We start from the raw sequence: 56215 nt of genomic DNA, 5'->3' as shown, positions 1-56215 counted from the left end.
CGGTCCGTCGCGACGGCGCCGCCACCCTTGCCGGCGAGGAGCACCGGCAGGTTCCGGTGGATGTGCCCGTTGCCGTCCTCGATTTCGCTGGTGAAGTACACCAGGGAGCTGTCGAGCAGCGGGGCGCCCGTCGCGTCCCGCACCTCCTTCAGCCGCCGCACGAGGTAGGCGTATTGCTCCACCTCCCACCGGTCGATGCGCGCCAGCGCGTCGAAGTTGGATTGGACGTACTGGTGATGCGAGTAGGCGTGGTGTCCGCCGCTGAGTCCCAGGAAGCCATACACCTTGTTGCTGCGGGCGTTGGCGAGCATGAACGTCGCCACGCGGGTGAGGTCGCATTGGAAGGCGAGGACGATGAGGTCCATCATCGCCTTCGTCTTGGTGCGCGGGTCTTCGTCTTCGCCAGGAGGGACCTGGATGCCGCACGCGGGCCCGAGCTGGCCCAGGGCGTCCACCTGCTTCTCCAAATCACGGACGCTGGTGAAGTACTCGTCGAGCTTGCGCAGGTCCGTGGCGCCGAGCTGCTTCTTCAGCGTGGTGGCGTCGTCGCGGACGAAGTCGATGATGCTCAGGCCGTAGGCGCGGCGCTTCGCCACCTGGGCCTGCGTCGTCCCGGGGTCGACGCCCGCGAACAGCCGGTCGAAGACGGCCTTGGGGCGCGCCTCCTTGGCCATGGGCGTGCGCGGCCCGGCCCAGGAGATGTTGTTGGCGTAGGGGCACGCATAGCCGGAGTCGCAGTTTCCGATGCCTCGGCCCGCGTCGTTGCCCAGCTCCAGCGAGGGATAGCGTGTGACTTTCTGCTGGGCCAGGTGTCTGGCGATGACCTGGTCCATGGAGATGCCCGCGTGGAAGTCGGTGCCCTCCGTCTTGAAGGCCTTGGTGCAGGACAGGAGCGCGGCGGTGCCCGCGGCGTGATGTCCATCTCCATCCGGCCTGCCCGCGTCGTTGGCGAGCCCGCTGATGACGAGCACGTCGCTCTTCACGGGCGCCAGCGGCTGGAGCGTGGGCGTCAGCTCCCAGGTGGCGCTCGTGCCGGACGGCGTCCACTTCGCCATGTGGATGCCATTGGGCACGTAGAAGACCGCCAGGCGGCGGGCCGTGGGCAGGGCCTCCGCGGCGCGCGCGGTGCCGGGCACCATCCGCTCCAGGAGGGGGAGCGCCATCAGCGCACCCGCGCCGCGCAGCAACGTCCGACGGGAGATTGACAGCTTCTTGCTCATGGTGACTGGGCCTCCGTGTCTCCCCGTCGGGAGGTGAAGTGGTCGCTGAGGACGATGGAGAGGATGTAGTCGCTCAGGCGTCCCCCGCTGGCCTCGGCCGTCGCCGCGATTTCCTTCACCGCGCAGTGGTCGGCGTCCGCCATGCCTCGGCCGAGCGCATAGGTGAGCAGGTGCTCGGTGAGGCACGCGGGGAGCTTCGGGTCCTCCTTGACGAGGCGCCGCATGTCCACGCTGCCGTTGAGGATGGTGCCGTCGGGCAGGTCTCCCGTGGCATCCACCGGCGCGCCGCTGACCTCGTTCAGCCGCCAGCGGCCGATGGGGTCATAGTTCTCCAGCGAGAGTCCCAGCGGGTCCATCATCCGGTGACAGCCCTGGCACTGGGGCAGGCTGCGGTGCAGCGCCATGCGCTCCTTCATCGTCATGTGAGGATTCACCGGAGGCGGCAGGCCCTCGACGTTCGGCGGCGGTGGAGGGGGCGCGGAGCACAGCAGCTGTTCCAGCACCCAGACGCCGCGCTGCACGGGTGAGGTGCGGTCCGGGTTGGAGGTGACGGTGAGCAGCGAGCCGTGGCCGAAGATGCCCTGGCGCTCCGGATGTCCTGACAGGTCCACGCGCTTCGGCGTGCGGCTGCCGGGCAGGGGCAGGCCGTAGTGGGTGGCGAGCGCGTCATTCACATAGGTGAAGGGCGCATCCATCAGGTCCTTCAGCTTGTGGTCTCCGGTGATGAACTCCTGGAAGACCAGCTCGGTCTCCTGGCGCATGGCCTCGCGCAGCTTCTCGTTGAAGGCGCCGTAGAGCGTCGGGTCCGGCTCCGCGGATTCGAGCGCGCGCGTGAAGAGCCACTGTCCGGCGAAGTTGCTCACCAGGGCCTGGGCCTTGGGGTCCGCGAGCATGCGGCGCACCTGGGCCTCCAACTCCTCGGGTGTGCGCAGTTGGCCCTGCTCGGCGGCCTGGAGGAGCGGCTCGTCGGGCATGCTGCTCCACAGGAAGTAGGAGAGGCGGCTGGCCAGCTCGAAGTCGTCGAGCCGGCGCGGCGTGGTGGACTCCGGCTCCGGGTCCTTCTCCACGCGGAAGAGGAAGTGAGGCGACACGAGCACCGTGCGCAGGGCGAGCTTCACCCCTGTCTCGGGTGTGTCTCCCTGCTGTCGCGCGAGCGTGAGGGCGCGCAGCAGCCGGTCCACCTCCTCGGGTGCCACGGGGCGGCGCCAGGCGCGGCGCGCGAAGCGGGAGAGGATGTCGCGGGCGCAGGGCTCGGGATTGGCGGCGTCCAGCGCGCAGGTGCGCAGGTGGCCCTTGCTCCAGGCGGTCTCCACCAGCTTCTCCGCCGCCGTGGCGTACTTCTCCAGCAGCAGGGGCGACATGCTGAGCACGTCCGCGTTGTTGTCGAAGCCGTAGCCGTGGTCGTCCGTCGGGAAGTCGCGCGCGGGGCGGGTGGTGTCGCCCAGTAAATCTCGCACGGTGGCGTCGTACTCGGCGCGGTTGAGGCGGTGCAGGGTGACGCGGCCCGGGTCCCTCGAGGCGTCCTTGCACTCGTCGTTCTGGGCGTGGGGATTGTCGTCCCCCGGGAGGACGCGGGCCTTGGGCAGGGAGTCGCCCTTGCAGCCCGCGAGCAGCAGGATGCAGCCCGCGCTCGCGAGCCAGGGCACGCGCCTTCGTTCGTGAAGCCTGGATGTCACGTCCTCTTCCCCCGTTCGCCGCGCCGCGCCTGGCGGAGCCGGGTCGGGGCAAAGCAAGACGCTCTCCAAGGCCTCGCGCCGGACAGTGAACGGGGAGGAGGCCCTGGGGGGCTGGGTGGACGGGAGGGACGGGGCCTTGCGTGGGGTGTGGGGGGATGCGGAGGTGAAGCGGGTTGCCCTGGGTGGGGCCTCGGGGGGAAGCGGGAGATGTCGTGGAAGCGGCGTCGAGGCTCCAGTAGATGAGGAGCGCCATGACTTCATCGCGTGCCGATGCCGCCGTTGCTGACGACTTCCTGTTGCTGGTGGACGTGCTGCCGGAGGGGTTGCGGGAGGTGGTGCGAGCGCTCGCTTCCACGCAGGTGTTGGAGGTGGTGTTGGATTTGGGGCGGGCGCCGGAGGCGCGACTGGTGGACCGGGTGGTGCGGCTGCGAGAGGAGCCGGTGGGGCTGGCGGACTTGCAGCAGGTGTTGGAGCGGGTGGGGGCGCCGGGGGAGGACAACCGGGCGGGCATCGAGCGGACGTTGCATCGCGTCTCGGCCATCCGGAATCGGCGGGGGCGGGTGGTGGGGCTGACGTTGCGGGTGGGGCGCGCGGTCTACGGCACCATCGACATGCTGAAGGACCTCATCGGCTCGGGGCGCAACTTGTTGCTGCTGGGGCGGCCCGGGGTGGGGAAGACGACGAAGCTGCGCGAGGTGGCGCGGGTGCTCGCCGATGACCTGGGCAAGCGGGTGATGGTGGTGGACACGTCCAACGAGATTGGCGGGGACGGGGACGTGCCGCATCCGGGGATTGGGGGTGCGCGGCGGATGCAGGTGTCCAGGCCGGACCGGCAGCACGACGTGATGATTGAGGCGGTGGAGAACCACATGCCCGAGGCCATCATCGTGGATGAGATTGGGACCTCGGCGGAGGCGTCGGCGGCGCGGACGATTGCCGAGCGCGGCGTGCAGTTGGTGGCGACGGCGCACGGCAACACGCTGGAGAACCTGGTGCTGAACCCCACGTTGTCGGACCTCGTGGGCGGGGTGCACACGGTGACGCTGAGCGACGAGGAGGCGCGGCGTCGGCGCACGCAGAAGACAGTGAGCGAGCGCAAGGCGCCGCCCACGTTCGACATCGTGGTGGAGATGGTGAGCCGCGACGAGGTGCGCGTGCATGCCGACACGGCGGAGGCGGTGGACCGGTTGCTGGCCGGCAAGGACGTGGGCGGCGCGCGGCGACGGCAGGACGCGGTGGAAACCACGTCGCCCATCCCCCTCATGGACGTGGATGTCGTGCCCCCACCGCCGACTGTCATCCCAGAGCCTGCGTCGAATCCCGCACCCATCGACTCACCCGAATCCCTGGGCACAACCCACCCCTCGACACTTCCCGCGACACGGCCAACGCGCTTCTCCTCACGCAGCGTCGACGAGTCCGCCGAAGCCTGGCCGGCCGAGGAGCCCAAGGAACTCACACGCCTCTACCCGCACGGAGTGAACCGGGACCTGCTGCTCCGGGTGCTCCGCGAGCTGCCGGTGGAGGTCCGGCTGGTGAGCCGGCTGGAGTCCGCGAACCTGGTGGTGACGCTGCGCTCGCGCGCGAACGACCCGAGGATGCGGCGGGTGGTGGCGAAGACAGGCGCGCACGTGGAGGCGGTGAAGCGCGCCAGCTCGACGGAGCTGCGTCGGGCGCTGAAGGCGTTCTTCAACGTGCTGGAGGGCGTGGACGAGGAAGAGGTCCGCGACGCCGTCACGGAAGCCGAGCACGCGGTGCGGCGGGCCTTGAGCGAAGGTGTCTCGGTGGCCCTGGCGCCGCGTCAGTCCCGGGTGCGAAAGCTCCAGCACCGTCTGGTGAGCCGCTACCCGCTGGAGGCGGTGAGCCACGGCAGCGAGCCCTCGCGGCACCTGGTCATCTACCCGCTGGGCGCGGAGCTCGACGCCGCGCTCGCGAAGGAAGACGACGAGGGGAGCCCGTGACACACGGGCTCCCCAGGTACAGCCAGCGCGACTACTTCGCCGCGTCCACGTAGGCGCGGTACGCGTCGAAGCCGTAGTCGCGACCGAGGAAGTCCTTCACCAGCTCCGCGGCGGGCTTGGAGCCACCGGGCTCCAGCACGGTGCGGCGGTACTTCATCGCCGTCTCACGGTCCAGGTAGCCCTTCTTCTGGAACTCCGTCTCCAGGTCCTTCGCGATGACCGAGGACCACAGGTACGTGTAGTACGCGGCCGAGTACCCATCCAGGTGCCCGAAGGCCAACTCGAAGTGCGTACCCGGGCGGTGCTCGTGCTTGAACGGGCTGAGCTTCGTCTGCTGCTCCACCAGCGCCGTCGTCGTGTCGAAGCCCGGCTTGCGCGAGTAGTAGTCCAGGCTCACCGCCGACAGGAACAACTGCCGCCGCGCGTACAGGCCCTTGCCGAACTCCTTCGACGCGTTCAGCTTCTCCACCATCTCCGCCGGAATCGCCGCCCCCGTCTGGTGGTGCTTCGCGAACTCCTTCAGTACCTGGGGATTGCCCGCCCACTGCTGGAGCAGCATCGACGGCGTCTCCACGAAGTCCCACTCCGTGCGGATGCCGGTGATTCCGGCCCACTGCTGCTTGCCGGAGAACACCGCGTGCAGCAGGTGGCCGAACTCGTGGAAGAACGTCTCCACCTCGTCATGGGTCATCAGCTCGCCGGGGCGCGCGAAGTTGCACACCAGGGTGCCCTCCGGCAGCCGCTTTCCGGCCTGACCCGACGCCAGGTCGAACTGCGCCGCGTGCTTGTACTTGTCGTCACGCGGGTGCATGTCCAGGTAGATGCGGCCCAGGAGCGTGCCTCCGTCGAGCACGTCGTAGGCCTCCACCTCCGGGTGCCACACCTTCGCGTCGTCGGCGCGGCGGTACTCAATCCCCCAGATGCGCGAGGTGATGTCCATCACTCCCGCCTTCACCCGGCCGTACTCCAGATAGGGCCGCACCTCCTGCGAGTCGAACCCGAAGCGCTCCGCGCGCAGCCGGTCCTCGTAGTAGTCCTGGTCCCACGGCTCCAGCGTCTTGGCGCTCGGGACGTCCTTGCGCTTGCGCGCCAGCAGGTCCGCGAACTCCTGCTTCGCGCGAGCCTGGGTGGCCGCCGCCAGCCGGTCGATGAACTCCGACGCCGCCTGCTGCGTGCGCGTCATCTTCGTCTCGGTGGTGTACGCGGCCCAGCTCGGATAGCCCAGCAGCGTGGCCAGCTCGTACCGCTTGGCGATGAGCTGCGACAGCACCTCCTGGTTGCCCGGGAACGCGCGCTGACGGTAGGTGCGCCACAGCTTCTCGCGCGCCTTGCCGTCCTTCGCGTACGTCATGAAGGGGAAGTAGTCAGGGTAGTTGGTCGTGATGGCCACCTTGCCGTCCTTCCCCACCGGGTGCGCCTTCACGTAGTCCTCGGGCAGCCCGTTCAGCTCCTTCGGCGTGAGGGACACCTGACGCACGCCCTCGGCGATGTTCTTGCCGAACTGCTGGCCCAGCTTGAGCAGCTCCTCGTTCAGCGACTTCACCTTCGCGCGCGTGGCATCATCGCGGTCCACGCCGGCGCGGCGGAAGTCGAGCAGCGTGCGCTCCATCCAGTACTTCGTCGGCCCATCCGCCTGGGACAGGTCCACGGAGGACAGGGCGTCGTAGACGCCGCGGTCCTGCGAAATCTCCACGTTGGTGGTGTCCACGCGCTGCTCGCACTCGCGGGCGGAGTCGCGGAAGGCCGGCAGCGGATGCACCTCGCGGGCGAGGCTTGCGCGGTTGGCCGCGGAGATGAGCGAGCCTGTCGCCTCGTCATACGCCGCGAGCACGGCCTTGCCGTCCTTGCGCGCGTCCAGCTTCTTCAGCGCGGTGACCTGGCCCTGGGCCCGCTCGATGTCGGCGGTGCACGCGGCGGTGAAGGCCTCCGCGGTGCCGGAGAGCACGTCGGCGGTGCGAGGGGGAGGAATCGGCTGGGCGGCGGGCGCTGCCTCCGGCGTGGGCGCGGCGGGCGCGGTGGCCTGCTCGGGAGGGGTGGTCGGCTCGGTGGCCGCGGAGCCATGAGTACAGCCGGCCGCCGCCAGGGCCGCCGACAGGGTGAGCGCAGTCAGTCTCTTCAAGGGCAGAATCCTCCAGTTTTCAACGCAAACGTCCGAGCGTCATGCCACATCCCGGCCTGCTTCGCTCGCCCGTCCCCTGGTGCGCCTGACATTCTCCCGGTGGGCTCGCCAGCGCGGGCAGGAGGCACACGCGGATGGTGACGGGGTCGGGGCGGGACGTGAGCGGGAGCGCGCGTTGAAGGACGACGACTGCAGGGAGTTGCTGCGCTGGGCCGCGCCCCGGCTGCGATTGCGCCTGGAGGGTTTTCACCGCGTGCGCGGGCAGGTCTGCAAGCGCCTGGGGCGGAGGCTCCAGGAGCTGGGGCTCGCGCACGTCGCCGCGTATCGCGAGCGCCTGGAGTCGGACCCGGAGGAGTGGGCCGTGCTGGACGCGCTCTGCCGCATCACCATCTCCCGCTTCTACCGCGACGCTCGCGTCTTCGATGCGCTGCGGGACGACCTGCTCCCCGCGCTGCTCGAGTCCTCCCCCGTGCTCCGTGTCTGGAGCGCGGGCTGTGCGTCCGGCGAGGAGCCCTACACGGTGAGCATCCTCTTCCGCCTGGGCCTCCTGCCGCGCTTTCCCCAGGCTCGGCTGGAGCTGCTCGCCACGGAGGCGGATGCGGCCCTGCTCGCCCGCGCCCGACGGGGCTGCTACCCCCAGGGCACCCTGCGCGAGCTGCCTCCGGACTGGCGCACCCGCGTCTTCTCCGGCCCCGCTGTCGAGCCATGTCTCACCCCCGACTACCGTGAGGGTCTCATTTTCCTCAACGAGGACTTGCGAGCCCGCATGCCACCGGGGCCGTTCCACCTCGTGCTGTGTCGCAATGTCGCCTTCACGTATTTCGCGCCGTCGCTGCAGCGCGAAGTGCTCGCGGGACTCGTGGCGCGGCTTTCGCCGGGAGGGCTGCTCGTCATCGGCACGCGGGAGTCGCTGCCGGACGGAGGCGTGGAGCTGGAGCGGGTCGCCGGCACGCTGCCGGTCTTCCGTGTCCCGGGTGTGCGTTGAAGTCGGGCCGGGTCTCTCCGCACCCGTGAGACATGGTTCATGTTTCACACGGGAGGGGTGAGTCACGGGCATGTGACGCACCCGGCCTTGAGTGAGAGCAGGGCGCCCGGTACCACCGTTTGTCTTTCGGGGCCAAGTCCCCTGGCCGGAGGGAATGCAACGGTATGCGCAAGGCGCTCTGTGCGGTCGCGACGTTGATGCTGTGGGCCTGTGGTGGTGAGACCTCTCAGCCCAGGCAGGAGGGGCTGGCGCTGTCCGCCGAGACGGGCGACACGCGCGGCACCTTTGCTCGGGACGGAGGCGAGGTTTCGTTCTCCGCGCGGGAGGTGGAGCCCGGTGTGTACAGCCTGGAGGTGAGGCTGCGCGGGATGACGCTCGCCGGTCTGCTGGACCCGGCCAGTGGTGTGTCGACGATGGATGGCTTCGCGGATGAGGGCGCGGCGGACACGCAGTTGACGGACGCGGACCGGGAGCTGCTGTCGGCGTTCTACGACGCGCTGAGCGCCCAGCTGCCCGCGGGTGACGCGGCGGCTCCGGAGGCGATGTATCTGCGCCGCGCGGTGGGTCTGTGGGCGCAGCATCCGTCCACCGTGGAGCTCCAGCGCACGGTGATGGGTGAGCAGGGCCGTGGCTACACCATGCTGTGCAGCTATGCGCGCTGCAACGGCAAGAACACCGGGAGCTGCGGGGGTGCCTACAACTGGTACTCGTATGCGAAGCACGACTGCAACAAGGGCAACTTCAACTTCGCGGGCAACCAGCAGATTGCCCAGCTCGGCGACCACACGTCGTGCGGCGGGGATGAGTTCTACATGAGCGGGAGCACCTGGGTGTGCGGCGAGCCGGACCACTGGTCGCGCCCGAAGGTGATGGGCAACTGCTTCGGCCGCTGCGGCGGCGGGTGCGGTGGCGACACCCAGTACACGCTGGACGCGACGAACCACGACGGCTGTGTGCGCAACGGCCACGTGCTGGCGAGCGCCTGGTGTGATGACCAGTTCGTGTCCGCCACGGACGACGAGCTGTTCGCCTCCAACTGCTACTGAGACATGCGCATGCGTCGTGGAAGCAGGGGCGTGTGGGTGAGCGGGGCCGTGTGGGCCCTGCTCGCGTGTTCGTCCACGGCCTCGAAGACGGAGGCCGCGGAGGAGACGGTGCGGCGCTTCTTCGAGGCGCTTCCCTCGGAGGACTGCGCGGTGCTGGGACCGCTGCTGGCCACCGGGGGGAGCATGCGTCCGTGCGAGGAGGCCGTGCGCGAGATGCACGAGCACGGCCTGTCGCTTGTCGGTATCGTCGAGTCCAAGTTGGATGGCAGGGATGCGGACGCGGTGCTGGTGCGAGCGCGAATCGCGCGTGACGGCGAGGTGGGCAAGGAGCCGTGGTTGTTGCGCGTGGAGCGTCACGCCGGTGGCTGGCGCGTCCGCTTCTGACGAGGGCGAGCGATGAAGAGTCGGAACCGACTGATGCTGGCGGCGGGAGTGGCGCTCGGCGTGGCCGTGACGCTGGGCCTGCTGTGGCCCTCGGCCCCGTCGTCGGAGGCTCCGGGTGCCCCCGAGGTGATGGAGGAGGCCTCCGCGCCGCCGTCATCGCCTCCACCCGCGCGCGCTCCAGCGGCGGCGCCCGCCCCCGAGCCCCCGCCGGAGTCCGAGGCGGCCCCACGTGACGCCACCGTGGTGGGCTTGCGGCCCGGGGATGTGGCGCCGGAGCCGGAGGTGGCGAATCCTCCGCCGCAGGTGAATGACGAGCTTCAGCCGGAGTTGCCCCAGACGGCGCAGTGGAAGCTGGAGAAGACGACGCACATCACCACGCTGCTGGGGCGCGAGGTGGAGCGGCTGGAGCACGAGCGGGAGATAGTGGAGGCGAGAGGAGACCCGGAGCGCCTGCGTCAGGTGGAGACGCTCCTCAATCGCCACCGGGTCCGGCTGGTGAAGCTGCGTGAGGAGGTTCGCACGCTGACCGAAGCGGCGGCGGAGGAGGCCGCTCGCGAAGGGCGTGCGGCGCAGTGAGGTGTCTTGCTCACTCCGTCGCGTTGAATGCGTCGTGGTAGGTCACCTGCGCGACGGGCCAGTGTCCGGAGAAGGAGATTGCCTGGAAGTACTCCGCGGGCACGTCGGGCAGCACCAGGCCCGGTCGAGGAAGGAAGCCGAAGCGCTGGTAGAAGGCCGGGTCGCCGAGCAGCACGCAGCCCGAGGCGCCGAGGTTGCGCAGCTCGGCCAGCGCGGACGTCATGAGTCGGGCGCCGATGCCCTGGCCCTGGCGCTCGGGCAGCACGGAGATGGGGCCCAGGCCGTACCAGCCCGTCTCTCCGGACGAGAGACTGACGGGCGAGAGCGCGACATGGCCGACGATGACACCGTCGTCCTCCGCGACCAGGGACACGGACAGCACTCCGGCCCGTCGGAGCGCGTTGACGATGAACTGCTCGGTGTGGCTCGTGTGTGGGGCGTCCAGGAACGCGGCGGCGGTGAGCCGTTCGATGGTGGCGCTGTCGGCGGGCGTCTCGGGTCGAATCGACAAGGGCATCGGTGTTCCTCGGGGCCTGGCATCAGTGGCGGTGAAGGGCGAGTCGCCGACCCATGCGCCCGCACGCGAGCAAACCACCGAGGGCCGCCTGGATGAAGGACTGTCTCGCACTGGAGAGGTCACCGTGAACCGCCTGACGCTTGGAGAACATGCACTTCGCGTCGCGCGATGTCTCGTGTTCGTGGTGCTGACAGGGCTGGTCGCGTGCACACCCGTCGCGGAGGAGCGTGGAGAGGCAGCCGCTGCCGAAGGGCGGGTGTCACGTCCCATCGTCCAGGGCGCGGAGGAGCGCGGAGCCACAGCCGCTTTCCTGGGACAGGTGTCACACCCCATCGTCCAGGGCACGGAGGCGCCTGATGATGTCGCCGCCGTGGCGCTGGTCGCTCGCCGGACACGGTGCAGCGGAGAGTCGCCATTGCTGCTCTGCTCCGGAGTGCTCATCGCGCCGGACGTGGTGCTGACGGCGGCGCACTGTCTGGACCTGTTTGGCGCGGAGGGCGCGCACGAGGTGTTCTTCGGAGCGGTGGTGTCGCCGACCCCGGAGGCCTCGGGTCGCTTCATCCGCGTGTCTCGAGCGGTCATCCATCCGCGCTATGTGCCGAGCACGCACGCCTATGACGCGGCGCTGCTGCGGCTCGCGGCCCCAGTCGAGGTCACGCCCGTGTCTCTTCCCGAGGCCGGTGAGGCCCTGTCCGAGGGCACGCGCGTGCGAGCCGTGGGCTACGGCGACACGAAGGATGTGAATGCACCGTCGGGTCGTCGGCGCCAGGGGACGCTCCAGGTGACGAGCGTGGAGTCCGCGGCCTTTCGAGCAGGTCCCTCACCGGGCATGAGCTGCGTGGGCGACAGCGGAGGCCCCGTGCTCGCGAGCGACGGAGGCCTCATCGGGCTCACCGTGAGCGGTGACGTGGCCTGCCGTGCCGAGGCCGTCAACATGCGGGTGGACGCGCTGCTGGAGGACTTCATCCTGCCGTTCCTCGCGAGCGCTCCACCCGCGCCGGAGCCCACGCTCGCGCCCGAGGCGCTGTGCCGTGAAGCCTGTGAGCGGGACGCCGAGTGCCCCTCTGGACTCACGTGTGTCACGACGGAGGGCGCGCCAGGTCGCTGCCTCCTGCCCGCGCTTCGAGAGGGCTCTTTCGGAGCCACCTGCACCGAGGATTCCGCGTGTGGAGCGGGAGGGCTCTGCGCCCGGTTGGAGTCGCGGGGAGACGACGCTTGTCGTTGCTTCACACCCTGCACACCACCGCCTCCAGACCCCAAACCGGAGACGCCGGACGAGGCCTCGGAGGGAGGCTGTTCCAGTGCTCCGGGGCTCGTGATTTTCGGGGTGTTGGCGCTGGCGGGAGTCAAGAGGCGGCGTTGATTCCGGCCCTCGAAAATCGCGCTCCACGAGTGATGAATACCTGGGTGTTGGACCCCTGTCTGGTATTGTCCGGACATGCAAACCAGTGGAGAGGAATTGCGTCAGGCCATCCGCCGGCGGCCGGGGATGTACATCGGAGACACGGCGGGATACGGCCTGACCCGACTTGCTGAGTCCCTGCTCTTGCTGGGGGTCATCGCGGGCAGGGAGGGGCGGGTACGGGAGATCTCCCTGTCCCTGGGCGCGGATGGCTCCTGCGGGATTTCCTTCGATGGTTGGCCATGGCCCCTGCCCTCCGGGACATCGCCCATCGCGGAGGTCGGGCAGTGGCTGACGTTCGTGAACTTCGACATGAACGCGGAGACGCGGCCTGGAATGCCCCGGGGCGTCATCTTCGCGATTCCCTACGTGGACTTGGGGCTCGTCAACGCGCTCGCCTCGTCGCTCGAGGTCGTCGCCTGGGCAGGAGGGCAGCGCTCGCGTCAGCGCTTCCGCGAAGGGCTTCCCCAGGGCGAACCCCATGCCGTCGCGCCCGGCGCGGAGCCGTCCGCCTCGGAGACCGGCCTCCACATCGCGTTCACGCCGGACGCGACCATCTTCGACCCGTTCAATCGATTCTCCGTGACGTGGTTGAGGGAAAGGCTCGCGTCGCTTTCGGCCTTTCACGCGGGCATCTCCTGGCGTCTCCGCGACGAAGTGTCAGGGTTGGATGCGCGCTACCAGCGCAGGCGAGGGCTCCCGGACTATTGCGTCGAGCTCTCCGACTCCTCTCGACCCATTCATGCACCCTGGAGCTTCGAGGGGCAGGCGGGCACGACGCGGGTACGGCTCGCGCTTCAGTGGGGCGAAGCGCTTGGCCACGGGGTGAGGTCGTGGGCGAACCTGCGCGAGTGCACGCTCGATGGCACGCACCATGACGGGCTGGTGCTCGGCTTGCGCAAGGCCCTGCGCGCCAGGATGAAGGCTCGGGGTCCCGAGCAGGAGGAGCTGTCCTTCACGGATGCGGCGTTGTTGCGACATCTCACGGCAGTGGTGGAGCTCGTCGTGCCGCACACTGTGTGGCACGGGCCCACGCAGGAGCAGCTCGCGAATCCCGAGGCGAAGGCCGACGTCGCCCAGCTCGTCTCGGGCTGGGTGGAGCAGTCGCTCGCGAGTCATCCAGACCTGGAGTCACGGGTGCTGGCGCTGGCGGGAGTGCCTCGAGGCTGATTCACGGCGGCTCATGCCACGGCGACGCCCGAGCCCGCACCGAAGCGGTGGGTCGTCCGTGGGATGAGGTGACATCAGAAAAGGGAGGCTTGAGCGCGCCCGAGTGAACAAGCCATTGGGGTCTGATTAAGAGTCAGGTGCCGCACCCGCGGCGTCACCCCCATAAACAAGTGGAGGTGGACGGACTCGAACCGTCATTGATGAGCGTGTAGGACCTTTTCGGACGGGCGCGCTCAGTTCAGAGTGACGACACTTCGCCACGGTACCTGACGGCGCACGGGAGCTGAATTCCACAAGGGTTTCATCCCCATGGCCGGTTGCGCGGGAGCACGGGGTGGTGCTCCCATGCTCCGCTGTGCAACGACATGGCCAGCCGACGCGAGAGTCCGTGGATGCGCGTTGGGTCTGTCCCGCGTGCGCGCACGTCGTCCTGGTAGGGCCCGACGAGCGCTGCTCGGTCTGTGGAGGCTCGCTGTCGGAGGTCCTGCGCGCGGCCCGAGGTGGCCCGCCGCCGTTGCCGCCGCGCGCACTCACCCGGGCGCAGCGTCAGGCCGTGTGGCGTCCGGCGAGCAACTCGCGGCACACGCTGGGCACGTTCCTTCTCACCGTGGGCGCGTTGATGCTGCCCGTGGCGGTGGCCTACCTGCGACCCCTGGGCGTGCCGGCCGCCATCCTCGGTGGGCTCGGCATGTTGCTGCGGCGTACGGCCTGGCCCTCGTCGCTCCGGCGCGAGCAACGCCAGCGATTGCGCGCGCTGCGCTGGGGCCTGCCCGCGGCGGCGGAGCTCACCCGCGTGGAGCGGGACTTCGTCCCATCCGTGGCGGCGGGCACCGTGGTGCGACTCGAGTACGTCTTCACGGTGCACGGTGAGCTGCTGCACGGTGCCATGCCGTCGCCGCACGTCCTGGACGTCCAGCGTCGCCCGGGAGAGAGAATCTGGGTCGTCTATCTGGCGGAGGACCCGAGCGTCAGCGCGCTCTGGCCCCCGGGCCCGTGAACACCACGAGGTCTTCAGGACCCACGTCCGCACTGGCCCGCGCCTTGCCCAACCCACCGTGCACGGGCTTCCGATGTCAGGCACCCGAAGGAACATCCACCCTCAGCGCCGTCCACCGTGGCCACCGGGCCACGGTGCGCGGCTCCACCACCGCACGTCATGTCCACTCCCATGTCCCTGCTGTCCGTGTCGCGTCGCCATGGTCTGCTGCCCGCGGTGCTGTGCACCGTCCTCGCGGCGTGCCTGCTGGCCATTCGCCTCGACTGGAGCGAGCGCGCCAGCTTCGCCTTCCTCGCGTGGAACCTGTTCCTCGCCTGGGCGCCCTACACCCTCGCCCTGCTCGCGCGGGTCTTCATGGTGCGGGGCCAGGGACGCGGCTGGGTGCTGGCGCCGCTCGCCGCGGGCTGGCTCGCGCTGTTCCCCAACGCGCCCTATCTCCTCACTGACTTCATCCACCTGCACCAGCGCCCCGTCGTCCCGCTGTGGTTCGATGCGGCCCTGCTCGCGCTGTTCGCCGCCACCGGGTGGATGCTGGGCCTGCTCTCCCTGGAGATATGGAAGCAGTGGCTGGAGGAGCGCTGGGGTCGGCGCAGCGCCTGGGCCTTCGTCGGCGTCACCTCGCTCTTGTGCGGCTATGGCATCTACCTGGGCCGCGTGGAGCGGTGGAACAGCTGGCACGTGCTCACGCACCCCGGGAGCCTCATCGCGTCCATCGGCGCGCACCTGCGCGAGCCCCTGTCCTTCCCCTACCTGACGGGCCTCACCCTCTCCTTCGCCCTGATGTTGCCCCTGTCCTACGTCGCCTTCGAGGCCTTCGTCACCCGCCTGCGCCGCCAGCGCGCCGCGAGCTGAACCCCCGAGACGACGACACCGCCCACGCCCGGGATTCCGGACGGGGCGGCGTGGCTGTGGAAGCCGGCCTTGGCTGGGATTGTCAGCCGCCGTGGAGGCGCGCGCGCTTGCGCGGTCCGCCCCGATGCTTGATGGCCATCTCGCTGGGCGCCTTCTTGCGCCCGTTCAGCGCCGTGCGGCGCCGGGTGTTGCTCTTGGGCTCATGTGTCTCCGCCGCGGGGCCGAGCGTCACTCGCGACAGGTTCTTCGTGCGGCGCAGCGCGGCCGCCTCATCTCGGGGCAGCGTCTTGCGCCCGTTGCTGGCCTGGACGTTGGGCTGCGCTTCGTCCGCCGAAGCCACCCGTCGCTTGTTCTTCACTCCCGCCATTTTGGTCCGAACGGCCATGATGCCTCCTTCCCTGGTGAGGTAAGGACGGCGCCACGGCTTTTCCAATCCCCTCCAGGGGCAGGAGCAGGGGCTGGGTTTTGTGCTCCGCGCTCCGTGTCGGGGGACCGCCCGGCCGCTCGCGTCCTCCCCCGAGGGAGAGGGCCCGGCCACGGGGTCGACCCGGAGCCTGGAGCCCCGAGGCCCTCGGCGGAAAGGTTCTTCAGCCCACCCGGCTCACGTCGACGAGCGCTTGCCACGCCGGGGCGGGCGGGTGCTCGTCGTCGTCTCGGGCGGGAACAGCCAGCCTTCCTCGCTGTGCGAGACGCTGGTCGTCTGCGTGGACTCGCTGGCCTCGGCCTCCCGGTGCTGCCCCCGGCAGCCCCGGCACCAGGACTGGGGCCGGCGCTCGCCGCTCATGATGCGGTAGCCGAAGTCCTGCTCCGTGGGGCCCACGTGGTTGCAGCGCGGGCACTGCTTGAGCGACGTGACGCCCGTCTCCTTGGCCTTCTCGCGGCCATGCTCCACCACCAGCGCCAGCGCCGCGGCGAAGCCCACCCGTTTCTCCGTGGCGACATGGAAGCTGCGGGCGCGCTTGCGCCCTCCACCGCCGAGCACGGGCTTGAGGTCCATCCCTCCGAGCAGGTTCCGCTGCTCGAGCACGCGCGTTGAAGAGCTGTTCTGGGTCGAGTGGCTCACCCCACAACTCTTAGCTGGGGGGTCTGACATGGCCTTTCAGAGGGGAAATGCCTGCTTGCCCCTCTGAAGAGGGCACTGAACGAAAATCCAGTGATTCCGCGCACCTGGGTAGTCTGCCCAGGGCAGGCAGGCGAGCCTGGGCCCGCCCGAGGGGCCGGTTACTCGGCCTCCGCCATGCCGCCGCCCGTGTCGGTGGCGGGGAAGACGGGGGTGCCGCCGGGGAGGCTGGGGTCGTGCGGCAGGCTGCCTCGCGGGCTGCGCAGGTAGACGAAGGGCGTGGCGAACAGGAAGTTGGAGACGCGCGACGTGTAGATGTCCGCGTAGCGCTCCACCTGGCGGGCCAGGTGGCTCTTGTCATTGCCCGCGCGGGTGAGCAGGCCCCAGATGGGATTGGACAGCTCGGTGGCGGCGCGGGCCATGGGGCCCAGCTCCGCGTCCAGTCCCTCCAGGGTCTCACGCAGCTCGCCCAGCCGGGTCACCAGCTCCGACTCCGTGAGCGCGTCCGTCCGGGGCCCGTAGTTCGCGCGGCGCCGCTGCAGCTCCAGGCGCAGCTGGCAGCTCTCCCACTCCAGCTTCTCCTTGAGCACCATGCGCTCGGCCAGCCGCGCCTCGGTGGGGCGGAAGGCGGCGATGGCGCGCACCTCGTCCTCCAGCTCGCGGAGGATGAGCGCCGTGCGCCAGCGCAGCGCGCTCTTGGACACGTGCACGTCGCCGAACATGTGGTCGCCGACGTAGAGAATCTCGTCGCCGCTCATGCCCAGGTGGCGCTCCAGCTCCAGCGCGCTGCCGCCGAAGTACGGCGTGCCCGCCTTGAAGGGGCCGGAGTGCGGGCGCAAGAGCGCCTCGCCCTGGGTCGCCACGACTTCGAAGAGCGCGGAGCGGGTGGTGAAGAACTCCGGCTTGCGCGCGGACACAATCACCACGTCGAACAACTGCCGCCACGTCATGCCCTCGGGCAGGTGCTTGTCGAAGGCGAAGTGCATCATGGGCTCGGTGTAGGCCCACTCGCTGTTGGTGATGAGCAGGAGCTTCTTGCCCGCGTTCTTCTGGTCCAGGAGCGCCAGCGGCGTCTCCGGGTCGTCCAGCACGTAGCGCTCCGGGTCGGCGATGATCTCCGCCTTGAGCTGACCCTGCATGTGCGTGGCGTCCAGGTTCTTGCGCACGTGCTCGTAGAGGTCCGCGTAGCCCATGGGCCCCGGCAGCTGGCCCGCGTCCAGCCGGTCCACCAGCTGCGAGTACAGGCACGCCTCCGACAACGAGAAGAGCGTGTTGAGGAACACCCAGCGGCGCTCGTGCAGGTCGATGACGGTGTGGGAGTACTCGTCGCGCTGGGTGATGAAGTCCATGGAGCGCGTGCCGTGCAGGGCCTTCTTCACGAAGCCGAAGCGGTTGGCCTTGAGCAGGTTGCCCTTCTCCGTGTCGATGATGAGCCCCCGGATGGCGAGCGCCGGGTCGAACTGGAGGTCACCCACGGGCCAGCCCTGCGCGACGAGCCTGTCACGGATGTGCTCGTAGGCGCGGCGTTCCCACGCCTCCACTCGGTAGTGGATGAGTGTGTAGTCCATGTCGTAGCCCACGGCCTTGATGGCGCGCAGGTTGAGGGTGCGGTTGCAGAACAAGCCCCGCTCGGGCGGGGGACCGGGAGTTTGCGAGCGCATAGGACTTGCTGGCTTGCCCCGTCCCGCGCCAAAAGTCGATGCCTGTCTTCGGCCTCGTCGCCTGCCGTTCACAAAGGTCCGCGCCGCGCCGCCCCGCGCGGTGACGAGGGACCCGGGGCCGCCTTCGTGCCTCATGGGTCACTCTGCTTCAAGGACGGCCCGGACCAGGCCTTCGTGGTGCGGCCGGGCGAAGACCCCGGGTCGCCGTGACGACAGGGGCTGTTACCTGTCTCGCGGCGCCTTCGCTCACCACTCCACGGTTCCCTCCGGCGGCGGGGCGATGGGGGCAGGGGAGTCGATGCGCAGGTTGCGGTGTGACGCCGCCCATGACGCGCGGCCTCGCGAGGGGGAGTGCATGGCTGGAACTTCGTCGCCTGGGCCGCGGAGTCATGCGATGCCCACGAGGCCTGTCGTCCGCTCCGCCTGGGTGTTGGCGTTGGGATGCGCGCTCCTCTTCACCACCGGGTGCAGGTCCACGCACCATGCGGCGCACGAGCCCGCGACTCTTGCTCAGGGGGGCTCGGGTACCGCGAGTGTCGCCGGGAGTCGGGACCCGCTGCCTTCCTGGAATGACGGCCCGACGAAGGCGGCGCTGCTCGACTTCGTGGCGCGAGTCACCCGCGAGGGCGGGCCCGACTTCGTGCCCGTCGACGCGCGCATCGCCACGTTCGACAACGACGGCACGCTGTGGACCGAGCAGCCCATCGCGGTGGAGCTGGCCTTCGTCATCGACCGCGTGAAGGCGCTCGCGCCCCAGCATCCCGAGTGGCGGCACCAGCAGCCGTTCCAGGGCGTGCTCGAGGGAGACCTCAAGGCCGTGGCCGCGAGCGGTGAGCGCGGGTTGATGGAGCTGGTGGCGGCCACGCACGCGGGGGTCACCACGGAGGAGTTCGACGCCACGGTGAAGCAGTGGATTGCCATGGCGACGCATCCGAGGTTCGACCGGCCCTACACGGAGCTCGTCTACCAGCCGATGCTGGAGTTGCTCGCGCTGTTGCGGGCCAGTGGCTTCAAGACCTTCATCGTGTCGGGCGGTGACGTGGGCTTCATGCGCGCCTGGGCCGAGCGCGTGTATGAGATTCCCCCCGAGCAGGTCATCGGCAGTCGCGCGAAGCTGCGCTACGAGGTCCGGGACGGCACGCCGTCGCTCTTGTTGTTGCCGGAGTTGGATTTGCTCAACGACAAGGCGGGCAAGCCGGTGGGCATCCAGCAGGTCATCGGGCGGCGACCGCTCGCGGCCTTCGGCAACTCGGATGGGGACTTCGAGATGCTGGAGTGGACGACCTCGGGTGCGGGGCCGCGCTTCGGGCTCTTCGTCCACCACACCGACGCGGCGCGGGAGTGGGCGTATGACCGGAACGCTCACATCGGAAAGCTCTCACGAGGGCTGGACGAGGCGCCTCGACGCGGCTGGTACCTGGCGGACATGAAGAAGGACTGGAAGGTCATCTATCCCTTCGAGCAGTAGCGGCCGTGAGCCGGGCAGGCGGGCGGGCCGTGCTTCCGCAAGGGCTGCGGAAGTTGCTGGGGGCCGCGCAAGCCTTGCGGGCGGCGGACGGCGGGAGGCTCGGGAGTGACGTGGCATGTTTTCTGAAATGCCCGGCCTCCACTCTCCCTCTGGGAAAGGAAGGTCGCGATGGAAGCGACGGATGCGCCCGGCATGGGGTGGCGGGAGCGAAGCATGGACAGTCTGGCTCGTGAGGCGCGTGACGCCCTGTTGCAGCGCGGCGAGCGCCTGAGGTCACGGACCTGGCTCCCGCCGAGTGTTCCGGAAGCAAGCACGCCGCTCTCCGACGCGGAGCGGCAGGAGTTGCTCGACATCGACGCGGCGCTCCAGCGAATCGCTGGCGGGTATTTCGGCCGCTGCGAGCGGTGTGGTGGTGCGATGGGGAGACATCGCCTGCGCGCGATTCCCGAGGCGCGCTACTGCCTGACGTGCGCGACGCTGGTGCGCTGAAAGTGCGTGGGGCCGTGCGCGGGGTTGATGCGACGTCCAGGGCCGGAGCTCCACGCGCGAGACGTGGAGTGAGTCGCATCGCGAGCAATGCTCTCAGGACGAGGATGCGAGCATGGGCGGCATGTCCGCCGTGTGCCACCGCTACTTCTCTGCCGGAGGTGTTTCTGCCAGCGGAGGTCAGGCCTGGCGTCGGGAGCGGTGTGTGGGATTGTCGTGGTGATGCGAGGCCAGGGTCCCCTCGCGCAACCGGGTACCCACCCGGACGATGGAGTCAATCACTGGCACCAGCTCCAGGCCGAGCGAGGACAGGGTGTACTCCACGGAGGGCGGCGAGGTGGGGAGGACCTCGCGCGTCACCGCGCCCTTCTTCGTCAGCTCGCGCAGCCGCGTGGTGAGCACCTTGGGCGAGATGCCGGGGATGTCGTGGAGCAGCTCCCCGAAGCGCCGGGGGCCACCGGAGAGCTGCCAGACGACGTTGGTGGTCCACGCTCCGCCCAGCAACGACATGCAGGCGTGAATGGGGCAGCCCGGGGGCGGGGGTGGGGCCTTGCTCTTCCGCAGCTTCAGGGACATGGGCAGTTACCGCGAGGTGAGTGGAAAGTGCGCTGACCTTACTCGCGCCACTATCCAAAGGTAACCGGGGCCCGTTAGTGATGCACCGTCGTTCCCATCCACCACGAGGAAGCCGATGAAGCTCTATTTCTCCCCGGGCGCCTGCTCGCTGTCTCCCCACATCGTCGCGCACGAGGCGGGGCTCGAGCTCCAGCTCGAGAAGGTCGACACCCAGACCAAGGTCCTCCAGTCGGGCGGCGACTTCTGGAAGATCAACCCGAAGGGCTATGTGCCCGCGTTGGAGCTGGAGCCGGGCGAGGTCCTCACGGAGGGCCCCGCGCTCGTACAGTACCTGTCGGACCTGCGGCCCGAGGCGGGGCTGATGCCCGCTGCGGGCAGCCGCGAGCGCTACCGTGTGCTGGAGATGCTCGGCTACATCAACTCCGAGCTGCACAAGACGTACGCTCCGCTCTTCAGGCCGACGACGCCGGACGTGACGCGCGAGGAGCGCACGGCGTACCTGCTCAAGCGCTACACGCTCATCGAGGAGCGACTGGCCACTCGCGCCTACCTCTTCGGTGACACCTTCGGCGTCGCCGATGCCTACCTCTACACCGTCACCCGCTGGGCGGAGTACGTGAAGGTGGACCTGTCCGGCTTCCCAAAGCTGATGGCGTTCATGGAGCGCGTCTCCGCGCGTCCAGCGGTGCGCAAGGCGCTCGCGGCCGAGGGGCTCCCGGTCTGACGTCGTCCTTGCCTTCGAACAGGCCTCGTCTGGATTCGGGGACGCGCTCGCGGAAGGGCTGTGGCGAGCGCGTTGGCAGGCGCACAGGCTCACCTGGGCACGCTCTCCGAGCGCCATGCGCATGACTCGCAGTGGCTCCACGGCGGGACTTATGTCGAGCACCTGCCCGTTCCGCCACAGGTGCTCGCCTGCTCGTTCGGCGGCGGGCACTGGCCGGAGCCAGGCCGCCAGGTCTTCCCCGGCGAGGCACGCGAACACCGTCTCCAGCCCCGAGGTGGTGACGGAGGTCCGCGCGGGCGGAATGCTTGCATCCGTCGCCGCCGCGCTGTCAGGCTCACCTTCCCGCGTCGCACGCTGGCACTGGGAATCCGGGTGAGAGCCAGGCGCGCTTCGCGTGTGGGGAATGGATGAGCACAGGTCGTGTCATGGGATTGGCGGCGCGTGTTGCCCTGCTGGTGATGGGGGTGGGTGTTCTTGGGCTGTCGTGTGTGAAGCGACCCGTGGACTATGCACGGGAACACGCACGAACCCTCGCGCCCGCGAAGTTGGAGTCCTCGTCGCAGGCGTCCGCGGGGCCGGTCCGGAAGCTTCGGGTCCGGGTCTATGCGGATGCGGACTACCGGGAGCAGGTGCTGCGCTGGCGAAGCAGCGTCGTGTCCCAGTTGCAGCGCGCGAGCGCGGTCGTCCGGGGGCCGCTGGGCGTCGTCTTCGAGCTCGAGTCGACGCGCGAGTGGGCGCATCGCGGTGTCGAGGGCGAGCTGGAGGGCTCGCTGGCAGCGCTGGAGCTGGAGGACCCGGGCGAGGACGTGGACCTGGTGGTCGGCTTCGTCTCCACGCTCAAGTTCTTCTCCTCCGCGCATCATGAGCTGGGCATGGCGCGGATGTTCGGACGCCACTGTGTGCTGCGCGAGATGGGGAACCCGGAGGAGGTCCGCGCCATCATGGAGGCGTTGATCCACCTGCCCCAGAATGAACGGCAGACGCTCTATCAGGAGCGGAAGGCGCACAAGGAGACGTCTGTCTTCCTGCATGAGTGGGCGCACACGCTGGGGGCATTCCACGTGCGCAACTCGCACTGGATGATGTACCCGCGCTACGCGCCGAATCAGGCGGCCTTCGGGTCGCAGACGCTGGCGTTGCTCGCGACCAGCCTTCGCCATGTCTCGGCGGGTCGTCGTGATGACGAGGCCGCGCGGGCCTGGGCGACCGAGCTGGGTGCACAGCTGGCCGCGACGTCCTCGCCGGACTGGGAGGGACCGGAGAAGGAGGCTGTCGTCGAATGGCTCGCGAAGGTCCGCGAGGGCAGGGCGCCGCTGGCCCAGCACCAGTCCAAGGACTCCATGTCACCCGAGGACCGGCGTCGGCTCGACGAAGTCCTCGCGCTCGACAAGGAGGGGCGCGTGGAGGTCGCCGCCCAGCAGATGGCGCCCCTCGCGCGGCGCTATTCGGGGGACGTTCGCCTCCAGGTGTTGGCTTGCTACCTGGACACGCGGGTCGCGCCAAAGCTGCCGGCGACCCGGGAGAAGTGCGAAGCCGTCGCCGAGAAGTTCCCCACCGAGGCCGCCTCCCTGCTTCAGCTCGCGGTCCTGGACCTTCAGCAGGAGCATCACCTGGAAGCCCAAGGCCACCTCGTGCGAGCGCGGCAGCGGATGGAGGCGAACCCGGGAACGCAGCCCGAAGTCTGGGGAGACCTCGCGGCGCTCTTCAAGCAGACCTCCTCACTCACCTGGGCCGAGCAGGCCACCCAGAAGGCGGGAGGTGGGGCTTGGGCCGAGCCGCTGCGGGCCTGGGCGTCGCAGACTCGACGATGGATGGCATTGCCGGTGGACGTCTCCGTGAGCGGTGTCGCGGTGGAGCGGGAGGGAGAGCTCATCCGCGCGGCCAAGGACGTCACGACGTATCTGGACAAGGGGCAGGCGGGGAAGGCGCAGGCACGACTCGCTTGGTTGAAGCGCGAGTTCCCGAACGCGGCGGTGCGGCACGTGGTCGACTGCGAAGTCCACCTGCGCGCTGGAAGGACTGGGCCCGCGCGGACGGCGTGTCGGCGCGCGGTGGCCGCACACGAGGAGGCGGTGCAGGCGCACTTCCTCCTGGGGTTGCTGGCCTCCACGTCCGGTCCCCGCGAGGAAGCGCGGACGCACCTGGAACGCGTCGTGGCGCTGGAGCCCCTGCACAGGGAGGCGTGGCGACTCCTGGCGGAGCAGTACCGCGCCGTGGGCATGGCGGAGGCGCTGAAGACGCTCCAGGGGCAGTATCGTGAGCGATTCGCCCAGGAGCTGCGCTGAGGATGCTCGGGGATGTCGTCCCACGGGTGGAGGGGCGTCCGCGGCTGTAGCTGTGGGCTCGCGGGACGTGTCCTGATGCGCGGCGTGGGTCAGAGGAGTGGGTGGGGTTCTGTAGTGTTCGCACCATGAAAAATGCGAGCAGCTTGGTCTCCGGTTCTATGCTCCCAGTCCTGGTTGCCGTGCTCTCGCTCCGGTGCGCCACCGCTGGGCCCACCTGTCTGGACAGCGAGACGTGTTGTCTCCAGGCGCATCCGGAAACCCTGCTGCTTGTGGCTTCACCAGCGCGGAAGCCGCCGCCATCCTCGCGACTGGGGCGGCGGCGACAGCCACCCTCGCCACCTCCGAGTCCGAGGACGATGACCCGGACGAAGGCTGGAAGCAGGACTGCGTGGAAAATTACGTTCGCTGCAAGTCCGAGAACAAGCCTCGATGGATGGGGCCCTGCTATGACTGCCTGCGCTACTGCGAGGGCCAGCGCGAATGGCCATTTGATAAGTGCCGTCAACGTTAGGAGGCCTTGCGCATGCCCGACCACGAAGATTGGGACGCAATCAGGGTGCTGAACCAGCGCGTCACCGACCAGGGAGAACCGTTCGTTCTCAACGATGAGCTTCGCCGCGTTCTGAGAGTGACGGCGTCAGACGTCGCAATGCCGGCAGCAGAGGCCGAGAAGGCGCTGTCGAGTGATGAAGGTGCTGCTGGACTCTTGAAGGAGATAGCGAAGCGCATCCGTGTAGGGTCGCGTCGTCTGTCGCGCGCTCTCAGTGAGTCAGGGAGAAGAGAGGAAGCTGGCGACAAGGAGGGCGCGCGCGAGCCGTTTCTGGATCTGCTCGAGGTTGAAGTCGTGCCGCTCTACCGGGAAATCGCTCAGATAAATCTCGACGCGCTGGAAGACCCATGATGGACCGGGGAGAGTGTTGCCCGTTCACACCCTAGGCAATCGCACCGGTTCGAGGATGACCGCGCGTGAGATTTACCCGGTGTGCGCAACATGAAAATGCGGGCAGCATGTCCTCCAGCTCCCTGCTCCCAGTCCTGTGCGAGTTAGCCTTGGCGGAATGTCATTGTCTTCTGGTATTTCCAGGGTGCGCCTGCTTTGTGGCGGGCCACTGGCTGGGAGACACGCCATGTTGCTTCGCTGGGCGCTGCTGCTGCTCTTGCTCGCGGCCGTTACTGGCTGCACGCCGAGCCGAGTCGTGCGGCTGGATACCGGAACTGACTCCTACGTCGTCACCCCTAGCGAGGAGCCAGGCGCGGAAGTGGGAGCGGCCGAACTCGGCGACGACGAATATAAGGAGGCCATCTCTGAACTTGCCCGGGACGTGCGTCCGTTCCGCAACCCCATGCAGGAAGCCCGAGAACTCTTCGGCGTGCCGTCCCGCAGCGGGGTGTACCGATTCGAGAGTCGCCCCCCGCACCTTACCCCCCAGCGTCGAGAGGACGCCGACGGTCCCCACCTGCTGGAGTCGTACGCGGATGACGAGCTGACGCGCGCATACGGCCAGTGGTGCATGCGGAAGGATCAACCCGGGGACTGCTTGCGGCTGTTGGAGGAAGGCCCCCTGCTGGCCAGCGACGGCAAATACACGTGGGCCTTGGCCATCGCGATGGATTCGGTGTGGGAGGAGACGGCCAAAACATTGGAGGGCATGACGGACCCCGGCGCGGTCATGGCCACCATCACGGCCGCGGCGACGATGTACCTGCTGCTCTGGGCGCTACCCGAGCCGATTTCAAAGGGCGTCGCCGCGACCATGACAGCCCTTGCCATTGCCTACCTGGGCGTGGACACGGTGTGGCGCCTGCTGGACGGGTGGTTGACCCTGGTGCACGAGGTGGACCAGGCCACGACCTTCGAGCAGCTCATCTTGTCGGGCGAGGCGTATGGCGAAGTCCTCGGCGAGAATGCGGCGCGCGTCTTTGTGATGCTCGCCACGGCCGCTATCGGCAGCACGGCAGGGTTGGCCGCGAAAGCGGCGAGACTGCCCGGCTCCGCGCAAGCCGCGATGGCCGTGGAGACTCAAGCGGGCTACCAGTACGCAGCGGTGGGGAGTGTGCGGTCAGTCAAGGTGGCGGCGGACGGCTTCACCATCGCGCTCGCCCCTAACGCCGTCGCCATGGCAGGCCAGGGAATGCGCTCCGGCAGGGGACAGCGCCACCACATCGCCACGAACAAGAACAAAGTCTCCACCGCGAATGGAGGGCCCTGGACACCGGAGTTCCGAAAACTATTCAGGCGGGCAGGGATGGAGCTGAAGGATTCCGAAAACATCGTCGAAATCGTGGGGCACAAGGGACCACACAGCGAGCAGTACCACTCATTCATCTACAGGCGACTACTTCAAGGATTGGGGGAGTGCCGGAAGGTCGCGGAGTGCCGGAAGGCACTCACGGACGAACTTCGCATTCTCGCCAAAGAAGCCCAGACCCGAGGAACGGAAGTCTACAGGCTTTTGATGAAACAGCCTGTGAGGTAATCAGGAGGTCCACCATGCCGAAACAACCTCGATACTTCTCGCTCGAACCGGATATGCAGAAGGGGAAATGGTCCCTGGATGAACCGCTTGATGGCCAGGGCCACGAAATGGAGAACTTCAGGGAGTTCACGTCGGGACGACCCGTTCATGTCTCTGGCCGCCTGTCGATCCCCATCGACGTGCCCGGAAGGCGGTTGGACTACAGCACGGCAGGCGCTGCCCTGACCCCAGTTGTTCACATCAAGGTAGCCACCCTCTTCGCTGAACTGGCGCCCGACGACGTGCAACTGATACCTGTGGATGTCAAAGGTTACCCAGACGCGTATCAAATACTCGTGGCCACGAAGGTTCTCCGGTGCATCGATGACAAGGCATCGAGAGAGATTCTGCTTTGGAAGCCAGAGGACGAGCGACCGGATAAGCTCGGCCAGTACCGATGCGTGGCGGGTATGCGGATTGACCGCAAGAAAGTGGGAGACGCCAAGGTCTTCCGCACCTGGGGGTGGACAGTCGCCCTCATCGTCACGGAGGACATCAAGGCGGCCATGGAGCGTGCGATGATCACGGGCGCGAAGTTCGAGGAAGTCTAGGTTAAGAGACCTACGGATGCCCGACCATAAAGATTGGGACGCAATCTGGCATCTGAACCAGCGCGTCACTGACCAAGGACAACCGTTGGTCCTCACGGATGAGCTTCGCCGTCTTCTGCGAGTGACGGCGTCGGACGTCGCCATGCCGGCAGCGGAGGCCGAGAAGGCGCTGTCGAGTGATGAAGGTGCTGCCGGACTCTTGAGCGAGATAGCGAAGCGCATCCGAGTCGGGTCGCGCCGCCTGTCACGCGCCATAGTCGAGTCCGCGAGAAGAGAGGAAGCTGGCGACAAGGATGGCGCGCGAGAGCCGTTTCTGGAGGTGCTCGCGGTTGAAGTCGTCCCGCACTACCGCCGGATTGCTCAGTCACACCTCGGCGCGCTGGACGAACCATGACTGGCCGAGGAGGCTGTTACCCGCTTACATTTGAGGGAAGCGCACGGGTCCGATGATGACAGTTCGTGAGTCTTTTCCGTCGCGCAGTTCGAGTGTGTAGGTGCCTTGCAGTTCACGCGAGTTGGCTTCTGTCTCCAGGACGAGCAACACCTCGGTGTCGCCATCGACCAGGGGCTTCGACTGCCAGACCCGCAGCTCACGAGAGCGGCGACTCAGGGTGTCCGTGAGCGTGGCTCGGCTCACGGTCCACGGGGGATGGCCACCGGCTGAAGCCAGCAAGAGTGCTACCGCGACGCGGGACCTGCTCCTGAATGCATGCGCATGTGTGTCGCGAGACAAAATGGACTGGGTCGTTGCGAGGAGGTCCTGGCCGAGTGCGCCGCCGAGAAGGCCCTGCTCGCTCAGGAACCCTGTGGCGAAGAGCCCTGTCAGACCTGTTGGACCCTGCTGAGCTCGAAGCCTCGCGTTCTCCTCACGCAGCCTCAAAAGCTCGCCTTCGAGCTGGGCGGTCTCGGTCAGTTCGTCGCGCACGCTCGGCGGAGCGCTCACGATCTCCACCTGCGCATCGAAGTGCCCCGGGGTCACGACGAGGAGAAAGCTCGCTGCCTTGAGAGGGGAGCCGTCCTCGTAGCGCAGGGTCAGGCGAAGCCGTGTGCCTTCCTGGAGTTTGTCCGAGGGCAAGAGCACGAGGGTGTCCTCGGCCAGGACCACACGGTGAAAGCGCTCCCGTCCCTCCAGCGTCACGGCGTCTCGTGCGAGAGGTGTGTCGAACAGGAGCACGGTGGTGCCTCCGGGACGAATAAAGATCTCGGCAGGTGCTGGAGCGTGTCGTGTCCCCAGTTCGATGCGACGAACCTCCGAAGAAGGCGACGACGTGTGAGACTGAGCCAGGGCGGGCCCGTTCCACATGCTCATGGCGACGAGGTACACCACGAGCCGCAGGAGGGGGCGCGGACGACGCGTGCTACTCCTCCTCGTCACCGGTCTCCTGGAAGCGATCAACGACGCGCACGGCGAACTTGTTGTACACGACCGCATGCTCATCGTTGCTGCCTGCCTTGGTGGGAATGCCATACACCCCTCTCTGGTTGGGGTGGACATACGAGAGGCAGACGGGATAGCTCTTGCCCTTGAATCGCGCCTCGACGATTCGGCCATAGACTCGGGTGGATGTAATGTAGATGTTCGTGATGAGTTGCGTTCCTGGGCGGAGCACTCCGATCGATCGGTCCAGCTGGGTCGAGATTCGCGACTCGCGGAGGGTGATGTCAGCGCCGACGAGCCCGGTATTGTCCCGCTCCCCGATGGAGGCGGCGCCTTGGTGATATAACTCCATGTTGAGCCGCTCCATGGTCTCCAACGCTCCGGGCGGGCAATCCTCGGCGGGAGGCACTGGCTGGCGTTTCACCAGCGCCGGTGAGCTGGCGCAGGCGAGCCCAGTACAAGCCAATGCCACCTTGGACATACGGGCCAGAGAGGAGTGCTGCTTCACGGGGGCGGGGGGCGACGCGGACAGGGCGGGGGCCTTCTTCACGGGAGTGGGGTCCTGGAGTGACGACGCCACGGGGGCGACGGTCGCGGGGGTGAGCTCCGCCGATGGCGAAATCGCGACTCCGCTACTGTGCGGCGACTCACGCGGGCTGGCCAGTTTCTGACCAGTAGAGGCGTTGGTTTCATGGGTTACCTGTGGAGTTGTCTGTCTCCATCCGACCACCCACCAGATCCCCAACACGCCCAACGCCGCCACTCCCGCCAGGGCCAACAGCAGGCGTCGATAAGGATGGGGATGTATCCGTCGCGCCTGGCCCTCCAGCGTGGCGTATCCGGGCGAGATCCACGGCGCGGGCTGTGGTGGGGGTGGACGCAAGATGCCCATCACGGTGGCCCACAGCTGCTGCAGCCGAGCCCGCGTCCTCGACGGAGGCTTGCGCAGGTGCGACGCCCACTCCGGACGGCGCACGCGGCGCAGGGCTGGAGACGGCGCTCCGTCCACGGTGTCGAGCGGAGGCTCCGCCCAATCAAAGAGGGGCTCATCCCAGGACCCGCCGGGCGCCCCTTCCAAGGTGACAACCAGCGTCGAGGCCAGCTCCGCGCCACTCTGGAAGCGCCGCGCGGGGTCCTTGTCCAACATCCGCTGGACCAGCGCGTCGAGCGCCGCCGGCACGCGCGGATTCACCGTGGAGGGCGCTGGCGGCTCCTGCGAGGTGATGGCGGCGCACAGCACGTCCGCCGGCCAGTCGGGGAGGAAGGGGTAGTGGCCCGTGGCGGCGCGGTACAGACAGACCCCCAGCGCATACAGGTCATCGGTGGCCACTGAGGTGTAGCGGGCTACCGGGTGACGCCAGTGGCGCTGGTGGAAGCGGACGGCCTCCGGGCTGCGCAGATAGAGCGTCCCCGGGGGCAGGGGACCGGTGGTCAGCGTGGGCGCACCGGTGTACACGCCCGCGCCCAGGTCGATGAGCACCGGGTCTCCCTCGGGAGTCCTCAAGAGGATGTGCTCCGGCTTGAGGTCCCGGTGCAGCACGTCCCCCGCGTGCAGCGTGTCGAGCGCCAGCGCCACGCGACGAATCGTCTCCAGGAGCTGCCGGTAAGTGGGGTTGTGGTGGTCCGCCCAGACGTGGAGCGGAGGCCCGGGCACCCAGTCCATGACGAAGTAGAAGTAGCCGGTGGCGATGTCCGGCCAGCGGGCACAGGCGTGCACCGCCACCACGTTGGGATGCACCGCGCGGTCCAGCAGCAGGGTGAACTCGCGCAACGCACGGCCCTCGGAGAGGTCGCGGGCCAGCTTGAGGGCGAAGTAGTGGCCCGGCGTGTCCAGGGGCTCCACTCGATAGACGACGCCATACCCGCCCACCCCCAGTCGCTCGATGACGCGCCAGCAGTTGGTGATGACGTGGCCCGGAGGGAGGGAGTCCGGATTCATCGGTGGGGTCCGCGTGCTCATGGTCGTCAGAGGTCTCCTGGGAGTCACTGAACCTAGCAGGTTGAGTGCCCCATGCGAGACCCGTGATGGTGGGTCCCCGAGAGACGACCTCCCAGGCAGGAATCCAGGGCCCCCAAGGGAGCGCGGGTCTGCTCTGCCCCCACCCGCCCTGGCACCCCCGAGGCTGTCCGGAAGGCCCCAGTGGGGTTGTCCGCCCGGCCGCCCCCCACCCGGGGAGGCGGTAAAAGCCGTGCGCCGGGCCGTGTCTAAGGGTATAGACAGGCCCTTCATGTGTCCCATGGTGAAGACCGAAGACCTCATCGACGCCCAGGGCGTGGCCGGCCTGCTGCAGCTGCGCCACTCCAACAGCGTCAGCACCTATCTGCGCCGCTACCCGGACATGCCCCGCCCCATCCTGGACCTGGGCACGGGCCGTCCCCGGTTGTGGTTGCGTCCCCAGGTGCTGCGCTGGCTGCGCGCCCGCAAGTCCGACACGGTCCACACCGGAGTTGAGTGATGACCACCGCCAGTCCCCGTACCCCTCCCGCCGTGCTGCCTGGTCCCAATGACGTTTGCTGGTGCGGCAGCGGCACCAAGTACAAGAAGTGTCACCGTGGCGCCGACGCCGTGGAGGCTCGCAAGAAGGGCCCCGAGGTGGCTCGCCAGGGCATCCGGCCGGGCATCATCAGCCCCCGCCGCGACGTGCCCCTGAACATCCCGCGTCCGGACTACGCCGTGTCCGGTCGGCCGCCGCGCCGGGGCGGAGACTCCGACATCAAGACGCCGGACGTCATCGCGCGCATGCGCCGCGCCTGCAAGGCCGCCGCGGAGGTGCTCCAGGAGGTGGCCAGCCACGTCCGCCCGGGCATCACCACCGACGAGTTGGATGCCATCACCCACGAGGCGTACATCCGCCGGGGCGGCTACCCGAGCACGCTCAACTACCACGGCTTCCCCAAGTCGCTGTGCACCTCCGTCAACGAGGTCATCTGCCACGGCATCCCCGACAGCCGCGCGCTCGAGGATGGGGACATCGTCAACCTGGACATCACCATCTTCCTGGATGGGGTGCACGGGGACTGCTCGGCCACGTACTTCGTGGGCACTCCGCAGCCGGAGAGCGAGCGACTGGTGCGAGTCACGCGCGAGTGTCTGAACGAGGGCCTCGCCGCCGTGAAGCCCGGCCGTCCCATCAGCGACATTGGCCGCGCGATTGAGAATCACGCCACGAAGAACGGCGTGAGCGTGGTGCGCGCCTACTGTGGCCACGGCATCGGCGAGACGTTCCACACGGCCCTCCAGATTCCGCACTACTACGAGCCGGAGGCCGACACCGTCATGCAGACGGGCATGATTTTCACCGTCGAGCCGATGATCAACCAGGGCGGCTGGGGCCACCGCACGTGGGATGACGGGTGGACCGCCGTCACCGCGGACGGCAGCCGCAGCGCGCAGTTCGAGCACACGCTGCTCGTCACCGAGCAGGGCGCCGAAATCCTCACGGTGCCCTGAGCCGCCTCATCGTCCCGAGGCCCCCTCGAGTTCCAGGGGGCCCCTCGGGCGGCTAAGGTGTTCCCGCGTCGCCCCGCGGTCCGAGCCCGCCGTGTGAAGGCAGACAGTCCCCGGCTCGCGGACTTCCCGACACGAGGGCTTCCTCCCTGTCGCGGAGTCGACGTCCCCGCCAGATGACCTCCTGGCCTGTTCGGGACGGTGCGCTATCACGTGCGCCCCGGCCGGGGTTCGACGTGTCTGGCTTTCGCGACGCGGAGCGCTCCGGCGAGGGCCTGTCCACGCGGTTGTCTTGCCGGAGGCGCGCCATGGCACTCGATATCGCTGTCGACCCCCACTCGCTCAAGAGCGTCCAGGATGTCATCCAGACGCTGGAGGGGACGTTCCAGGTGGACTTCATCCCTGGCGTCCTGAAGAAGCTGGAGGAGAAGCTGCTCGTGGAGCGCGCGGCCTTCCGCGCGAACGAGCTGACACAGCGCTACGAGCTGGATCTCTACTTCGGACTGAAGGCCCCCGAGGTGGAGGACTCACGGGAGGCGTTCCTGAAGGTGGGGATGAGCATCACCATCCAGCCGGAGGTGGTCTCCAGGGGGCGCAGGCCCGCGCGGTATGACGGCACGCTGGAAGTCCCCCTCTCCGGCGAGGACATCACCCACGTGCCGTTCGCGCTCTACCTGAAGAGGAGCCTCCGGTAGCGCTTTCGCCGTCTCAATTTCAACAGCAACACGCATGCCAGGGTGATTGTGAGTTGGATGCCACGCGGTAACAGTGCGAATGGGCCCGTCGTGGTGTGGCTTCGCGTCATTCATGGGGCCCGTGAATCCCTTCAGTCCTGAAAGGAATTATTCCCATGAAGAGCTGGGTGACGTTGTGCCTTGTCTGTGTCGCGTCCGGAGCATTCGCCGCGGACAAGACCCCGCCGGCCAAGACGCCTCCTCCCGCCACTGCGAAGCCGGCGCCTGAGTCCAAGTCCGCCGAGCCCAAGACGCTCACGCTCGAGGAGGACAAGGCCGCGAAGCAGGAGCCGAAGAACAAGAAGGTGGACACGAAGGCCACCGAGACCGCCAGCAAGCCGCTGCTGTAGCCCTGACTCGAAACCCACGGAGGGTGAACCCCATGAAGAAGATGATGGCGGGATTGTGTCTGGTCTGGCTGTGTCTGTCCCAGGGGACGGCGCAGGGTGCCGAGGATTGCATCAAGACGATGAATCAGGGCTCGGCCACGGTGAAGCTGGGCCTGTATGAACAGAGCTGTATGTCGATGTCCTGGAGCGGAGGGGTGATTACGTCGGACGTCACCTACAACTGCTGTGGTCCCAGCGCGACCATTCGCGTCAACGGGACGGATTGGAATCGGCTGCTCGCCGACGGCAAGCTGGATGGCTTCCGCTACCAGAAGGCCGATACCAACAGCAACGGCTCGACCACGCTCTACTTCCGGAAGGTCGTCGGGAAGGAGCTCACGAACATCCCCGCCGAGGACTTCTTCAAGTAGCCGCAAACCCGTGTCCATGGGAGGAGGGCGCGTGTCTTCCTCCCGTGGCCCGCCAGCGCGAGGCGTCGTGGACACCCACTTCCTGCATGGCTTCAGTCCCTTCCTGTTCCGCTTCTCCGACACGCTCTCCCTGCGCTGGACGGGAGCGGCGTACCTGGTGGGCTTCCTGCTCGTGTTCGCGGTGCTCCGGCGCCAGGCCGCGCGAGGTGAAGGGCCCTTCGAGAGACAGGAGGTGTCCGGGTTCGTGCTCCACGCGGGCCTCCTCGGAGTGATGCTGGGCGGGCGGCTGGGGTACGTGCTGCTGCACCAGTGGGACGACTTCTCCCGGGACGGCTCCGTCTTCTTCCAGTTCAAGCAGGGCGGCGCGTCGGTGCTGGGGACCGTGCTGGGGGTGCTGGCCTTCACGGTGTACTTCGCGCGTCAGCGGCGGCGCTCGTGGCTCCAGGTGACGGATGCGCTGGCGGTGCTCGCGCCGCTGGGGTTCCTGCTGGGAGCGCTCGCGGGGTTCATGGAAGGAGCCCCGCTGGGGCAGGTGACCTCTGTTCCCTGGGCCGTGCGCTTCCCAGCGGAGGTGGGGCTGCCGGACTTCCAGCCCGTCGCGACGCCGTCGTTCGACGTGTCCACGCTGGCCTACGCACCCGGGCACGAGGTGGTGGGGCTGGCGCGCGCGGATGCGTCCTTCCTCGCGGAGCTGCACCACATCCTCCCCGCGCGGCATCCCGTGCTGCTCTACCGGGCCTTGCTGGAGGGACTGCTGTTGGGGAGTGTCCTGATGGGAGTGCGTGCGCTGTGGCGCTCGCGGCCCGTGGGAGTGTTGACCGGGCTGTTCTTCACGCTGCACGGTGGGCTGGCGCTGGCCAGTCTCCCGTTCCGCGCGCCTCAGCCGAACCTGTCCTTCGCCGCGGGGTTCGAGCAGGGCGCGTTGTTTCCCGTGTTGCTGCTGGTCATGGGCGCGGCCTTCCTCCTGAGCGTGCCCGGCCAGCGTGCGGCTGGAGTGGCTGTCCCCGTGCCCGTGAAGCAGGAGGGGTGAGGCCTCACGGGGGACAAGGCCGCTGGCCGTCTCTCGCGAGGCGGAAGCGCGCGGGCCGCAGGGCCTGCACCACGACGTGGCCCGTCTGCTCCAGGCTCACGGTGGCTCCCGGCTCCAGGACGTAGTCCCTCGAGTCCTGCTCGAAGGTGAGCCAGAGCCGGCCCTCGGTGCAGGTGAGCGACAGGCCCTCGCTCCCTTGCAGGCGTCGACTCCAGAGCGCGCCCTGGAACAGGCCGATGCAGCCTGCTTCCGCTTCCAGGTGGGCTTCCGGCCTCAGGTGATTCCACAGCGTGCTCCACCAACCCCGCCCCGACAGAGCGAACATCGACTCCATGGCTCCATGACCTCCTTGCGAGAGCCAACATGCGCCCCGCCACGGGAACAGAACAGATGCAGCCGATTGTCATTGTGACCAGTACAGTCTCCAGGCGAGGAACTGTACCGGTCCGGCATGAGGGCAGGTGTATCTGGGCAGCGGGCGGCGGGCCCGTTACCGATACGGGTCGCGGGACGGCATCTCGTCGGAGGTGGCATGGGCGCGCTGGCACACAAACCGAAGTTGTACGAGCAGGTGGCCGAGCGACTGGAGGAAGCCATCGCCGCGGGGACGCTGCGCGCCGGAGACAGGCTGCCCTCGGTGCGCCAGCTCAGCCTGCGCGAGCGGGTGAGCATCTCCACCGTGCTCCAGGCGTACCTCCATCTGGAGTCGGTGGGGCTCATCGAGACGCGGCCCCAGTCGGGCCACTACGTGCGCCGCCGCGAGCGGCCCCGCCTCGCCGAGCCGCAGGTGTCGCGGCCCGCGACGAGCGCCACCCCCGTCACCGTCAGCGGCCTGGTGTCCCGCGTGTACCAGGCGATGAGGGACCCGCGCATCGTGCAGCTCGGGGGTGCGTGGCCCGCGCCGGAGCTGCTGCCCACGCGGCGACTGTACCGGGAGCTGAACGCGCTCACGCGGGAGGCGGGGGACGTGGGCGTGCTGTACGACGCGCCTCCCGGATGTCCGGAGCTGCGGCAGCAGTTGGCGCGGCGCTCGCTGGACTGGGGTGGGGCGCTGGCGCCCGAGGACTTCATCATCACCTGTGGCGCGGCGGAGGCGATTCACCTGAGCCTGCTCGCGGTGGCGCGCACGGGGGACACCATCGCGATTGAGTCCCCGGCGTACTACGGCACGCTCCAGGCCATCGAGTCCCTGGGGCTGCGGGCGCTGGAGATTCCGTGCTCGCCGCGACATGGAATGGAGCTGGATGCGCTGGAGGCGGCGCTGGAGCGGCGGCGCGTGGCGGCGGTGCTGGTGGTGCCGAGCTTCAGCAACCCGGTGGGCAGCTGCATGCCGGAGCCCCGGCGGAGTCGGTTGGTGGCGATGCTGGAGGCGCGAGGCGTTCCGCTCATCGAGGACGACTTGTATGGCGACCTGCACTTCGACGCGGAGCGTCCGCGCACGTGCAAGTCCTTCGACACGACGGGCAACGTGCTGCTGTGTGGCTCGTTCTCGAAGACGCTCGCGCCGGGGTTTCGCGTGGGGTACTCGGCGCCGGGGCGGTTCCGTGAGCGGGTGGAGCTGCTCAAGTTCTCGCACACGATTGCCACGGCGTCGTTGCCGCCGCTCGCGATCGCTCGGTTCCTGGAAGAGGGCGGGTATGACCGGCACCTGCGCTCGCTGCGCCGCCACCTCAGGTCCCAGGTGGAGAGCATGGCCGGGGGCGTGGCGGAGTACTTCCCGGAGGGGACGCGGGTGGCTCGGCCGTCGGGTGGCTCGCTGCTGTGGGTGGAGCTGCCGCCGAAGGTGGACTCGCTGGAGCTGCATGCGCGCGCCATCGAGGCGGGTATCAGCATCGCGCCCGGGCCCATCTTCTCCGCGCGGCCGGACTCGTACCGGAACTTCATCCGCTTGAGCTGTGGCCAGCCGTGGACGCCGCGCATCGAGGCGGCGGTGTCCACACTGGGGCGCCTGGCGCGCGGCCTCGCGTGACGACGGGGCTTCAGCGAACGAAGAGGATGCCCATGCCCTGGCGGGAGGCCTTGTCCAGGGCGTGCGTGGCCGCGTCGAGCGCGCGGGCCGGGTCTCCGCGTCGCGCGAGGGTCAGCTTGCGCTGAAGCCAGGAGCGGATGCGGGCGGAGCGCAGGTGGGGCTTGTAGTCGGGAGCGCCGTCGAGGTGCTCGCGCAGACCCTCGCGAAGCTGGCGGACCTCGGAGCCCGTCCAGTAGCCGAGGGCCGGGTACGCGCGCTTCAAGCCCGTGTTGGTGGGAGTGTCCTGTCCGGGCAGGCGGCCCCAGACGGCGAAGCGCCAGAGGCGCTGGAGGGGCTCCGCGCAGGACGCGCCGATGACGGCCTCCGCCGCCTGGACGTCGTCCTCGCTGGGATGCAGCTGCGTGGCCAGCTCCAGCGGCGCCCCTCGTGCTTCCTCGCCCAGGTGGAGCAACTCGTCCGCGAGCACGTCGAGCAGGTCCCAGACTCCGTCCTCGAGCCGCTCGGGGAGCCGGGGCAGGGTGTCCGCGCCGTGCCGGGACAGGTGGTCCATCAGCTCCAGGAGCAGGACCTCGTCATCGTCTTCCTCCGGGTCCTCCAGGCCCTCGGCCACGGTGGAGCGCATGGCCGCGAGCCGCGCGCGGGTCAGCACACCGGCGAGTCCCTCGGGGGGCATCAGGAAGAAGGAGACAGGGCTGCTCATGGCCCCTGTGTACACCGGGGCGCGGCCCGACGCGTGGGGAACGTCTGTGTGTCCCCAGACAGCTCAAGCCTTGTACAGACCCTGTGCTTTCCAGGAGTGGCCGCTCGAACTGGTGTGAAGCCGACAGGCAAAGGGGAGCAGGGTCTCCTCGGATTGAACTTGGGATGACCCGGTGCCTCCATCGCGCGGGGGAGTCGCCGTGAACCGTCCATTCGTGAAGTCCCAAGAAGCGTCCATCTCGGTGGGAGACTATCTGCTGGCCCGCTTGCAGGAGCTGGGCATCGGCCATGTCTTCGGAGTTCCGGGGGACTTGAACCTGGGGCTGCTCGAACAGTTGCTCAAGCAAGCGGAGCCGCGGTGGGTGGGGTGCTGCAACGAACTCAATGCCGCCTATGCCGCGGACGGGTATGCCCGACTGAGAGGCGTTGCCGCGCTGATGACCACTTATGGCGTGGGGGAGCTGAGCGCCCTCAATGGAATCGCCGGCGCCTATGCCGAGCGCGTACCCGTGGTGGCCATCACGGGCTCCCCGCCGCTGTCCCATCGCCGGAGGCGCTCCGTGTTCCACCACAGCCTGGGCGACGGGGACTTCGGCAACACGCTGGCGAGCATGACGCCCTTCACCGTGGCGCAGGCGGCGCTGACGCAGGCGAATGCGCCCCAGGAGATAGACCGGGTGCTGCGCACGTGTCTTCAGGAGCGGCGGCCGGTGTACCTCCAGCTTCCCGTCGACGTGACGTTTCAGCGCGTCCCCGCTCCCAAGGAGCCCTTGGCGCAGGACGTCTCCGCGAGCGACCCGGACAGTCTGCGGCTGCTCCTGGAGGAGCTGGTGCCTCGGCTGCGAGGGGCTCGGCGTTGCGCGCTGTTGGTGGACCACGACATCCACAGCTTCGGCCTCGCGCCCCAGGTGCTGGCGCTGGCGGAGGCGGCCCGGTTGCCCATCGCCTTGCTCAACTCCGCCCGGTGCTCCATCGATGAGGAGCATCCGGCGTTCCTGGGCTTCTATGGCGGGAAGCTCTCCGACCCGTATGTGCGGGACTGGGTGGATGGCGCCGACTGCGTGGTGGGTCTGGGCACGTGCTTCACGGACCTCAACACGCACTCCTTCACCGAGCGCCTGGAGCCGTCCCGGCTGGTGGACCTCCAGCTCTTCAGCGCAGCGCTGGGGCAGGGCACGCAGGGGGGACCGCCGTCCCTCTACAGCGGCCTGGTGTTGAAGGAGGTGCTGGAGGCGCTGACGGAGGCGCTGGGCTCGCGTGCGGCACAGTCCTTCGTGCCCCGCTCCGCGCGGCTCCAGGCCATGGCCAAGGCGCCCGCGTCCGCGCCCAAGGCCGGGACGCCGCTGACCCACGCGCAGCTCTGGCCCGCGCTGGGAGGCCTGCTGGAGCCGGACGACGTCCTCGTCATCGAGACGGGCAGCCCCTCGGCGGGGTTTTCGTCCACGCAGCTCCCCAAGGGCGCGAGCTGGGTGGCCCAGCCGCTGTGGCTCTCCATCGGCTACACGCTGCCGGCGCTGCTGGGCACCAGTCTGGCGGCTCCGGAGCGGCGCCACCTGCTCTTCATCGGCGATGGCTCCTTCCTCATGACGGCGCAGGAGCTCTCCACGCTGCTGCACCTGAAGCTCAAGCCCCTCATCTTCCTCATCAACAACGCGGGCTACACCGTCGAGCGACTCATCGTCGGGCCGGAGTCCGTCTACAACGACATCCCGAAGTGGAGCTACCCGGTCGTGTGTGAGGCACTGGGCGCTTCGGGTCAGGCCCTCACGCTGCTCATCGAGAAGTCGGAGCAGTTGGCACCCGTGCTCGCCGAGGCGGTCCGTGCCCAGCGCGATGGGCAGTTGGTGTTCGTCGAAGTCCGGCTGGCCCGGCTGGATGCCCCCGCGGGCATGGCCCAGGTAGGAGCCTCCGTGTATTCTTTGTACTACCGAGACGAGAGCGGGCTGCCTCGCTTCTGACCCTTGAAGTCATACGGCCAACCGCTTCGACTGTCTGGTGAAGGACAGGCGAGGTGGCATCCCGAAGGGAACGGTCGCCTCCGCGCTCGCGGACGCACGTCCGTCAGCATTGCCAACACCTCCGCCAAGGTAGGCCCCGCATCCGCTGCGTCGGAGGAAACCGCCGACTCGCACTCCGGACCCATGAACTTCCGAGTGGCGACGCGCCATCTATCCGCCGCGGTCTCAAGTCGTACGAACAAACACCGACCCGAGGTACTCCCATGATGGACGCCAACTCTCAGATGCCGATGAACTCCAATCACACCACGCCGATGATGGGCATGGGCATGCCGATGCACTCGAATCACGCCATGCCGATGATGGGCATGGGCATGAGCCCGATGATGGGCATGGGCATGCCGATGCACTCGAATCACGCCATGCCGATGATGGGCATGGGCATGAACCCGATGATGGGCATGAATCCCATGATGGGGATGAACCCCATGATGATGGGCATGGGCATGAACCCGATGATGGGCATGAACCCCATGATGATGGGCATGGGCATGAACCCGATGATGGGCATGAACCCCATGATGACGGGGATGAACCCCATGATGATGGGCATGGGCATGAACCCGATGATGATGGGCATGAACCCCATGATGACGGGGATGCGTCCGATGGCGCCGATGCCGGTCCGGATGACCTGTGAGATGGGCAAGGACGGGATGATCTGTAAGATGATGCCCATGGACGGGCAGGACATGGCGATGATGAAGGACTGCTGCGACGCCATGACCTCCATGATGGCCATGGGTGCGCCGATGATGATGATGTGTAACGGCGTGCCGATGATGATGGCGAAGGTCCGGTAGCAGCCGGGCTTCAGCCCACCGCTTCCGCGTAGGTCATCACCAGGTACATGAGCAGCTCGTCCGCCCCCACATTCCGGTAGACGTGGGGGCGGTCGGCCTCGAAGAGGATGGCATCACCCTGCGTCAGCAGGTGGCGCTCGGCGCCTGCCTCCAACTCCAGAGTGCCTCGCGTGACGACGAGGTTCTCCATCGTGCCTGGAGGATGTGGCTCGGCGTTCTCCACGCTCCGGGCCTTGAGCATCAGCTCATAGAACTCCACCCGCCGTGGCTCATCGAACGGGAAGAGGGCCCGGGACACGAAGCCCCCATCATGCGAGCTGAGGTGCTTGGCCTGCTGCGCCCGCATCACCCGCGTCCCAGCGCTCCCCGTCATGCTCATGAGGGCGGAGAACGGTACGTCCAGGGCCCGGGAGATCTTCCACAGCACGTTGATGGTGGGCGCGCTCTGCCCCAGCTCAATCTGCCCCAGCATGGCCCGGCTGACGCCGGAGGCCTTCGCCAGCCGCTCCAGGGACAGGCCACGCTGGCTACGAAGGCGCCGCAGGTTCTTGCCCACCACGGGGGCAATATCCTGGTCGGAACCGGGAGGGGCCAGCTCATAGGCCCAATTCTTCTCACCCTCGGCGGGCGCGGCCTGGCGCTCCTTCGCGGGAGCCTCCGGTCCCTGCTCTTCCGTGTTTTCCCGGACCGACTTCATGCGGGGCAGGTTACTCCTCAAACCCAGACGGGCCTCCACGTCCAGCGTCGCCCGATGCGCAACAGCTGACATTGCCGGGCCCCGCGCTCCTCGTGGAGGTCCCGCGGGTCGAGGTCGTGCCCGCGGAGGGCTGCTCCGCGGGCCGTCAGGTCTCCGCCTGACTCACGAGGTTCAGCAGTTCAGGTTGATGCGGATGAAGTCCACCATGGACTCGTTCTGCATGCGGAACTGCAGCATGTCGCCCACCGCGGTGATGGGGAGCGGCATGCACAGGAAGGCGGTCTGGCCCGGGTTCCACGTCGGGGTCAGCGAGGGCGCCACGGCCGTGCTGGCGATGATGGGGAAGCTGTAGGTGCCGAAGTCCGTGTCGTGCACGGTGATGGTGTCGTTCTGGGGGGTCGTCGGGAGCGCCCGGGAATAGGCGCAGAGCGTCAGCGTACAGAACGGAGTCTGGGTGAAGCAGCTCCGAAGTCCGTGCCGCAGCGTGGCCACGGTATGGCGGTTGGAGGTGGCGTCATCCAGCGTCTTGAGCTGACTGGCTGGGATGCTGTTGGCCGCGAGGTAGGTGACGAACTCGGGCATCGCCGTGGGGGCGTAGGGCAACGGGTCCGGTCCTCCCGCGAAGTTGTCGGCCGTTCCGAAGGTGACGGACATGTTCGGGGTGCAGACGGTCTGCTCGGCCTCACCCAAGGCTCCGTCATCGAGGGTGGGCTCCTCGGCGGAACCACAGGCAGTCAGAGCGAAAGGCAGCAGTCCCAGGGCGAGCAGCGTGGAAGCGGAACGGGGCATGGAGGGTCCTCCGGGTCGAGTAGGTACGGCGGCTGTGAAGCCGTGCAGGGCGGTGCTGTCGGCATGGCCTGCTCGGCCCACCAGTGAAGCCTGCAATAACGCGGGGAGTGAGTCCACGACGTGGTGCATGGGCTGCTCTTCGGCTGCTCCATGCGGCAGGATGCCGACGTGGTCGTCACGTCCAAGGACTCCTGATGAAGCGTCTTACCGTACGTCTCGCGCTGTTCCCTCTCATGGCCACGCTGCTCGCGGGAGGTGCCCAGGCGGCCGACCTGAAGGTGACGACACTCACGGTCATCCCCAAGCCGGATGCGGAGCAACCCTTTCCGCGAGATGTCATCGAGATGCCGTTCATCACCCACGACAGGCCGGAGCTGGCCGCCAACATCAACGACCGCCTGTTCATCGCTCGGTTCAAGGCGCTGGCGCCAGTCAAGGCGGAGCCGCGACTGCCCGCTGACGAATTCGACCTGGCGGGTCTGGCCGGGCAGACCTTCAAGGTGTCGCGCAACGATGCGCGGCTGCTCACGATTCAGTTCAATGCCGAGGGCTGCGGCGCCTACTGCGAGACGTACAGCGTGGCCTACAGCTTTGACACACAGACGGGTCGCCTGCTCCAGCCGCAAGACTTGTTCACGCGTGCCGGCGTGCAGGCACTGGCCGTGCGCATGCGGAAGGAAAAACAGCGCCTCTACCGTGAACAGATTGCACAGCGTAAAAAGGAGCTGAAGACGGCACGTAAGCAGAAGGCCGAGAGCGAAACGATTGACGACTTGGAGGAGCGCATCGCGTTCAACAGCGAGTGTCTGGCTGGCCAGGAGGGCGATGCGGACGATGCGCTCGTCAAGACCTTCATCGATGAGCGCTGGGAGTTCAAGGCGGAGGACGCCCGTTGGACCTCGGAGCGCTGCAGCAACCACGCGTCGCGCGCGCTCGATGACGTGGGCAATGTCAGTCTGTCACTGCCGTATGCCTCCCTGCGTCCGCACCTGACGGCCTACGGCAAGAGCGTGCTGCTGGGTGAAGGTAAACCGGTGGCAGGCGGTGTCTCGGGTCAGGTGCTGCGCGGGCGTCTCGGTAAGCAGCCCGTCGTCATGGTGCTGGAGAAGCAGTCCGACAACTCGGTCTCCGGTGTGTACTTCTACGAGAAGTACCGCAAGCCGATTGAGCTGGGCGGCCAGGAGGAGGGCGGGAAGTTCGACCTGGAGGAACGCGATGCGGACGGCAACCCGGTGGCGCGTCTGCAACTGGAGGTCGGCAAGAATGGCCTGCGAGGTGAGTGGCAGGGCAAGCAGTCCTTGCCGATGGAGCTGCGCGCACCCTGAGTCGTGCGGAGAGGGTGAAGGCCACGCCGCGGATGCGGCGTGGGGGCCATGGAGAGGCAGTTACCCGCTACTCCCGCAGCACGGTGAGGCCCGTGTCGGTCAGGACATAAAGCATGGCGGGTGCCACGGTGGGGTCGTACACGAGCTGGAGCACCTGCTTTCCAGTGACGGAATCCACGCGGGTGAGCGTCTCTCCGTCCTGCTCGATGCGCCACAGGCCCTGGTTGTCGGTGCCCACGTAGACGATGCCCCCGTCGGTGGCCGCCAGCGCCGTCACGTTGTCGGAGGGCAGGTCGATGATGCGCGTGTAGTTCGCGCTGGAGCGGTCTGTCTGCTCCATGCGCCACAGGCCGAAGTCACGGCTGCCCACCCAGGTGGCCCCCGCCTTCGTGCGAGCAATGGCGCGCCAGTGGTCGAAGGCCTCCAGGCTGTTGAGCTGTGAGTTGTGCCCCTTGTAGCTCCAGGGCACCGGGCCCTCCCAGGTGCGCTCCTTGTCGAAGTCCTCCAGCACGCCGTTCGGCTCGAGGATGCCCACCAGCCAGTCATTGGCCACCAGCACTTCACCGTCGGGCCCGATGCCGAGCCCCCAGTTGAAGCCGGCCTGGAGCGACTGGGACACACCGCCGTCCTCGCGCGGCGTCTCGCGATACCAGGCCGCGTGGCGGTGGCTGTTGTACGTGAGGCCGCGAATCAACGTCACGCCGTGGTTGGTGCCGATGTAGACATCTCCCCGGTCTCTTCCGCGCATCACCCGCTGGCAGGTGAGGACCGAGCGGTCCTCGTCGTAGTGGAAGTCATTGGTGTTGCGGATGCCCAGCTCCTGCTTCCCTCCGGACACCCCCGCGCTGCGCCACAGGTGCTCTTCCAACTCCACCTGGCCGTCGGACCCCAGGCGCACCACGTCCAGGTCGCCCTTCTGGTACTCCGCGAAGCGCGCCGCGGAGTAGTGCGGCTCTCCCTCCACGGGGATGTACGCGTGGGGCTTGTCCGGCACCTCGGGCTGCAGCTCGTAGGTGTGGTAGCCCACGTAGGCGCGCCCCGCCTCGCCGCCGCAGATGACGGTGGAGCCGAGCGCCTTCTTGTCCCGCCCGAAGCCCTCCGCCGCCTGCCCCACGCCGCGCGTCCACGTGGGCGCCGTGTCGCCAGGACGCAGCACGCCAATCTCCGCGCCCTTCAGCAGCCAGATGTTGTGCCCCGCGTCGACGCCGATGCTCCGCACCCCGGCGCCAATGCCATACGCCGCCGCGTAGTCCTTCAACGCATCCGTGGGCCAGGGGCCCGGGCCGTCGGGTGAATCGACATCGCCCGTGTCCGAGGACTCACCACATGCGCCGAGGAACACCGCCATGCCCACCGCTGTCGCCCATCGCCACCCGTCGCGCATCCACCCCTCCCGGCATCTCGCTGCTGCCAGATACAAAGCAAGGCGTATGCCCGGCGGGGATGGGAAAATGCTTGCCCACTGTGGCGAATCCAAGGGCTCAGATTTGCGCCATGCCGCCATCAACGAACAGTTCGACGCCGTTGACGAAGCTGCTCTCATCCGAGGCGAGGAAGGACACGACCTGCGCGACTTCATCCGGGCGCCCCAGCCGGCCCAGCGGAATGCCGCTCGCCATCTGCTCCAGCATTTGCGCGCTCTGCTCCGGACCCGGCGCCAGCCCGCTGAGCCCCGGCGTGTTGATGGGGCCGGGGCTGAGGGCGTTGACGCGCAGCTTGCGGCCCTTCAAGTCGAGCACCCAGTTGCGCGCGAACGAGCGCACCGCCGCCTTCGTCGCGCTGTAGACGCTGAAGGCCGGGGTCCCCATCGTGGAGGTGGTGGAGGCGTTCAGGATGATGGAGCCCCCCTCGCGCAGGAGCGGCAGCGCCTTCTGCACGGTGAACAGGAGCCCCTTCACGTTGGAGCCGAAGGTCTTGTCGAAGTGCTCCTCGGTGATGGAGCCCAGCGGCGCGAACTCACCCCCGCCCGCATTGGCGAAGACGATGTCCAGGTGGCCCTTCTCTCGCTTCACCGTGTCGTAGAGCCGGTCCAGGTCGTCCAGGTTCGCGACGTCCCCCCGCACCCCCGTCACGTTCTTTCCAATCTGCTTCACCGCCGCGTCGAGCTCGCCCTGGCGACGCCCCGTGATGAACACGTACGCCCCCTCGTTGGCCAACCGCTGCGCCGCCGCCAGGCCAATGCCCGAGGTCCCCCCCGTGACGACCGCGACTTTTCCTGAGTGCTTGCTCATGACCTGTCTCCACTTCTTTCAAAGGAAACCGCTGGGAAGGAAACCGGTCGCCCACGGGCACGACAGGCCGCTCGCTGCTTGCGAGCACTCTCGCCGGTCGGTCATAATGATGACGACCATCATTGATTCGAGACGATGAGTAATGAGCGGCATCCAACGCGTCAAGCGGACCTGACCGCGCCCAAATGGGATGGAGGGAGTTGAGGATGCGACTCACGAAGGAGCAGGCGGGGGAGAACCGGCGGCACATCCTGGAGACCGCCGGGAGGCTCTTCCGTGAGCGCGGCTTCGACGGGGTGGGGGTGGCGGACCTGATGAAGGAAGCGGGCTTCACCCACGGCGGCTTCTACAACCACTTCGACTCGAAGGAGGCCCTGGCGGCGGAGGTCATCTCAGGCGCGCTCGGCAGCGCCAATGCCGCGCTCGCGGAGGAACTGCGGCAGTCCCGGGCCCGGGCCTGGAAGAAGTTCATCGAGCACTACCTGTCCCTGGAGCACCGCGATGACCCGGCGAGCGGGTGTACCGTCGCCGCGCTGGCGGCGGATGCGTCGCGGCAGGGCGCGGAGGTGAAGGCGAGCTTCACCTGTGGGATCGAAGAGGTGCTCGGCATCATCACGGACCACCTGGCCACGACGACGCCCGACACGCCGCCCGCCGCCCGGCGCGAGCAGGCCGTCCGGCTCTGGAGCGAGGTGGTGGGCGCGGTGGTGCTCGCGCGCGCGGTCGCCGAGTCCAACCCGCGCCTCTCCAAGGAGATCCTCGACACGAGCCGCCGCAGGCTGCTCGGCTGAAGCGCGCCTCACGGCTCGGCTTCGACGGTGGAGGGGCCACGGCGCCTTCGCGCGAGGCCCCTCCAGGTGAGCCGCCCAGGTCAGAGGGTGGGGTAGTCGATGTAGCCCTTGGCGCCACCGCCGTAGAGCGTCGTCTTGTCGAGCCGGGCCAGGGGCGCGTTCTCGCGCAACCGGCGGACGAGGTCTGGATTGGAGATGTACAAGCGGCCGAAGGAGATGAGGTCCGCTCCCGCCTCGACGGCCTTGAGCGCGAGCTCTCCGTCGTAGCCGTTGTTGACCATCCACGCCGCCTTTCCACCCGCGTCGCGGTACGCCTTCTTCAGCGCGACGTAGTCGAACGGGCGGTCCTCCAGCTCACGCGGGCCCCCGGTGGCGCCCTCGATGATGTGGACGTAGGCGAGGCCGAGCTTCGCCAGCTCGCGCACGACGTACTCGAAGAGCGGCTGCGGGTCGGCGTCGAACGCGTCGTTGGCGGTGGTGACGGGCGACAGGCGGACGCCCGTGCGTCCGGCTCCCACGGCGTCAATCACCGCGCGCGTGACTTCCAGCAACAGGCGGGCCCGGTTCTCGATGCTTCCGCCGTAGTCGTCCGTGCGCTGGTTGGAGCCTGTCTTGAGGAACTGGTCGAGCAGGTAGCCGTTGGCGCCATGAAGCTCGACCCCATCGAAGCCAGAGACCTCCATGGCGTCGCGCGCGGCGCGGGCGTAGTCACGAATGATGCCGGGCAGCTCCGTGGCCTCCAACGCGCGAGGCGTGGAGGTCGGCTCGAACGTGGGGACGCCGTCCCTGAACAGCACGGTCCGGGTGTTGGCGACGATGGCCGAGGGAGCCACGGGCGCCCGGTTGCCCGGCTGAAGCTCCGTGTGGGAGACGCGCCCCACATGCCACAGCTGGGTGACGATGCGGCCTCCGGCCTCGTGCACGGCGGTCGTGACTTTCTTCCACGCGGCGAGCTGCTCGGGGGCGTACAGGCCGGGCACGTCGGCGTAGCCCTGCGCCTGGTGGCTGATGGCGGTGGCCTCGCTGATGAGCAGCCCGGCGGAGGCGCGCTGGGCGTAGTAGGTCGCGGCGATGTCCGGGGGGATGGCCTGGGGCGAGCGGTTGCGCGTCAGCGGCGCCATGACGATGCGGTTGGCGAGGCGCAGGTCGCCCGCGGTGAGGGGGTCGAAGAGGGTGGGCATGTCGGTGTCGTGAGGTGAGGGGGAGAAAGGAGCGCAACGTAACGACCCGCGTTTTCCTCCACCACACGGTTCACCCGGACGCACCCACGGCCGGGCAGGCTGGCCGAGGCCCCCACCTGTCGACGAGCCCCCTCCCGCGCTCCGACCGGCCTGGAGGTCTCCATTGACCTGGCGGTTGGATGCAAGCGAGACACAGGTCTCAGCCAGCCCCCGAGACGTCATTCACTCACGCGGGCGTCGTGAAAGACATTCGGGGTCTTGTTCTTTGTCGTCACGAGTGCTTGGTTCCCGGGGTTGTTTGAAAAGGGGGACTCACTCATGAATCGTGGCACGAGCCAGATGTCTGGCATCGCGGCGTGGTGCGGGTTGCTGTGCGCGCTGTTGTTGGGGGGATGCTCAGGCAATACGTTGGAGGAGACGACACCGGAGCCCGGCACCGCGCGCGCCGCGGAAGGCTACTCCCGCCAGGGAACGGTGCTGGCGGGGCGCAATCACTCCCTGGCCCTGCGCTCGGATGGGACGGTGTGGTCCTGGGGTGGCAATACCTTTGGACAGCTGGGCAATGGCACCACGCGCCCGCGTCCGTTCCCCGTGAGGGTGTGGCGCTTGTTCGACATCCGCGCGCTCGGGGCGGGTGAGATGCATTCGCTGGCGCTGAAGTCGGATGGAACGGTGTGGTCCTGGGGCCAGAACCTGAACGGACAGCTCGGCGATGGGAGCACGACGTCGCGTCCGGTGCCCGTGCCGGTGCCTGGACTGACGAATGCCGTGGCCATCGCCGCGGGCTTCTCCCACTCCCTGGTGTTGAAGTCGGACGGGACGGTGTGGGCGTGGGGCAACAACGCGACGGGGCAACTGGGGGACGGGACGACGACGCGACGGGTGTCCCCGGTGCAGGTGCAAGGCCTGTCCGGAGTGATGGCCATCTCCGCGGGCAATGTCCACTCACTGGCGCTGACCGCCGATGGGCGCGTGTGGTCCTGGGGTGGCAACGCGGATGGGCAATTGGGAACGGGAGACCTCACGGGCCGTCTCTTGCCGGCGGTGCTCCCGGGCCTGACGGGCCTGACGTCGGTGTCGGGTGGAGGCTCGCACACGGTGGCGCTCCGAGTGGATGGCACGGTGTGGACCTGGGGCAAGAACGACGAAGGGCAGCTCGGCCTGGGGTCCACTGCCGTGACGCTCGTCCCCACGCAGGTTCCGGCGTTGAGCGGTGTCGAGGCGGTGGTGGGAGGCGGGCAGCACACCGTGGCGCTGAAGGGCGATGGGACGGTGTGGGCGTGGGGGAGCAACGGGAGGTCGCAGCTGGGTGATGGGACCATGCTCCAACGGCTGTCTCCGGTGCAGGTGCCAGGGCTCACGCAGGTCCGGGGCGTGTCGGCGGGCGGCGGACAGCACTCGGTGGCCATCAAGGCGAGTGGAGAGGTCTGGGCCTGGGGCTCGAACAGCGACGGGCAGGTGGGCGACGGGACGTATCTGATGAAGTCGATGCCCGTGGCGACGCGCGCGTGGCTCGAACGCGTCGAAGCCTCGGGAGGGCAGAGCCACTCCCTGGCGGTGAAGGCGGATGGCGCTGCCTGGTCCTGGGGCGGCAATCAGTATGGGCAGCTGGGCGATGGGACGACCGTGCCGCGCTGGTCTCCGTTCAGGGTCACGCTCCCGGGAGCATCCCTGGTGGGCTCGGTCGCCGCCGGAGGACTGCACTCGATGGTCCTCAGGGAAGACGGCACGGTGTGGGCCTGGGGCTACAACGGCTACGGCTCTATCGGAGATGGGACGACGACCGCGCGAGTATTCCCGGTCCAGGTACAAGGCGGGCTGGTGGCCACGGCCGTGGCCACTGGATTCCGTCATTCGCTGGCGTTGAAGGCGGATGGCACGGTGTGGGCCTGGGGCTCGAACTCCATCGGCCAACTGGGAGATGGGACGGGCCTCAATCGGACCGTGCCCACCCGCGTCCCGGGGTTGTTGGGTGTCGTCTCGCTCGCCGCGGGCGAGGCGCATTCGCTGGCCTTGAAGTCCGACGGCACGGTCTGGACATGGGGCCACAACAGTCCGTTCTGGATGGAGCTGGACCCCGAGGAGCCGGTGGCGCCGGGGCTCCTGTCTCCGATGCAGGTGCTGGGGCTCTCGGACGTGGTGGGTGTCTCGGGTGGCAACAGCCACTCCCTGGCGCTGAAGGCGGATGGGACGGTCTGGGCCTGGGGCAACAACGATTTCGGGCAACTGGGGGATGGCACCGTCGCTTCGCGGATGACGCCTGCTCCGGTGGCAGGGCTCTCGGGGGTGGTCGCCGTGTCAGCGAATGGGATGTACTCCACGGCGCTGAAGGCGGATGGGACGGTGTGGACCTGGGGATACAACGGCTCCGGCCAACTGGGAGGGGGCAGTGGGCCAGCGCGGTCGCTGCCTTCGCAGCTTCCAGGCCTGTCCAATGTCCGGGCCCTGGTGGCGGGCGGGAGTCATGCGCTGGTGGTGAAGGACGACGGGACGCTGTGGTCCTGGGGGCACAACTACTACGGACAGATTGGTGATGGGGTGACCGACCGGAAGGCGAGCCCCGTTCCCTCGTTGATTCTCCGCTCACGTGGAGTGGCCGCGGCCACCCAGGTCGCGCTGGGGCTGACTCCGGATGGCAAGGTCCAGGCCTGGGGCATGAACGTCTGGGGGCAGTTGGGAGACGGGAGCACCCTCACCCGGCCGGAGCCCATCGAGGTGCCCGGGCTGACGGGGATGCTGGCGGTCTCCATGGCGTACAACCATGCGCTGGCGCTGAAGGCAGACGGAACGGCGTGGGCCTGGGGGTCCAACTCGAATGGCACGCTGGGGGATGGGACTCGGGTCCAACGCAACACTCCCGTCCAGGTGCTGTCCTCGGTCAGGTTTCTCTCCGTCTCCACGGGGTCCGCTCACAGCATGGCCCTGGCGGAGGATGGAACGGTGTGGGCCTGGGGGGGAAACATGTATGGAGAGCTCGGGGATGGGACGCAGACCCTGCGCTCCCAGCCCGTCCAGGTGGTGGGGCTGACGCAGGTGATTGCCATCGCGGCGGGGAACTCCTTTTCGCTGGCCTTGAGGGCGGACGGGACGGTGTGGGGGTGGGGAAACAATGCCTATGGCCAGTTGGGCATCAACTCCACGACAGCGCGGTCGCTGCCCGCCCAGGTGCTGGGGCTCACGGGCATCACCGCCGTGGCGGCGGGCAATGGCCATTCCCTGGCATTGAAGTCAGACGGGACGGTGTGGGCGTGGGGCAACAACGGCTACGGGAACCTGGGAGACAACACCACGGTCAACAAGCCCACGGCCGTGCAGACGAAGAATCTGGCGGGAGTGGTGTCCATCTCGGCGGGAGTGCAGCACAACCTCGCCATCACCGTGGGCGGACTGGTCTGGTCCTGGGGACGCAATGACCAGGGTCAACTGGGAGATGGCGTCCCGTCCACGTCGAAGCTGCTGCCCGCGCGAGTGAGCACGCTCGGGACCGCCGTGGCGGTCTCCGCCGGAGGAGACCATTCCCACGCCATCCTCGCGGACCGGAGCGTCTGGTCCTGGGGGGGCAGCACCTATGGACAGCTCGGCACCGGGCTTTCCATCATCCGGGCCGCTCCCGTGCAGGTCTGGTGAGGCGTGACGGTGTGCCGTTGTTCTTGAGAGGGGGCCCATGTGCCTGGTGTTTCGGTCGTGGGCCCCCCTGTATACCCGCTGGAGATGAATCCGCGCTGAGCCGGCCCGGCTCATGGGGTAGTCGTCAGCGGCCCGCACCGCTTGGTTTGCTGCGGTCCGCTACTCCCAACTGGGTTCCCTTCATTCCCATGCGTCGAGCGCGAGGCTGAGCGCAATACCTCCGTGGTGGGAGAGCGGATGCTCGACTGCTGATGTACGGTGTGCATCTGCCGTCACGGCGCTACCTGCTGGGGACCCATGTCTGAAGGAATCAAGTCTGTTGGCATTTCTGCCACCAAGACGCTCGTCAACTCCGTACTCGTTGCCCTCGTAGCGCTTGGCTCGCTCGGCCTTGGATACCGTGCGATTCGGCCAATCCCACCGACAGGCGAGGAACTGGCAATCGCTTTGGCGAAACAGAGTGTGCAAACCGGCGTCGAGGACTTTGCCTCCAGTGTCACTCGCTATCTGGGCGGCTCCGACGCGGTTCGGCTCGACAGCATGATTCAGTCGCGTCTTGGGGAACTGCGAGGCGAACTTGTGGTGAAGGGCTGGGTAGCCAAGGAAGTTGAGAACAACCTGTACATGGTCAGCTTCACTTGGGCCCATCCCGCGAATGGTGAGCGAGGGTTCTTCTTCGAGGTCGACACCAAGAACAGATTCGCCCGTCCCATCGTCCCGGATGACGAACTCGCGCTGAAATACGGCGTGCGCTCGCAGGAGGACTTTCAAAAGGAGGAGGCGGTCACACGGGACTTTATCAAGAAGAAGTTCCCAGAGGGGGCCCTCCAATATGCAAACCACACCCTGACGATCCAGGGAAAGGCAGATGGGGACTACAACCCACAGGACGTCGCCCAGGAGATTCACCGCAGTTTGAAGGGTGCATTCGAACACCGCCGGGACCAGTACCTCCAGGTCAAGATGACCAAGGGGGGCCTCGTTGGCGAACACGCCGCGAGGTACTAGTCCTCTTGGTATCGCCCCCTCTTGTGAAGTGCGACAGGCGGAGAGAAGGCAGTGTCCAGGTGCTATGTTAAACGGTCGGCAGGCAGAGTGAAGTGTTTTGCTGACGCGGAAGAGGTGAGGCCATGCCAAAGGGCGCAGTCATTACATTTGATTTGAGACCTCGAACCAGTGACGACTACAGGACTGCCTATGGTATTCTAGGGAAAGCGGGCTTCGCTATAGCAACGCCGGATATGACCGTTTTTCTCCCCAACACCACGGTCATGGGAACCATCCCTGAACAATGGACAGCGGAAGATCTGAGGGACGCTGTCATGACTACATTCAGGAATGCCGGATTGGTCCTGACCTCGATCCTCTGTGGTGTCGTCACTGAGTGGGCAGTCATGGGAGACCGAGTGGACTACAAGGCAATTGCGCCATAACGACTGGATCAACCGCCAACGAAATGAAGGCTGCGAATGTAAACATCCGCAGCTCTCTATACGAGCAGGAGACAGAGTGCGAGGACCGCGAATGAGAATGCACTCAAGGGGCCGGCTGAAAGGCGGCGCATCATTTCGTGATTCTGGCGCGCCTGACCAGACTGCGGGCCCAGAAGTTCCGAGCCACTCACCTGGCTCACATCCAGGACCAGGGTGCCCGCACGATGGGTCTATGAAATGACAGGGGAGAGGAGGTAGGGGCGGTAGGCGTCGTCGTGCCCCGCCTGAGGCGCACGCCTGGGGAGGCTGGCCTTGAAGGTCCCAGCGTGTGCCACGCGTTGACCTGTCCGCCATACTTCGCCGCTGCCCCTATCCTCGTCCAACCAGAAGAACCGCAAGGGGCTGCGCGGCCTGTCCACCGCACGGGAGCATTACTCGGGCGGCCCCGTCAGCGGCCCTCCTCGTCCCCGCTGCACCTGCCCGCCCTCTCAACAGGGCCCCCATCACCCTTATGCGAAAATAAAAGTGCGGGCTCCGCGAGGGAATGGACTCGCGGATGGCATCCATGGAGATGAGGATTCTCTCCATGCCCCCATCCAGCAACACGCCCAGCGGACTCATCCTTGTCGCCCATACCCATCAGCTCCCGATTTCGCACCGGGAGATGGTCGAGGCACTTCCAGTTGCCTACAAGAGCCTGCCTCAAATCCTCGTCGAACTGGACATGGAAGGGATTGCCGCCCAGGCACTCCGTTCTCGTGACTGGGGCGCGGCGCAGAGTGAACAGGAGAAACTGTTCCACGCGAAGCTGGAGCCCATCCGAAAGGCGAACCCCGACTACAGGGTGGTGTACTTCGGCGCCTCCCCCATTCCCCTCGCCATCCATCTCGGCTTCCTGCTCGGAACTCGGCAGAAGGTCGAGGTCATCCCCCACCACCATGTGAGTCGGACATGGGGCTGGGGCGCGAAGCCCTCGGAGCACACCGCCGTTCCCTTGCGCACGGGTCTTCCCAAGGAGCGGGACCGCACGGTGGGTGAGGCGATCATCCGCGTCTCCACCTCACATGTCGTGGATGCCTTGCTGACCCGCAGGGTGGTCAACACACCGCTCGTCGAAGTTGAACTCTCGCTGTCGCCTCCTTCCGAAGACGCCTTTGCCTGCCAGGAAGAGCTCCACGGCGTGGCCCAAGCCTTTCGAGAAGCCCTGGACAACATCGGCGACAAGTTCACGGGCGTCGAGCGAGTCCACCTGTTTGCTTCCGTCCAGCCCGGTATGGCACTCCTGCTGGGCGCGCAGATCAGCCCGACGATGCACTCTCCAGTGCAGACCTACCAGTACGCCCGGAACGCGGACAGCGGCGCGGCGAATCATGTGCGTGCAATCCTGGTGAACGCTCCACCTCCTATGACACGTCCCGAGCTGACGGCGGAGCAGGTTGCCCGGGCGCAGCTTGACCGCGAGCAGCTCGCGATGGACTTGGAGCGGATGAAGGGGCTGACGCAGTCCGTAACGGCAGAGGGATGGCGCTCTCAAGTGTTCTCGAGTGCCACGGAGTACGAGGCGTTCACCCATTCGTGGCTGCACCTCCCGACCCTGGGCGAGACTTCCCTGCTCGAAATGAGCGTGGACGTCACGACCCGAAGCGTCGAGGACAGCTTCAGGCTGGAGCCGACAGAGAATCGCTGGCAACTGGATGACCACTGGCTCGCGCGGCTCGCGGCTCGACTCCCGGATGAGGCATCGAGACATCGGGCGCTTCGGTTGCTCGTCCTCCATGAACTCGCGCACCGCGGGCGACAGATGCTGACCAGCTTCACCAGTCCGGGTATCGGCCGGTTCCCCAAGGTCTTGGAGGAGGTGGATTACCACGCGGATGTCTGGGCGATGCTGTACGAATATGCCCTGACGAGACTGCAAACCCCGCGAGACGTCTCGAATGTCAGGCTCTTCTTTCAGGACCTGGTGAACATCGCCACCAACACGATGTGGGCCTTCGATGACGAGGGGCCTCCGCCCTCCGAGATGCAGGTTCGTCGCATCAATCGGTACCTCATCTGGGCATGGCAAAGTCTCCTGCTGGGGCGAGGAGCGGGGCGCGGGCAAGCGACGAACCTGAGCACTGTCCTCTCCATCCTGGCGCATCGCCCCATCATCGAGCTGGCGGGCCCGGAGCTCCGCACCCGTGGAGAGCGCATCTTCTTTTCCCTTGAGGTGTCACCGAGCATCCCTGAGCTGGCGCTCTATCACGAGGGTCAGCTCCATCGAGTCGGCTCCCGCACCGACTTCTCCATCACCCGTCTGCTCGAACAGTTCAAGGCGCGCGAGGCCAAGGGACTGATGGATGCCCTCCGTCCGGCCTTCGAGCAGATGGTTCGCTGAAGGCGCGCGCATTCTTTCCATCCAGCAGGAGGCAGTCATGTCGATGCAGCCGTTGTTTCGCCGATTCCACGAAGCCATCCAGCTCAAACGCTTCGACGAGAACGCGGAGCTCGTCGAGAAGCGAGACCGGGTCTTGAAGAGGCTCCGGGAGAACATCCGAGGGCCCAAGGGGGAGCGCATGTCGTTCGAACCCTTCAACCAGGGCAGCTATGCCATGGGCACGGGCATCAAACCCTTGAACGGCGATTACGATATCGACGTCGGGATTGAGTTCGCCTTCAGCTACCTGGACTACAGCCCCGTCGAGGTGAAGCGCTGGGTCTACGAGGCCATCAAGACTCACACCTCACGTGTTGAATGGCGTCGTCCGTGCCTCACCGTCTATTACCAACACGAGAACGAGCCCCTCTACCATGTTGACCTGGCCATCATGGCTCAGGATCCATACACTCGAAAGGTACGACTCGCGCTCGGCAAGCAGCACTCGGCTGCGGACCAACAGAAGTGGCAGCCAGACGATCGCAAGGGCTTCATCGAGGCCATCCAGAATCATCTAACGAGCGAAAATGCCGCACAGTTCCGCCGAGTCATCCGCTACCTGAAGCGCTGGAAGGATCAGCACTTCTCGCCTCAAGGCCATGCCGCGCCCACCGGGCTGAGCCTGACGGTCGCGGCCTACAAATGGTTCCGCCCCATGGCCATCTCAAGCGAGTACAATGACCTGAGCGCGACCGCCGGCTTGGTCGAGGCCATGCTCAATGGCTTCCGCGACGCATGGAATCCGGAGACGGCCAGGAACACGCCACGGCTGTCCCTCCTCTTCCCGATGGCGCCACAGGACGATGTGTTCGAGTGGATGAGCCCCCAGCAGATGGTGGAGTTCCGTGAACGACTGCGGACCCTGGCCCAATGGCTCGAGGACGCGAGGGTCACAGGAAACACGGCGCCTCTGCGGCAGGCCTTCGGCGACCACTTCCCAATCAGGTAGCATGATGCGGCCTCACCTCCGAGTCTCGCCGCGAGCGCGCCCATCGGCTGCTCGAAGGACGTGCCGCGGCGCGGACGGAGGGACCTCGTTGAGCTTGCGGAACGTCCTCGGCATGCACATGGAACATCTGCTGGCGGAGTTCTCCCGACTCCACTTCCCACGGCCACCGGCGACGCCAACTCAGCTCGCCGCTTTCGAGGCGCGCGTGGACTGGGCGCTCGACCCAGACCTGCGGGCTTTCTATCTGCACTCCGACGGCGGGACGCTCTTCAAGCCACTACCCCATGCGAACTACTGCATCCTGTCGCTTGAGGAAATCGAGCGGGCTCGAATCGCTATCATGGGGCGCGACGAGGACAGGTACGGCGCGGCCTCGCAGTACACGCTGGTGGACATGCAGGACACGAACTTCGTCGTCCTGGACGTCGCTCAGCAACAAGAGGGGCGTTATCCCCTCTTCGATGCCTTCCACGAGACGTTCCCCGAAACGAAGCGCATCGCCTCCTCCTTCGAGGAGTTCCTCACCCGAGCCCTGCGCAGTGGTGGTCGCGCATATTGGCTGGGTGGATGACCTGGCCCACTCCCGACACGAGAGTGGGCGAACGCCAGGTACTCAGTCCGCGGACATCGCCACGCCAGGCGACACCTTCGACGCCCGGCGCGCTGGCAGCCAGCTGGCCAGTGTCACCACGGTGAGCAGGAGCAGGGGCACCGCGAGGAAGGTCAGCGGGTCCGTCGCGCTCACGTCGTACAACATCCCCTCCAACACCTGGGACAGCGCCAGCGCCAGCAGCAGTCCCACGCCCAATCCCAGCGCACACATCCGCAGCGCCTGCTTCATCACCAGCCGCACCACGTCCGCCGGCATCGCTCCCAATGCCAGCCGGATGCCCAGCTCCCGCTTGCGCTGCGCCACGCTGTACGCCATCAACCCGTAGATACCCAGCGACGCCAGCGCCACCGCCGACACCGCGAAGGCCAGGAACAACACCCGCTGGAAGTTCCGGTTCGCCACCGAGCGGTCCAGGTTCGCCTCCAGCGTCGTCGGCTTGCGCATCGACAACTGCGAGTCGAGCCGCAGCAGCTCCGCCTTCACCGCCGCCGCCACGGTCTCCATCGGCAGCTTGCTGCGCACCATCAGCGTCGTCCCCGGCCACGGCGTCTGCCCGAGCGGCGCGTAGAGCTCCGGCTCCGCCGGACTGTCCAGCGCCCGCCCCCTCATGTCTCCCACCACCCCCACCACCTCACGGTCCACCTTGTCGCCGTAGCCAATCCTGACCCGCTTGCCGAGCACCTCCTCCCCAGGGAAGAAGCGCCGCGCGAAGGACTCGTTCACCACCACCACCTGCGGCGCCGTCAACGTGTCCTGCGCCGTGAAGTCCCGCCCCCGCTTCAACTGAATCCCCAGCGTCGCGAAGGCCCCGTCGCTCATCGCGCGATAGGCGGTGTCCTGCCGCCCATCTGGCCCCGTGGGCCGACCTGGGATTTCCAACGTCAGGCCAATGCCGCCCCCCGTCACCACGCCCGGCGTCACATGCGCCGCCGCCTCCACCCCCGCCTGCGCGCGCACCCGCTCCAACAAGCGCGGGTAGAACAGCGCCATCGCCTCGCTCGTGTAGCGCGCCGCCGGAAGGTTGTACCGCAGCAGCGTCACGTTCTCGGTCCGATAGCCCGGGTCCACCGAGGCCAACCGCTGCGCGCT

Annotated in this window: 51 protein-coding genes (1 of these 51 cut by a window edge); 33 read left to right on the top strand and 18 right to left on the bottom strand. The window is 67.6% G+C overall.

Features of this window, described 5'->3' with window-relative positions; genetic code table 11:
* Nucleotides 1–1220, bottom strand: partial view of a DUF1552 domain-containing protein gene (locus tag ACN469_RS25840; protein ID WP_498771781.1) — the 5' portion only. It extends 127 nt beyond the left edge of the window; the window shows 1220 of its 1347 coding nt (coding positions 1–1220); the start codon lies at nt 1218–1220; its stop codon lies off the left edge, out of view.
* Complete coding sequence (locus ACN469_RS25835; protein WP_498771779.1) at nt 1217–2866, bottom strand: DUF1592 domain-containing protein; 1650 nt, start codon at nt 2864–2866, stop codon at nt 1217–1219. The genes ACN469_RS25840 and ACN469_RS25835 overlap by 4 nt, the downstream gene beginning before the upstream one ends.
* Nucleotides 2867–3147: 281 nt before the next feature.
* Here ACN469_RS25835 and ACN469_RS25830 point away from each other — a divergent pair, with 281 nt between their 5' ends.
* Nucleotides 3148–4857 carry a R3H domain-containing nucleic acid-binding protein gene (locus ACN469_RS25830; protein ID WP_498771777.1) on the top strand — a complete coding sequence of 570 codons (1710 nt, stop codon included), beginning with the start codon at nt 3148–3150 and terminating at the stop codon, nt 4855–4857.
* Between the two features lie 31 nt (nt 4858–4888).
* On the opposite strand, the gene ACN469_RS25825 is transcribed toward ACN469_RS25830, so the two are convergent.
* Complete coding sequence (locus tag ACN469_RS25825) at nt 4889–6976, bottom strand: M3 family metallopeptidase (RefSeq protein ID WP_498771775.1); 2088 nt, start codon at nt 6974–6976, stop codon at nt 4889–4891.
* A 175-nt stretch (nt 6977–7151) separates the two neighbouring features.
* Between ACN469_RS25825 and ACN469_RS25820 the strand changes: the two genes are divergently transcribed.
* The 4 genes from ACN469_RS25820 to ACN469_RS25805 all read left to right on the top strand — a co-directional run bounded on the left by ACN469_RS25820 (nt 7152) and on the right by ACN469_RS25805 (nt 9967).
* Nucleotides 7152–7961, top strand: a complete 810-nt coding sequence (locus tag ACN469_RS25820) for a CheR family methyltransferase (RefSeq protein ID WP_498771773.1) — start codon at nt 7152–7154, stop codon at nt 7959–7961.
* A 164-nt stretch (nt 7962–8125) separates the two neighbouring features.
* On the top strand, nt 8126–9007 hold the full coding sequence (locus ACN469_RS25815) for a hypothetical protein (protein ID WP_498771771.1): 882 nt from the start codon (nt 8126–8128) through the stop codon (nt 9005–9007).
* A 9-nt stretch (nt 9008–9016) separates the two neighbouring features.
* Entirely contained in the window at nt 9017–9391 is a 375-nt protein-coding gene (locus tag ACN469_RS25810) for a hypothetical protein (protein ID WP_498771769.1), read from the top strand.
* Nucleotides 9392–9403: 12 nt separating this feature from the next.
* A complete protein-coding gene (locus ACN469_RS25805) occupies nt 9404–9967 on the top strand; it encodes a hypothetical protein (protein ID WP_498771767.1) in 564 nt (187 codons plus the stop codon).
* A gap of 10 nt (nt 9968–9977) precedes the next feature.
* Here the strand turns inward: ACN469_RS25805 and ACN469_RS25800 are convergent, their stop codons facing one another.
* Nucleotides 9978–10484 carry a GNAT family N-acetyltransferase gene (locus ACN469_RS25800; RefSeq protein ID WP_498771765.1) on the bottom strand — a complete coding sequence of 169 codons (507 nt, stop codon included), beginning with the start codon at nt 10482–10484 and terminating at the stop codon, nt 9978–9980.
* Between ACN469_RS25800 and ACN469_RS25795 the strand changes: the two genes are divergently transcribed.
* From ACN469_RS25795 to ACN469_RS25780, 4 genes are all read left to right on the top strand, one after another.
* Nucleotides 10426–11847, top strand: coding sequence for a S1 family peptidase (locus tag ACN469_RS25795; protein ID WP_498771763.1), 1422 nt, complete (start codon nt 10426–10428; stop codon nt 11845–11847). The genes ACN469_RS25800 and ACN469_RS25795 overlap by 59 nt on opposite strands.
* Nucleotides 11848–11922: 75 nt before the next feature.
* The gene (locus ACN469_RS25790; RefSeq protein ID WP_498771762.1) at nt 11923–13056 is read left to right on the top strand and encodes a DNA topoisomerase IV subunit B family protein; all 1134 of its coding nucleotides are present in this window, start codon (nt 11923–11925) and stop codon (nt 13054–13056) included.
* Between the two features lie 388 nt (nt 13057–13444).
* The gene (locus tag ACN469_RS25785) at nt 13445–14053 is read left to right on the top strand and encodes a hypothetical protein (protein ID WP_498771760.1); all 609 of its coding nucleotides are present in this window, start codon (nt 13445–13447) and stop codon (nt 14051–14053) included.
* Nucleotides 14054–14224: 171 nt separating this feature from the next.
* Nucleotides 14225–14905 (top strand): DUF1361 domain-containing protein, encoded by a 681-nt coding sequence (locus ACN469_RS25780; RefSeq protein ID WP_498771759.1) that lies wholly within the window; start codon nt 14225–14227, stop codon nt 14903–14905.
* Nucleotides 14906–14987: 82 nt separating this feature from the next.
* On the opposite strand, the gene ACN469_RS25775 is transcribed toward ACN469_RS25780, so the two are convergent.
* The 3 genes from ACN469_RS25775 to ACN469_RS25765 all read right to left on the bottom strand — a co-directional run bounded on the left by ACN469_RS25775 (nt 14988) and on the right by ACN469_RS25765 (nt 17626).
* Entirely contained in the window at nt 14988–15290 is a 303-nt protein-coding gene (locus ACN469_RS25775) for a hypothetical protein (RefSeq protein ID WP_498771757.1), read from the bottom strand.
* A gap of 216 nt (nt 15291–15506) precedes the next feature.
* Nucleotides 15507–15998 (bottom strand): hypothetical protein, encoded by a 492-nt coding sequence (locus ACN469_RS25770; protein ID WP_498771755.1) that lies wholly within the window; start codon nt 15996–15998, stop codon nt 15507–15509.
* A gap of 128 nt (nt 15999–16126) precedes the next feature.
* Complete coding sequence (locus ACN469_RS25765; protein ID WP_498771753.1) at nt 16127–17626, bottom strand: HAD-IG family 5'-nucleotidase; 1500 nt, start codon at nt 17624–17626, stop codon at nt 16127–16129.
* Between the two features lie 394 nt (nt 17627–18020).
* On the opposite strand from ACN469_RS25765, the gene ACN469_RS25760 reads away from it, so the two are divergent.
* Both ACN469_RS25760 and ACN469_RS25755 read left to right on the top strand, forming a co-directional pair.
* Nucleotides 18021–19094 (top strand): HAD family hydrolase, encoded by a 1074-nt coding sequence (locus ACN469_RS25760; RefSeq protein ID WP_498771751.1) that lies wholly within the window; start codon nt 18021–18023, stop codon nt 19092–19094.
* A gap of 168 nt (nt 19095–19262) precedes the next feature.
* Nucleotides 19263–19583 (top strand): TraR/DksA family transcriptional regulator, encoded by a 321-nt coding sequence (locus tag ACN469_RS25755; RefSeq protein WP_498771749.1) that lies wholly within the window; start codon nt 19263–19265, stop codon nt 19581–19583.
* Nucleotides 19584–19760: 177 nt separating this feature from the next.
* Here the strand turns inward: ACN469_RS25755 and ACN469_RS25750 are convergent, their stop codons facing one another.
* Complete coding sequence (locus tag ACN469_RS25750; protein WP_498771747.1) at nt 19761–20156, bottom strand: winged helix-turn-helix transcriptional regulator; 396 nt, start codon at nt 20154–20156, stop codon at nt 19761–19763.
* A gap of 115 nt (nt 20157–20271) precedes the next feature.
* On the opposite strand from ACN469_RS25750, the gene gstA reads away from it, so the two are divergent.
* The 6 genes from gstA (at nt 20272) to ACN469_RS25720 (ending at nt 26626) form a co-directional block, all read left to right on the top strand.
* On the top strand, nt 20272–20880 hold the full coding sequence (gene gstA / locus ACN469_RS25745; RefSeq protein WP_498771745.1) for a glutathione transferase GstA: 609 nt from the start codon (nt 20272–20274) through the stop codon (nt 20878–20880).
* 407 nt (nt 20881–21287) lie between these two features.
* Nucleotides 21288–23165 carry a hypothetical protein gene (locus tag ACN469_RS25740; RefSeq protein WP_498771744.1) on the top strand — a complete coding sequence of 626 codons (1878 nt, stop codon included), beginning with the start codon at nt 21288–21290 and terminating at the stop codon, nt 23163–23165.
* Nucleotides 23166–23688: 523 nt separating this feature from the next.
* A complete protein-coding gene (locus ACN469_RS25735; RefSeq protein ID WP_498771742.1) occupies nt 23689–24066 on the top strand; it encodes a DUSAM domain-containing protein in 378 nt (125 codons plus the stop codon).
* Nucleotides 24067–24292: 226 nt separating this feature from the next.
* Nucleotides 24293–25642, top strand: a complete 1350-nt coding sequence (locus tag ACN469_RS25730; protein ID WP_498771740.1) for an AHH domain-containing protein — start codon at nt 24293–24295, stop codon at nt 25640–25642.
* 14 nt (nt 25643–25656) lie between these two features.
* Nucleotides 25657–26232 carry an imm11 family protein gene (locus tag ACN469_RS25725; RefSeq protein WP_498771738.1) on the top strand — a complete coding sequence of 192 codons (576 nt, stop codon included), beginning with the start codon at nt 25657–25659 and terminating at the stop codon, nt 26230–26232.
* A 16-nt stretch (nt 26233–26248) separates the two neighbouring features.
* Entirely contained in the window at nt 26249–26626 is a 378-nt protein-coding gene (locus ACN469_RS25720) for a DUSAM domain-containing protein (RefSeq protein WP_498771736.1), read from the top strand.
* Between the two features lie 24 nt (nt 26627–26650).
* Here the strand turns inward: ACN469_RS25720 and ACN469_RS25715 are convergent, their stop codons facing one another.
* Complete coding sequence (locus ACN469_RS25715; RefSeq protein WP_498771899.1) at nt 26651–27535, bottom strand: DUF2381 family protein; 885 nt, start codon at nt 27533–27535, stop codon at nt 26651–26653.
* 55 nt (nt 27536–27590) lie between these two features.
* Complete coding sequence (locus ACN469_RS25710) at nt 27591–29570, bottom strand: serine/threonine protein kinase (protein WP_498771734.1); 1980 nt, start codon at nt 29568–29570, stop codon at nt 27591–27593.
* Nucleotides 29571–29847: 277 nt separating this feature from the next.
* On the opposite strand from ACN469_RS25710, the gene ACN469_RS25705 reads away from it, so the two are divergent.
* The 6 genes from ACN469_RS25705 to ACN469_RS25680 all read left to right on the top strand — a co-directional run bounded on the left by ACN469_RS25705 (nt 29848) and on the right by ACN469_RS25680 (nt 33582).
* A complete protein-coding gene (locus ACN469_RS25705; RefSeq protein ID WP_176437305.1) occupies nt 29848–30066 on the top strand; it encodes a hypothetical protein in 219 nt (72 codons plus the stop codon).
* A complete protein-coding gene (gene map / locus ACN469_RS25700) occupies nt 30066–31061 on the top strand; it encodes a type I methionyl aminopeptidase (protein WP_498771732.1) in 996 nt (331 codons plus the stop codon). Before ACN469_RS25705 ends, map begins: the two co-directional genes overlap by 1 nt.
* Before the next feature lie 305 nt (nt 31062–31366).
* Nucleotides 31367–31753 carry a hypothetical protein gene (locus ACN469_RS25695; RefSeq protein ID WP_498771730.1) on the top strand — a complete coding sequence of 129 codons (387 nt, stop codon included), beginning with the start codon at nt 31367–31369 and terminating at the stop codon, nt 31751–31753.
* Nucleotides 31754–31908: 155 nt separating this feature from the next.
* Entirely contained in the window at nt 31909–32142 is a 234-nt protein-coding gene (locus ACN469_RS25690; protein ID WP_498771728.1) for a hypothetical protein, read from the top strand.
* A gap of 32 nt (nt 32143–32174) precedes the next feature.
* Nucleotides 32175–32552, top strand: coding sequence for a hypothetical protein (locus ACN469_RS25685; protein ID WP_498771727.1), 378 nt, complete (start codon nt 32175–32177; stop codon nt 32550–32552).
* Nucleotides 32553–32583: 31 nt separating this feature from the next.
* Nucleotides 32584–33582 carry a prolipoprotein diacylglyceryl transferase gene (locus ACN469_RS25680; protein ID WP_498771726.1) on the top strand — a complete coding sequence of 333 codons (999 nt, stop codon included), beginning with the start codon at nt 32584–32586 and terminating at the stop codon, nt 33580–33582.
* A gap of 4 nt (nt 33583–33586) precedes the next feature.
* Here the strand turns inward: ACN469_RS25680 and ACN469_RS25675 are convergent, their stop codons facing one another.
* Entirely contained in the window at nt 33587–33916 is a 330-nt protein-coding gene (locus ACN469_RS25675) for a DUF2917 domain-containing protein (RefSeq protein WP_498771724.1), read from the bottom strand.
* A 198-nt stretch (nt 33917–34114) separates the two neighbouring features.
* Between ACN469_RS25675 and ACN469_RS25670 the strand changes: the two genes are divergently transcribed.
* Nucleotides 34115–35551 (top strand): aminotransferase-like domain-containing protein, encoded by a 1437-nt coding sequence (locus tag ACN469_RS25670; protein WP_498771722.1) that lies wholly within the window; start codon nt 34115–34117, stop codon nt 35549–35551.
* Nucleotides 35552–35561: 10 nt separating this feature from the next.
* On the opposite strand, the gene ACN469_RS25665 is transcribed toward ACN469_RS25670, so the two are convergent.
* On the bottom strand, nt 35562–36251 hold the full coding sequence (locus ACN469_RS25665) for a hypothetical protein (RefSeq protein ID WP_498771721.1): 690 nt from the start codon (nt 36249–36251) through the stop codon (nt 35562–35564).
* Nucleotides 36252–36450: 199 nt separating this feature from the next.
* On the opposite strand from ACN469_RS25665, the gene ACN469_RS25660 reads away from it, so the two are divergent.
* Both ACN469_RS25660 and ACN469_RS25655 read left to right on the top strand, forming a co-directional pair.
* Nucleotides 36451–38208 (top strand): alpha-keto acid decarboxylase family protein, encoded by a 1758-nt coding sequence (locus tag ACN469_RS25660; protein ID WP_498771719.1) that lies wholly within the window; start codon nt 36451–36453, stop codon nt 38206–38208.
* Nucleotides 38209–38471: 263 nt separating this feature from the next.
* Nucleotides 38472–39071 (top strand): hypothetical protein, encoded by a 600-nt coding sequence (locus tag ACN469_RS25655; RefSeq protein WP_498771717.1) that lies wholly within the window; start codon nt 38472–38474, stop codon nt 39069–39071.
* A 10-nt stretch (nt 39072–39081) separates the two neighbouring features.
* Here ACN469_RS25655 and ACN469_RS25650 read toward each other — a convergent pair whose 3' ends face one another.
* Both ACN469_RS25650 and ACN469_RS25645 read right to left on the bottom strand, forming a co-directional pair.
* Nucleotides 39082–39768, bottom strand: a complete 687-nt coding sequence (locus tag ACN469_RS25650) for a helix-turn-helix domain-containing protein (protein ID WP_498771715.1) — start codon at nt 39766–39768, stop codon at nt 39082–39084.
* A gap of 171 nt (nt 39769–39939) precedes the next feature.
* Complete coding sequence (locus tag ACN469_RS25645) at nt 39940–40557, bottom strand: hypothetical protein (RefSeq protein ID WP_498771713.1); 618 nt, start codon at nt 40555–40557, stop codon at nt 39940–39942.
* Between the two features lie 233 nt (nt 40558–40790).
* Between ACN469_RS25645 and ACN469_RS25640 the strand changes: the two genes are divergently transcribed.
* The gene (locus ACN469_RS25640) at nt 40791–41882 is read left to right on the top strand and encodes a hypothetical protein (protein ID WP_498771711.1); all 1092 of its coding nucleotides are present in this window, start codon (nt 40791–40793) and stop codon (nt 41880–41882) included.
* Between the two features lie 67 nt (nt 41883–41949).
* Here ACN469_RS25640 and ACN469_RS25635 read toward each other — a convergent pair whose 3' ends face one another.
* The gene (locus ACN469_RS25635) at nt 41950–43266 is read right to left on the bottom strand and encodes a hypothetical protein (protein ID WP_498771709.1); all 1317 of its coding nucleotides are present in this window, start codon (nt 43264–43266) and stop codon (nt 41950–41952) included.
* Between the two features lie 97 nt (nt 43267–43363).
* Nucleotides 43364–44113 (bottom strand): SDR family NAD(P)-dependent oxidoreductase, encoded by a 750-nt coding sequence (locus ACN469_RS25630; protein ID WP_498771707.1) that lies wholly within the window; start codon nt 44111–44113, stop codon nt 43364–43366.
* 206 nt (nt 44114–44319) lie between these two features.
* Between ACN469_RS25630 and ACN469_RS25625 the strand changes: the two genes are divergently transcribed.
* Nucleotides 44320–44904, top strand: coding sequence for a TetR/AcrR family transcriptional regulator (locus ACN469_RS25625; protein ID WP_498771705.1), 585 nt, complete (start codon nt 44320–44322; stop codon nt 44902–44904).
* 80 nt (nt 44905–44984) lie between these two features.
* Here the strand turns inward: ACN469_RS25625 and ACN469_RS25620 are convergent, their stop codons facing one another.
* Nucleotides 44985–46085, bottom strand: a complete 1101-nt coding sequence (locus tag ACN469_RS25620) for an alkene reductase (protein WP_498771703.1) — start codon at nt 46083–46085, stop codon at nt 44985–44987.
* 318 nt (nt 46086–46403) lie between these two features.
* On the opposite strand from ACN469_RS25620, the gene ACN469_RS25615 reads away from it, so the two are divergent.
* From ACN469_RS25615 to ACN469_RS25595, 5 genes are all read left to right on the top strand, one after another.
* Nucleotides 46404–49712, top strand: coding sequence for an RCC1 domain-containing protein (locus ACN469_RS25615; RefSeq protein WP_498771701.1), 3309 nt, complete (start codon nt 46404–46406; stop codon nt 49710–49712).
* 297 nt (nt 49713–50009) lie between these two features.
* Nucleotides 50010–50720, top strand: a complete 711-nt coding sequence (locus tag ACN469_RS25610; protein ID WP_498771699.1) for a hypothetical protein — start codon at nt 50010–50012, stop codon at nt 50718–50720.
* Nucleotides 50721–51731: 1011 nt separating this feature from the next.
* The gene (locus ACN469_RS25605; protein ID WP_498771697.1) at nt 51732–53525 is read left to right on the top strand and encodes an SAVED domain-containing protein; all 1794 of its coding nucleotides are present in this window, start codon (nt 51732–51734) and stop codon (nt 53523–53525) included.
* Nucleotides 53526–53562: 37 nt separating this feature from the next.
* Nucleotides 53563–54513 (top strand): nucleotidyltransferase domain-containing protein, encoded by a 951-nt coding sequence (locus ACN469_RS25600; protein WP_498771695.1) that lies wholly within the window; start codon nt 53563–53565, stop codon nt 54511–54513.
* A gap of 112 nt (nt 54514–54625) precedes the next feature.
* Complete coding sequence (locus ACN469_RS25595) at nt 54626–55084, top strand: SMI1/KNR4 family protein (protein WP_498771693.1); 459 nt, start codon at nt 54626–54628, stop codon at nt 55082–55084.
* Nucleotides 55085–55126: 42 nt separating this feature from the next.
* On the opposite strand, the gene ACN469_RS25590 is transcribed toward ACN469_RS25595, so the two are convergent.
* The coding region (locus ACN469_RS25590; RefSeq protein ID WP_498771691.1) for an FtsX-like permease family protein at nt 55127–56215 on the bottom strand (1089 nt) is incomplete at its 5' end.

This window comes from Corallococcus terminator (assembly GCF_049194865.1).
Classification (GTDB): Bacteria; Myxococcota; Myxococcia; order Myxococcales; family Myxococcaceae; genus Myxococcus; species Myxococcus terminator_A.
Note: the sequence above shows the minus strand (reverse complement) of the source record. Positions and strands in the feature narration are given on the sequence as shown.

Bases quoted from the DNA above. Each gene is read 5' to 3' on its own strand.
- ACN469_RS25720 (WP_498771736.1), top strand. From the start codon at position 26,249: ATGCCCGACCATAAAGATTGGGACGCAATCTGGCATCTGAACCAGCGC.
- ACN469_RS25690 (WP_498771728.1), top strand. From the start codon at position 31,909: ATGAAGAGCTGGGTGACGTTGTGCCTTGTCTGTGTCGCGTCCGGAGCA.
- ACN469_RS25715 (WP_498771899.1), bottom strand. From the start codon at position 27,535: ATGTGGAACGGGCCCGCCCTGGCTCAGTCTCACACGTCGTCGCCTTCT.
- ACN469_RS25730 (WP_498771740.1), top strand. From the start codon at position 24,293: ATGTTGCTTCGCTGGGCGCTGCTGCTGCTCTTGCTCGCGGCCGTTACT.
- ACN469_RS25770 (WP_498771755.1), bottom strand. From the start codon at position 15,998: ATGTCAGACCCCCCAGCTAAGAGTTGTGGGGTGAGCCACTCGACCCAG.
- ACN469_RS25695 (WP_498771730.1), top strand. From the start codon at position 31,367: ATGGCACTCGATATCGCTGTCGACCCCCACTCGCTCAAGAGCGTCCAG.
- ACN469_RS25810 (WP_498771769.1), top strand. From the start codon at position 9,017: ATGCGTCGTGGAAGCAGGGGCGTGTGGGTGAGCGGGGCCGTGTGGGCC.
- ACN469_RS25800 (WP_498771765.1), bottom strand. From the start codon at position 10,484: ATGCCCTTGTCGATTCGACCCGAGACGCCCGCCGACAGCGCCACCATC.
- ACN469_RS25685 (WP_498771727.1), top strand. From the start codon at position 32,175: ATGAAGAAGATGATGGCGGGATTGTGTCTGGTCTGGCTGTGTCTGTCC.
- ACN469_RS25775 (WP_498771757.1), bottom strand. From the start codon at position 15,290: ATGGCCGTTCGGACCAAAATGGCGGGAGTGAAGAACAAGCGACGGGTG.
- ACN469_RS25790 (WP_498771762.1), top strand. From the start codon at position 11,923: ATGCAAACCAGTGGAGAGGAATTGCGTCAGGCCATCCGCCGGCGGCCG.
- ACN469_RS25600 (WP_498771695.1), top strand. From the start codon at position 53,563: ATGTCGATGCAGCCGTTGTTTCGCCGATTCCACGAAGCCATCCAGCTC.
- ACN469_RS25640 (WP_498771711.1), top strand. From the start codon at position 40,791: ATGGCCACGCTGCTCGCGGGAGGTGCCCAGGCGGCCGACCTGAAGGTG.
- ACN469_RS25595 (WP_498771693.1), top strand. From the start codon at position 54,626: ATGCACATGGAACATCTGCTGGCGGAGTTCTCCCGACTCCACTTCCCA.
- ACN469_RS25620 (WP_498771703.1), bottom strand. From the start codon at position 46,085: ATGCCCACCCTCTTCGACCCCCTCACCGCGGGCGACCTGCGCCTCGCC.
- ACN469_RS25735 (WP_498771742.1), top strand. From the start codon at position 23,689: ATGCCCGACCACGAAGATTGGGACGCAATCAGGGTGCTGAACCAGCGC.
- ACN469_RS25605 (WP_498771697.1), top strand. From the start codon at position 51,732: ATGCCCCCATCCAGCAACACGCCCAGCGGACTCATCCTTGTCGCCCAT.
- ACN469_RS25805 (WP_498771767.1), top strand. From the start codon at position 9,404: ATGAAGAGTCGGAACCGACTGATGCTGGCGGCGGGAGTGGCGCTCGGC.
- ACN469_RS25645 (WP_498771713.1), bottom strand. From the start codon at position 40,557: ATGCCCCGTTCCGCTTCCACGCTGCTCGCCCTGGGACTGCTGCCTTTC.
- gstA (WP_498771745.1), top strand. From the start codon at position 20,272: ATGAAGCTCTATTTCTCCCCGGGCGCCTGCTCGCTGTCTCCCCACATC.
- ACN469_RS25670 (WP_498771722.1), top strand. From the start codon at position 34,115: ATGGGCGCGCTGGCACACAAACCGAAGTTGTACGAGCAGGTGGCCGAG.
- ACN469_RS25750 (WP_498771747.1), bottom strand. From the start codon at position 20,156: ATGTCCCTGAAGCTGCGGAAGAGCAAGGCCCCACCCCCGCCCCCGGGC.
- ACN469_RS25705 (WP_176437305.1), top strand. From the start codon at position 29,848: ATGGTGAAGACCGAAGACCTCATCGACGCCCAGGGCGTGGCCGGCCTG.
- ACN469_RS25765 (WP_498771753.1), bottom strand. From the start codon at position 17,626: ATGCGCTCGCAAACTCCCGGTCCCCCGCCCGAGCGGGGCTTGTTCTGC.
- ACN469_RS25675 (WP_498771724.1), bottom strand. From the start codon at position 33,916: ATGGAGTCGATGTTCGCTCTGTCGGGGCGGGGTTGGTGGAGCACGCTG.
- ACN469_RS25630 (WP_498771707.1), bottom strand. From the start codon at position 44,113: ATGAGCAAGCACTCAGGAAAAGTCGCGGTCGTCACGGGGGGGACCTCG.
- ACN469_RS25815 (WP_498771771.1), top strand. From the start codon at position 8,126: ATGCGCAAGGCGCTCTGTGCGGTCGCGACGTTGATGCTGTGGGCCTGT.
- ACN469_RS25725 (WP_498771738.1), top strand. From the start codon at position 25,657: ATGCCGAAACAACCTCGATACTTCTCGCTCGAACCGGATATGCAGAAG.
- ACN469_RS25625 (WP_498771705.1), top strand. From the start codon at position 44,320: ATGCGACTCACGAAGGAGCAGGCGGGGGAGAACCGGCGGCACATCCTG.
- ACN469_RS25655 (WP_498771717.1), top strand. From the start codon at position 38,472: ATGATGGACGCCAACTCTCAGATGCCGATGAACTCCAATCACACCACG.
- ACN469_RS25665 (WP_498771721.1), bottom strand. From the start codon at position 36,251: ATGAGCAGCCCTGTCTCCTTCTTCCTGATGCCCCCCGAGGGACTCGCC.
- ACN469_RS25760 (WP_498771751.1), top strand. From the start codon at position 18,021: ATGCCCACGAGGCCTGTCGTCCGCTCCGCCTGGGTGTTGGCGTTGGGA.
- ACN469_RS25830 (WP_498771777.1), top strand. From the start codon at position 3,148: ATGACTTCATCGCGTGCCGATGCCGCCGTTGCTGACGACTTCCTGTTG.
- ACN469_RS25755 (WP_498771749.1), top strand. From the start codon at position 19,263: ATGGAAGCGACGGATGCGCCCGGCATGGGGTGGCGGGAGCGAAGCATG.
- map (WP_498771732.1), top strand. From the start codon at position 30,066: ATGACCACCGCCAGTCCCCGTACCCCTCCCGCCGTGCTGCCTGGTCCC.
- ACN469_RS25740 (WP_498771744.1), top strand. From the start codon at position 21,288: ATGAGCACAGGTCGTGTCATGGGATTGGCGGCGCGTGTTGCCCTGCTG.
- ACN469_RS25610 (WP_498771699.1), top strand. From the start codon at position 50,010: ATGTCTGAAGGAATCAAGTCTGTTGGCATTTCTGCCACCAAGACGCTC.
- ACN469_RS25635 (WP_498771709.1), bottom strand. From the start codon at position 43,266: ATGCGCGACGGGTGGCGATGGGCGACAGCGGTGGGCATGGCGGTGTTC.
- ACN469_RS25615 (WP_498771701.1), top strand. From the start codon at position 46,404: ATGAATCGTGGCACGAGCCAGATGTCTGGCATCGCGGCGTGGTGCGGG.
- ACN469_RS25650 (WP_498771715.1), bottom strand. From the start codon at position 39,768: ATGAAGTCGGTCCGGGAAAACACGGAAGAGCAGGGACCGGAGGCTCCC.
- ACN469_RS25780 (WP_498771759.1), top strand. From the start codon at position 14,225: ATGTCCCTGCTGTCCGTGTCGCGTCGCCATGGTCTGCTGCCCGCGGTG.
- ACN469_RS25710 (WP_498771734.1), bottom strand. From the start codon at position 29,570: ATGAGCACGCGGACCCCACCGATGAATCCGGACTCCCTCCCTCCGGGC.